The 45102-nt window shown below is 42.8% G+C and carries 38 protein-coding genes and 3 pseudogenes; 22 read left to right on the top strand and 19 right to left on the bottom strand.

The annotated features are described in order from the left end of the window. Positions 1 to 463: 463 nt before the first annotated feature. Both ACTRWI_RS13665 and ACTRWI_RS13660 read left to right on the top strand, forming a co-directional pair. Complete coding sequence (locus tag ACTRWI_RS13665) at positions 464 to 808, top strand: hypothetical protein (RefSeq protein WP_446638944.1); 345 nt, start codon at positions 464 to 466, stop codon at positions 806 to 808. A 448-nt stretch (positions 809 to 1256) separates the two neighbouring features. Next, positions 1257 to 1661: an EAL domain-containing protein gene (locus tag ACTRWI_RS13660; protein ID WP_499132127.1), complete on the top strand. Its 405-nt coding sequence runs from the start codon at positions 1257 to 1259 to the stop codon at positions 1659 to 1661. 137 nt (positions 1662 to 1798) lie between these two features. Here the strand turns inward: ACTRWI_RS13660 and ACTRWI_RS13655 are convergent, their stop codons facing one another. From ACTRWI_RS13655 to ACTRWI_RS13590, 14 genes are all read right to left on the bottom strand, one after another. Further along, positions 1799 to 2035 carry a hypothetical protein gene (locus ACTRWI_RS13655; RefSeq protein ID WP_446638946.1) on the bottom strand — a complete coding sequence of 79 codons (237 nt, stop codon included), beginning with the start codon at positions 2033 to 2035 and terminating at the stop codon, positions 1799 to 1801. Positions 2036 to 2528: 493 nt separating this feature from the next. Further along, entirely contained in the window at positions 2529 to 3446 is a 918-nt protein-coding gene (locus ACTRWI_RS13650; protein WP_499132125.1) for a hypothetical protein, read from the bottom strand. 297 nt (positions 3447 to 3743) lie between these two features. Then, the gene (locus tag ACTRWI_RS13645) at positions 3744 to 3956 is read right to left on the bottom strand and encodes a hypothetical protein (RefSeq protein WP_102423508.1); all 213 of its coding nucleotides are present in this window, start codon (positions 3954 to 3956) and stop codon (positions 3744 to 3746) included. A gap of 89 nt (positions 3957 to 4045) precedes the next feature. Then, positions 4046 to 5389 carry a hypothetical protein gene (locus tag ACTRWI_RS13640; RefSeq protein WP_499132124.1) on the bottom strand — a complete coding sequence of 448 codons (1344 nt, stop codon included), beginning with the start codon at positions 5387 to 5389 and terminating at the stop codon, positions 4046 to 4048. A gap of 3 nt (positions 5390 to 5392) precedes the next feature. Then, positions 5393 to 6814 (bottom strand): hypothetical protein, encoded by a 1422-nt coding sequence (locus ACTRWI_RS13635; RefSeq protein WP_499132122.1) that lies wholly within the window; start codon positions 6812 to 6814, stop codon positions 5393 to 5395. A 91-nt stretch (positions 6815 to 6905) separates the two neighbouring features. Continuing rightward, on the bottom strand, positions 6906 to 7244 hold the full coding sequence (locus ACTRWI_RS13630) for a hypothetical protein (protein ID WP_499132121.1): 339 nt from the start codon (positions 7242 to 7244) through the stop codon (positions 6906 to 6908). Positions 7245 to 7277: 33 nt separating this feature from the next. Continuing rightward, the gene (locus ACTRWI_RS13625; protein ID WP_499132119.1) at positions 7278 to 12779 is read right to left on the bottom strand and encodes a conjugal transfer protein TraG N-terminal domain-containing protein; all 5502 of its coding nucleotides are present in this window, start codon (positions 12777 to 12779) and stop codon (positions 7278 to 7280) included. A gap of 3 nt (positions 12780 to 12782) precedes the next feature. Further along, positions 12783 to 14189 (bottom strand): conjugal transfer protein TraH, encoded by a 1407-nt coding sequence (locus ACTRWI_RS13620; RefSeq protein WP_446638951.1) that lies wholly within the window; start codon positions 14187 to 14189, stop codon positions 12783 to 12785. Then, entirely contained in the window at positions 14176 to 14703 is a 528-nt protein-coding gene (locus ACTRWI_RS13615) for a hypothetical protein (protein ID WP_499132118.1), read from the bottom strand. The genes ACTRWI_RS13620 and ACTRWI_RS13615 overlap by 14 nt, the downstream gene beginning before the upstream one ends. A 152-nt stretch (positions 14704 to 14855) precedes the next feature. Next, positions 14856 to 15803, bottom strand: a complete 948-nt coding sequence (gene traF, locus ACTRWI_RS13610) for a conjugal transfer protein TraF (protein WP_499132117.1) — start codon at positions 15801 to 15803, stop codon at positions 14856 to 14858. Between the two features lie 3 nt (positions 15804 to 15806). After that, positions 15807 to 16352 carry a hypothetical protein gene (locus tag ACTRWI_RS13605; RefSeq protein WP_239917268.1) on the bottom strand — a complete coding sequence of 182 codons (546 nt, stop codon included), beginning with the start codon at positions 16350 to 16352 and terminating at the stop codon, positions 15807 to 15809. A 34-nt stretch (positions 16353 to 16386) separates the two neighbouring features. Then, positions 16387 to 17016 carry a hypothetical protein gene (locus ACTRWI_RS13600; RefSeq protein WP_499132116.1) on the bottom strand — a complete coding sequence of 210 codons (630 nt, stop codon included), beginning with the start codon at positions 17014 to 17016 and terminating at the stop codon, positions 16387 to 16389. A 273-nt stretch (positions 17017 to 17289) separates the two neighbouring features. Then, positions 17290 to 17784 (bottom strand): hypothetical protein, encoded by a 495-nt coding sequence (locus ACTRWI_RS13595; protein ID WP_239917270.1) that lies wholly within the window; start codon positions 17782 to 17784, stop codon positions 17290 to 17292. A 3-nt stretch (positions 17785 to 17787) separates the two neighbouring features. Beyond that, a complete protein-coding gene (locus ACTRWI_RS13590; protein ID WP_499132114.1) occupies positions 17788 to 18834 on the bottom strand; it encodes a ParM/StbA family protein in 1047 nt (348 codons plus the stop codon). A 2410-nt stretch (positions 18835 to 21244) separates the two neighbouring features. Here ACTRWI_RS13590 and ACTRWI_RS13585 point away from each other — a divergent pair. From ACTRWI_RS13585 to ACTRWI_RS13550, 8 genes are all read left to right on the top strand, one after another. Then, positions 21245 to 22054 (top strand): hypothetical protein, encoded by an 810-nt coding sequence (locus ACTRWI_RS13585; protein ID WP_270000093.1) that lies wholly within the window; start codon positions 21245 to 21247, stop codon positions 22052 to 22054. A gap of 11 nt (positions 22055 to 22065) precedes the next feature. Continuing rightward, positions 22066 to 22860, top strand: coding sequence for a hypothetical protein (locus tag ACTRWI_RS13580; RefSeq protein WP_081230202.1), 795 nt, complete (start codon positions 22066 to 22068; stop codon positions 22858 to 22860). Beyond that, on the top strand, positions 22860 to 25262 hold the full coding sequence (mobH, locus tag ACTRWI_RS13575) for a MobH family relaxase (protein WP_499132113.1): 2403 nt from the start codon (positions 22860 to 22862) through the stop codon (positions 25260 to 25262). Before ACTRWI_RS13580 ends, mobH begins: the two co-directional genes overlap by 1 nt. Beyond that, on the top strand, positions 25255 to 27168 hold the full coding sequence (gene traD / locus ACTRWI_RS13570) for a conjugative transfer system coupling protein TraD (protein WP_499132111.1): 1914 nt from the start codon (positions 25255 to 25257) through the stop codon (positions 27166 to 27168). The genes mobH and traD overlap by 8 nt, the downstream gene beginning before the upstream one ends. A gap of 9 nt (positions 27169 to 27177) precedes the next feature. Further along, positions 27178 to 27804, top strand: coding sequence for a hypothetical protein (locus tag ACTRWI_RS13565; protein WP_239917275.1), 627 nt, complete (start codon positions 27178 to 27180; stop codon positions 27802 to 27804). Further along, the gene (locus tag ACTRWI_RS13560; protein WP_239917276.1) at positions 27794 to 28477 is read left to right on the top strand and encodes an IncC plasmid conjugative DNA transfer DtrJ family protein; all 684 of its coding nucleotides are present in this window, start codon (positions 27794 to 27796) and stop codon (positions 28475 to 28477) included. Before ACTRWI_RS13565 ends, ACTRWI_RS13560 begins: the two co-directional genes overlap by 11 nt. A 22-nt stretch (positions 28478 to 28499) precedes the next feature. After that, complete coding sequence (locus tag ACTRWI_RS13555) at positions 28500 to 29465, top strand: S49 family peptidase (protein WP_270000098.1); 966 nt, start codon at positions 28500 to 28502, stop codon at positions 29463 to 29465. A gap of 575 nt (positions 29466 to 30040) precedes the next feature. After that, positions 30041 to 30715: a hypothetical protein gene (locus tag ACTRWI_RS13550; protein ID WP_446638958.1), complete on the top strand. Its 675-nt coding sequence runs from the start codon at positions 30041 to 30043 to the stop codon at positions 30713 to 30715. Positions 30716 to 30952: 237 nt separating this feature from the next. Here the strand turns inward: ACTRWI_RS13550 and ACTRWI_RS13545 are convergent, their stop codons facing one another. The 3 genes and pseudogenes from ACTRWI_RS13545 to ACTRWI_RS13535 form a co-directional block, all read right to left on the bottom strand. Then, a complete protein-coding gene (locus ACTRWI_RS13545) occupies positions 30953 to 31942 on the bottom strand; it encodes a hypothetical protein (RefSeq protein WP_270000100.1) in 990 nt (329 codons plus the stop codon). 1076 nt (positions 31943 to 33018) lie between these two features. Then, positions 33019 to 33507 carry a DUF4262 domain-containing protein gene (locus tag ACTRWI_RS13540; RefSeq protein WP_499132108.1) on the bottom strand — a complete coding sequence of 163 codons (489 nt, stop codon included), beginning with the start codon at positions 33505 to 33507 and terminating at the stop codon, positions 33019 to 33021. Positions 33508 to 34645: 1138 nt separating this feature from the next. Further along, positions 34646 to 35384: pseudogene (locus ACTRWI_RS13535) on the bottom strand (IS6 family transposase). A 67-nt stretch (positions 35385 to 35451) separates the two neighbouring features. On the opposite strand from ACTRWI_RS13535, the pseudogene ACTRWI_RS13530 reads away from it, so the two are divergent. From ACTRWI_RS13530 to ACTRWI_RS13520, 3 genes and pseudogenes are all read left to right on the top strand, one after another. Further along, a pseudogene (locus tag ACTRWI_RS13530) lies at positions 35452 to 35789 on the top strand (IS4 family transposase); the annotation flags it as partial. Between the two features lie 185 nt (positions 35790 to 35974). Continuing rightward, positions 35975 to 36490, top strand: a complete 516-nt coding sequence (locus tag ACTRWI_RS13525; RefSeq protein ID WP_239917281.1) for a hypothetical protein — start codon at positions 35975 to 35977, stop codon at positions 36488 to 36490. Next, positions 36457 to 36807 (top strand): annotated as a pseudogene (locus tag ACTRWI_RS13520) (transposase); the annotation flags it as partial. The gene ACTRWI_RS13525 and the pseudogene ACTRWI_RS13520, both read left to right, overlap by 34 nt. Positions 36808 to 37495: 688 nt before the next feature. On the opposite strand, the gene ACTRWI_RS13515 reads toward ACTRWI_RS13520, so the two are convergent. Beyond that, entirely contained in the window at positions 37496 to 38248 is a 753-nt protein-coding gene (locus ACTRWI_RS13515; RefSeq protein WP_499132106.1) for a hypothetical protein, read from the bottom strand. 120 nt (positions 38249 to 38368) lie between these two features. Here ACTRWI_RS13515 and ACTRWI_RS13510 point away from each other — a divergent pair, with 120 nt between their 5' ends. The 3 genes from ACTRWI_RS13510 (at position 38369) to ACTRWI_RS13500 (ending at position 39881) form a co-directional block, all read left to right on the top strand. Further along, complete coding sequence (locus ACTRWI_RS13510; RefSeq protein WP_499132104.1) at positions 38369 to 38851, top strand: hypothetical protein; 483 nt, start codon at positions 38369 to 38371, stop codon at positions 38849 to 38851. Beyond that, complete coding sequence (locus ACTRWI_RS13505; RefSeq protein ID WP_499132102.1) at positions 38790 to 39524, top strand: hypothetical protein; 735 nt, start codon at positions 38790 to 38792, stop codon at positions 39522 to 39524. The genes ACTRWI_RS13510 and ACTRWI_RS13505 overlap by 62 nt, the downstream gene beginning before the upstream one ends. 201 nt (positions 39525 to 39725) lie before the next feature. Continuing rightward, a complete protein-coding gene (locus ACTRWI_RS13500; protein WP_499132101.1) occupies positions 39726 to 39881 on the top strand; it encodes a hypothetical protein in 156 nt (51 codons plus the stop codon). Positions 39882 to 40262: 381 nt separating this feature from the next. On the opposite strand, the gene ACTRWI_RS13495 is transcribed toward ACTRWI_RS13500, so the two are convergent. Beyond that, entirely contained in the window at positions 40263 to 41306 is a 1044-nt protein-coding gene (locus tag ACTRWI_RS13495; RefSeq protein WP_499132098.1) for an IS110 family RNA-guided transposase, read from the bottom strand. Between the two features lie 302 nt (positions 41307 to 41608). Between ACTRWI_RS13495 and ACTRWI_RS13490 the strand changes: the two genes are divergently transcribed. From ACTRWI_RS13490 to ACTRWI_RS13465, 6 genes are all read left to right on the top strand, one after another. Beyond that, a complete protein-coding gene (locus ACTRWI_RS13490) occupies positions 41609 to 42244 on the top strand; it encodes a class I SAM-dependent methyltransferase (protein WP_499132097.1) in 636 nt (211 codons plus the stop codon). Between the two features lie 180 nt (positions 42245 to 42424). Further along, positions 42425 to 42745: a hypothetical protein gene (locus ACTRWI_RS13485; RefSeq protein ID WP_499132095.1), complete on the top strand. Its 321-nt coding sequence runs from the start codon at positions 42425 to 42427 to the stop codon at positions 42743 to 42745. A 38-nt stretch (positions 42746 to 42783) separates the two neighbouring features. Continuing rightward, positions 42784 to 43200 (top strand): VOC family protein, encoded by a 417-nt coding sequence (locus tag ACTRWI_RS13480; protein WP_499132094.1) that lies wholly within the window; start codon positions 42784 to 42786, stop codon positions 43198 to 43200. A gap of 397 nt (positions 43201 to 43597) precedes the next feature. After that, complete coding sequence (locus ACTRWI_RS13475; protein ID WP_499132091.1) at positions 43598 to 44107, top strand: hypothetical protein; 510 nt, start codon at positions 43598 to 43600, stop codon at positions 44105 to 44107. 148 nt (positions 44108 to 44255) lie between these two features. Continuing rightward, positions 44256 to 44651, top strand: a complete 396-nt coding sequence (locus ACTRWI_RS13470) for a hypothetical protein (protein ID WP_499132088.1) — start codon at positions 44256 to 44258, stop codon at positions 44649 to 44651. A 255-nt stretch (positions 44652 to 44906) separates the two neighbouring features. Beyond that, positions 44907 to 45102: hypothetical protein (locus ACTRWI_RS13465; protein WP_499132086.1), on the top strand; the 196-nt coding region annotated here is incomplete at its 3' end.

Genomic DNA, 45102 nt, shown 5'->3' with positions numbered 1-45102 from the left:
ACCTTAAAAAAGCGTGAAAAACTAGATTAGTGTTGCAAGCATTGATGAGATTGGTGTGTTATAGGACAATGTGATTAATCTAAAGGTCGAATTGGACAAGCATCAAAATTTACTAGCCAAAGCCGAGGTGAAATCATCAGATTTGAAACACTGGCTCAAGGTGACGCTCAACTCCTTCAGGAATTACGCGACAGTCGAAACAAATTCAGAACCGACCTATCGGAACTTGAAACCGAATATATAACATCGAAATCTGAGAATGCTCGCCTAGAACAAAATATTAAGCGTCTTACTGAGCAAAGCGAAACACAGGCAAAGGAACGATCGACTAAACAGGCGATCATCAAAGAACTTGATGCCAAAAACACTCAGTTAGACAATAAGTAAGCCCAAGTTATTCAATACACAGTTTTCCATTAAATGGTGTACAACCTTATGTGTACTCATCTAACTGGAGAAAATTATGAGAGAGACAACAAGCTTATGTGATGTGTTCCATGACACGAAATTTTCAGCGGTCAAAGATAAACTCAAGGAACTTGCGGAATTCAATAAACTCTTTCATGAAGAGTTTCCACACTACGGTAATCAGCTGCGCGTGGCGAACATCAGTGGAGGTTTCATTGCTATTGAGACGCCAAATAGCATGCTACTTACGAGATTGAAATTTGACAGAATACAAATTCTAAAATGGGCTGAGTCCGTCGATTTGTCTGCCAATGATCTGAAACTAACCGTCAATCCGGCTTTGTATAAGCAGCTGGGATCAGACGTTTATGGTCAAGGATCATCTAAGCGTCGAAAATAGAGTGTTTAATTGACAACACAATAGGTCGCCCAACCTAAGATGGGTTTGTGGCAATATAATGCGCCATGACAACGTATTGACGAATCCATATGCAAATATGGCAGAGTGAAAGTCGCCTAACCGCGACTTTTTCATTTCTCAACCTCTTCATCACATTCACTTTTGCTTATTTATCCACCAGCAACTAACAAAATTTGTGGATATCTTAGATCTCATTCTGGTGGCTCCCAATTCTATTCCCCTCAACAACTTTCAAGTATAGGGGGTTTGCGCCCATTTCAGCGATAAGTCCAATGTGACTGCTTCACCACTTATCAGTAAAGGCGTTAAAGTAAATCAGCTTCAACAGAATAATCAGTGAATACCTATGAAATTGCGAATCAAAATAAACATCGCTACTGACATTTAAGTTAAGACACTTGGAAGTGTGACAAATAAGTGATGACATATGATGTTTTTAGGCTCAATAACGGCTGTGATCTACAAGTACACTCCAAAGTCACAATGTTTTTTGTACAAAAACCGCTTAGCAGTATCTTTGATATTCGTATTCCTAATTTTGCTAGACCTTACAGGACATAGCCTGAGAGCCAAGTCTGGACTTTCTGCTGAAATGGGCACAAAACCCCAATCAGGAGCAGCTTTAGCGCTTGACAATTTCACAGCAGGTCACAATAGCATGACTATGTTGACGACCATAAAGTTTGACATCATCAAATTCGATAGAAGCCCCGTCTCTTTTAAGTCTCATGATGTCCGTTCACAAGAAGTAAGCATCAAAGTGTTGGAAAGTTTTGTCGGCTTATCTAAACAGTTGGGATTGAACACCACACTAGAAGGGATAGAAACGTAGGAAGCACGTCACTTGTACTCCTCGTCAGGGATAGAAAGCTTTGAAGGCTTTTTGTTTTCAAAGCCATTGAGTTCGAACGACTTTGAAATGCATTATATTAAAATCAAAAAATAGCAGATACCTGAGCTGATGGGTGCTTAGTTAACCGGCTCATTATCATGAAGATCAGCCTTCACCGCCCCATCGACCAAGAGTACAGACACCGAATAAATAGACTGTTCAATGTTTCCATCTTCATTCATACGTTCATAACCACCGATAGTCTTGTCCCCGTGCTGTTCTACCAATTGGCTCAGGGATTGTTGGTTCAAACTGCCCTCGCCTTCTTGCACTGATTCAGACGCGACAACTGACACAGAGACAGTGAAAGACATTGAGGCTACCAAAAAAAAAGCAAATTTCGAATTCATACATTTAATCTCTAATGGTCAAACATACTTGTTATATACAACAATTTACGAACAGTTTAGTTCTTGCTATAGCAATTAGACACAAGGCCAGTATGAAATATCTGAATTAAAGCGTTATCGCTCTTGGCTGTCCATATTGTGTACCCAAATGAACTGGGCCTAGCTTCTAAAGACCAATCGCTTTGGATCTCATATACGAACTTTGGTGTTTTTATGAAGGTGATTAGCGAATGGCGATAGTAAGTTTCAACCGTGTCCTCTTTGATTTCTATAAACTCAGTCCAAGACAGGCAAACGGCAAGTAGGCAAAGAAATATCACTTCTTGCACCGGTGGGTGGTAACTATGGGATGAGCTGACCAGTGAGGTGTAAAACATAAACCCAATAAGGGCAATGACCCAGCCTCTTACGAAATTTAAAACAGGCACCGTCGCTTGATATTTTGCCTTAAAAATAGTCATTGAATTAACTCCGCAATACGTTGATAAGAACCTGGAACCTTACGACTAAACCAATCGTAACGATGTACTTTTTGATCTCGGCTAAATACGTAATCTTGGCATTTGGTTTTGGTCCACACGGCAACCACCGATTTCGATTTGAATTCATCACTCAGAAATTCAATCGCTCTCGGGGTCATAAAATTTGGATTGATAAAATATGCAGATAGGCCCTTAGACCAACACATATCTATAAACAGTGGATCATCTGAGACAAACACTCGCTTGGTTTTGTTAGTGCCTTTTGTGTAAGATCGGATGAATGGTGATCTCGCGGAGCTGTATCCATTGAGTTTAATGAACACTAAGCGACCTTTGTTAACGAACAATAAGATGGGTTCGCCTTGAAACTCAGTGATGGCATCAATAACGGCATTGGGAACCCAACCGTTAACAGCGTTCACATATTCGATAAATTGTTCAGCGTCTGGAATACAGGATAGATGGTCAGGCACATTGCGTTCATCCACTGAAAGCCCCCACTCTTCCACTTCTTTTGGCAAGACTCTCATTCTCGCGATGTCCATAACGATATCCGTGAATTTGATATCTTCAGGTGTGAGTTCACGGTAAATGTCAGCAGGTATACTCAAACCGGCTAGGCGACATAATTCTATAATGGCGCGATGTGGTGTTACTGAGTGGTCGTTTGAATAGGCGTCGATAATCGAAGTAGGTCCACAAGACTCACAGTTGAAACTACCAGTGCCTAAAAAGTGTGTCCCCTTGTTTCCACAGGAAGGGCATAACAACTCAACCATTTCACCAGCACCTAATCTGGGGACCAGGTGACCAAAGGCTTGATCGATTGTTTCTTTGGTCATCTTTGGAAATAGATGCTCTTTCAAATATCCATTGACTAGATCGGAATCCATACGCATCTCCGTTTCATTCATTTACACCGAAGGTATAAAGGAAGAATGGAGCAATACCGCGTTAAAATGGTTAATTAATGAAAGATATTTGAGTGTTTAGGGGCTGTGTAAGATTAGTATAGCTGTAGAGAATGGATGATATGTCTAATGGACGGTAAAGAATCGATTCCTTACCTTTCAAAAGTTAACTTTGACATTCGATTTCAATGTCTCTAAATGTTCAGGTCTAACACCACTTGTCAAATGAGTGTGAACGATACCTTTGGGCTGATCGAGTTCTGGACATGCAGCAAGATATTAGTCATCACCTTCAAATGCTTTATCGCGCTCCAGTTCATTTGAAAGCCAATGAACATATGGAAGACCCCCAAACAGTTTGTCTTCTTCTCTTTCAGGGGATGAATGACGATGAGATACGCCACGTCTCCTTACTCCAGAATTTTTGCGTCGGTTGTTCTGCATTCTATTGCAAAAATCATCGTGACTTTGTTGCTCAGTTCTACGTGACATAATGTAATCTCCTTTTGTTACATATTTTAGTTATACAACAAAAAAGCTAGGAATGAATATGTTGCGTACCAAAAGTGGGGGGAATGTATTTAGAAGTGTTGTATTGCTCGGTCTGGACAGTCGCCGGTATCCGCATTACAACCGATGATCACATTCTCACGGTATCGAGTTGAATCGTTGCCAAATGCTGGCAACATTGCGCCCTGTGACACCCTACGAGGCTTTTTCTGGTGGGTAACATCAAGTAAGCCTTTGCTACCCATATACGCTTGCCATTGCTTAGGCGACATCTGAGCGTATTGTTCCGGTTCTATGCCAATAGTAAGACGACTGGCCGCTGACCTACTACCCGACATCGCAAAGTGTTCTATTTCTTTATCCGCCAATTCAACTAAATATTGGTATTCGAATTTATCCCAAATACAGTAAGAGTAACTATCCACTTTTGTTTCTTTTGGTACAGGTTCACCCATGAAGCTACCAACTCGTACAAATCTCCTTTGTGAATAAAGCGGAAGCGTAAGTTTCGTGTCACTTTCATATAATGCCTGTAGAACCGGTGAATGAGATTCAAAGGAGTTCGGTTCAATACAAAGCTGTCGCACTTTTAGCTGGTGGCCATCATCAAAGTGATTTCCTAGACTGATGCGAGAAGAAACATTTCCTTGATGCACCACTCGATGGTACATGTCCATTGCATAACCGTTACTATCTATAATTGCCGCTAAACGAGAATCAAAGTCATGATTGCCATATGAGCTACCTCGTGAACGTAATGTAACCTTCACTCTGTTACTAGAAATGCGCTCGATACCTTCAACTTGAGTAAAGATAATGAAATCCGAATAATGCCGTGCAATTTCAGTCACAATACGCATTGACTTAATATCACGTTCCACCAACTGGCTCTCATGAAGCTGCACCTTTAGCGAATTAACCAAATCAGACTGTTCACCGTGTTTACTCAAACTCTCGATCTGAGAAGACAACATCGTAATTCGCTTTCGAAGAGGATGACCAGGCTCCCTATGATATTGATCCAGACTTCTTCTTAAAACTTCATCATTCTTTATCATTTCAAGCTGAGACTGGAACTCGCCTCTGTCTATTTGCACATTGACTGTCAGTGATACACATTTAAAATCAGCGCCAGTGCAGTTATTCACTGATTGACTAACAACATCCACATCGGCAACTAGAGGTAGTAGAACCTTCAATGTCTCTAGATAAGCGCCGTTATAACTTTGACTCGTCTTTACATAACCACGTAAATCCGCTTTAGAGACAGCTAAAAACGCGGCTTCATCTTTCAATTGCTGAAAGAGAGCCTGCGTTACTTGCTCGCTCGGAACTACGCGCTCTACAGTTGCGTCGAATGGCTTTGCAGTCACTAGGCTAGACATTAGAAACAACAAAATAAACATACGTCCCATACATCACTCCTCCACTGTTAACGAACTCAAAGCAGTACCATACCCTGCAGTCTGTAAGCCCACGTATGGAACAACAAGAGGATACGTTGGTTGATAGCGCTCAATTCTAAATGGGTATCTCATTCCGGCTGCGACTTTAGAGAAGGCAACATGGGGTTCGCCATTAAGCATCAACATGAATTGTTTAGGGGTTATAACCTGTGAAGAACACACCGCATCAATGCATCCTTGTCGGATCGTATTAATCTCATCTGTATAACGTGACTCTATCCATGCTTTATCAAAGTTAGAATCAACGAGAAGCCAATCATCAATATTCGTTTCATCCGCATGGAAATCCGTGGCTACCTCCCGGATACGAACAGTACTAAACACCGTCACATGGGACCCCAAAAAAGCTGCCTGCTTTGTATCTTTAGGAAACACCAATTCTCCATTAAGCAGTTCACAATAGGTTGGTATCCCTGAACGCTTGAATACTGAATCAGATTCGGAACCTTTTTCGTAATAGTACCCACGACCTATATGGACTATCTTTCCTGACACGTTGATTGCTACTTCTTGCTCTCGGTGAAACAATTGAGCTGTTGTCAGCGATTGATGTGATAAGTAATCATCTGCCGATGCGAATATCATGCAATGATACTTAGCCCTAAATTCGACCTGCTCTATGGACCGCTCTGGGACACTCATCTTCATAGTCACATACCGAGTATCAGAGATTAAAGATGGAATGGCTTTTACCAGATCATTCATCTCCTCGGAACCAGGTAGGGCAAACGAATAGGCTATGTACTGAGACGTTGATGGCTCTCCTATGGAATCAAACACAGGCACCTGATTCAACTTAACTTTTTGTGGAACGAACTCCGTATCCTTAAATATCGTAGATACCTTGATACGTTTAACAAGCTCCTTTTGCTCCTTTGCTCTTAGCCTTAACCACTGAGAATAGATTCCGTCTTCTGCGCGGAACTCAATTGATAACCGAGAGTGGCGTGACTCTATCAATGTAAATTGGTTTAGCTGCGCACTGAGTACATCTTTGGGCTTTGACTCAAGTTGCGACATGCCACTAGCACTGTTATGAAGGCTTTGACTGATAGCCTTAGCAATTTGTTTATCGACTATCAATTTAATAGTTGTTTCTAAGCAAATGCCAACATCGCATTCAACTTTATCCTGAGCTAAGACAATAAGTTTCTGAATGGATGGCTGGTAAGAATACACAAGTCCATATTTGTCTCCCTTGGAAATGGTTTGCTCAACTCGTTCCAACGCATCAACTTTAGCGGCTTCCACACCTAAAGCTTCTAAGCCAACCGTAGTTTGCGCATCCATGATTAATAAACTTCTCCCTGAAACTTCATATGCTTCAGAAACGAACGACATGATCATCAATGCGATTGTGGAATATATCTTCATTCGGAAACCTAAAAAAAACCCTATTAGAGTTTGTATACACCAATAGGGTTTAGTTATTAGAAATATCGATTAAACGTCATCAATATGGGCACTATGTATATTTTGTTTCTTGGTCATAGTTCACGTCACCATCGATTTCTCCTACTGAACCTCCCAAGCCAACTATAGTATCAAGCTTGTCGCCATTGATAATTTCATCGGCATCCATTTCAAGATTTGTCTTGTCGCCAGTAGTTAAAGCTGTCGCAATATCCAACATATTAGAATTGTCTCCTAAGTTTGCGTCAGACGTACTTGGGTCCATATCTCCATCGCTTGGAGCATCAAATCCTGTTGATGCTAGTTGAGCACCATTTTCTCGCATCATAGAGTCATGCTCTGCACCATCGCTCGGTGCTACCGATGTGTCAAACTGGTTAGGAGTATCCATCGCTACTTGCGTACCCCATAGCTCAGTGCTTTGCTACTCTTCGGCTCCGGATACTGGCGATTCAAAGCTCGTTGACGCTAAGTGTTGTTCACCCTCGCGCATGGTAGAGTTCATTTCTCCGCCATCACTTGGCGCTACCGATGTATCAAACTGGTTAGGAGTATCCATCGCCACTTGCGCTTCAAACTGTTCAGCGCTTGGCTGCTCGACCGCTCCTGATACTGGCGCCTCAATGTTCGTTGACGCTAATTGTGCGTCGCTTTCTTTAGCGATGAACTCATTGTCTGCACCTGTACGCGCCGATTCCATGTCACTATCTGAGCTCGCAGTAAGGTCACTATTAGATTGACTAGAACCAGTAGAAGCCAACATTTCATTACGAGCGCTCGGCAATTCCTTTGTCCCGTTAGCTATCTGAATAGCTTCATCAGAGTTAATCTCTCCACTTTGAACTGCATTGAACACTTCAATGCCTTCATCAGCAGTAAGTTGGCCACTAGCAATAGCTTCCATCACAATCTCTTTTTCTCCATCAGCCATACCACTGAACTGTGAAGACTCCAATAATGCTAGGTCCATTGAACCGCTTCTGGTAACAGAAGGCGAACTTGGATCACTGTCGTTGAGTGATGCTAGTTTGGTTTGATTCCCCATTTTGTAATCATTTTGAGAGTCCTCAATAGTTCCCGCGCCTTGATCGACGTTATTGGAGTCAGTGGGTGCATTCGCCAGTTGTGTTACTGACTCTACATTGCCCGACTGTGCTACTGAACTTTCAGTACGTGAGTTCGTAGGTACTGTCTCATCCACTTTCTGTGGTGATGCATTTGCGACTTGCGTTGCTGTACCCGTTTGAGCCATCGACTGTGGCGCTGAACTTTCAGGGCGCGAGTTCGTAGGTGCTGTCTCATCCACTTTTTGGGGTGATGCGCTTGTCACTTGCGTTGCTGGCGCTACTGTACCCGTTTGAGCCACCGACTGTGGTGCTGAACTTTCAGAGCATGAGTTCGTAGGTACTGTCTCATCCACTTTTTGCGGTGATACGCTTGCCACTTGTGTTGCTGGCGCTACTGTACCCGTTTGAGCCACCGACTGTGGTGCTGAACTATCAGGGCGTGAGTTCGTAGCTACAGTGTCAGAGGTCTTCGACGTATCTACCGTTTCGGCTGACTTATTATCAGGAGCTACCTCTTGATTACTTTGAACTTGAGTAGACTGATTATTACTGTCCTCTTGCGGCAATGGGTTACTAGATAATGCGCTAACAACCATTGAAGCTAGTTTGGAGAAACCTGTTTGATCATTGCCTTGGGTTGGTTGTGTCGTTGTTTCCTTTGAATTATATACCTCTGTTGGTTGAGCATAAGGTTGGGTATTTTCTGTTGAAGCAAGCATCTCCTCTTTCTCTTGCAACGACGTAATTGCCTGATTAGCGGTCATTTCACCTGAACTAACAGCATTGAACAGTTGAGCTCCTTCTTTTACAGAAATCGTATTACTGTCAATGGAGTCAAAGATTTGTAATTTCTGTTCGTCACTCATACCACTGTTCTCTGATACCTCCATAAGTGCCAAGCTTTGCGCTGCAGTTTCAGCGAACTTTGTCATTGAACTTGGTACTGGTGATGGCTCATTTGACGGTACAGAACCCGGCATTGCTGTGTTCGCTACGGTGTCATTAACACCCGTTAATGGAGTTGTTCCGTTAGATTGGCCCTCTTTAATTGCAGCTTCGTTTTGCTCTTTACCTGTCGCTTCAAGTTGTGACAACTTCACTTCATTCGGTGTATCTTTAACTGCGTGGTAAGCTTTCTGGTGTTCAGCCCCATCCTCTGTTCCAATCTGCAGATAATGTTTAGATAACAATTTGCCATTTACGACATCGTAATTCTTATTGACCTCAGATTGGTTTGATAGATTCGAAACTTGCTCATCAGTAAGGGATGTACCAAGTGTTGAAGCAACATGAGCAACGTTGTTGTAATCAATGTCTCTGAACCCGTCCTCAGAGCCACCCATAAACAGTTTATAATCCTCTAACGCTTCCATGGTGTATTTGCCCGATGCAAGTCCACCTACTTCTTTGGCAAATGACTCATCCTCAGACATTTCCGATCTTAGTTTTTCTATATTCCCAACCGCATTATTGTGATGCTTGATTTCCGTGTCACTGAGTAGCCCATCTTTATTGAGTGTGTTTTCATCACTGGTTAACGCGATCACAGCGGCACCATACACACCTTCGGAATTAGTGGTGAGTCCAAAATCACGAGCACTTGGGTTAGTTGCAATTTGTGGTCTTGTTAATAAATCAGCTCCTTTATTCAATGGTGATTCTAAATGCTTCATATTTTCTGCGGCTGGCTCTGATAGCTGTTGCGCTGTCGCAGAGTGAAACTGAGCAACTAGCCCTGCTGCAACGTCATTTACTAATCCACCTGCATCTTTCGCAGCACTCTTAACTTCTTGAGAAATTGGAGTTGGATTAACTGTATCAGTGGCAGTTTCAATGGCCTTAATTTCATCTGTTTTCTCAGGCGCAACTTTTGATGCATTGGCGCGAGCCTTAACAACATTTTCCTCGTGCTCATCTTTGATATTTTTGGTGGTCAATAATGTACCAACCTCACCCAGTCGTTCATCTCGTGTTTTCTCAAAGCCTTGCTGGTGTCTTTGAATTTCTTCCGGAATGCCTGCTACAGCTAAGTTGCTGGTGGTATCTTTCACAGAGCCTAAGTTGTTACTCATCGTGGCAAAGTTTTTCGACATATCATTAAGGGCTTTGTCACCAATCAAGAAGTCGGCTTCATTGAATTTCTGCGAGATATCCATCAAGCCCGATTTCATTGAATTCATGTCTTTAGCGTTCGCCACTTCTTGATATTGATTAACCATTTCACTTGAGAAAAGTACTGCTGCAGCACGACCCACATCTCCGTGATAGTATTTAGATGCATCACGTTGTATTTGGAGGTTTCGGGCCTGAGCATTGGCCTCAACGACTCTACGCTCCTCTGGGCTCATGTTGGCCATCTCACTTTCGGTGTTATAACCATTAGCCACCCACTCTTTAAATTCCTTATTGTTTGCCGCATTTGTAAAATTGGTTGAATAATTTTGATTCAAACCTTTTGCAACACCCAATGCGTGTTGCGTCGTTTCTTGGAATTGTTTCGCAGCTGTATAACTTTTCAGGTCTTGAATAGCATTTTGTCCCGTTTCGCCCCAACCTGTCGTTCTTGAAAGACCGTGAACCTTTTGAATCGCTTCTTGACTGGTGTATTGAGCACCGGTGCCACCTTGTTCACTGGTCACGTAACCTAGGCTTGCCTGCAATGCCTCTGCCTCACGTTCCGTAAGGTTAAACCCGCCCTCTGCGTTAACCTGAACTCGGCCATCAAGACCAACTGCGAAGTCACTTTTGTTTCTTGAACTCACTCGGTCTGTTTTTCCGGAACTCTTTTCATTACTCTTAGTGTCAGTAACCTGGACTCTTTCTGCTTTTGAATTGCCCTTATCTTCTATTTGACTCGTTTTCGTCACGCGGCCACGTCCGTATCGTCCGTCAGTCTGCGAGCCCCCCTGCGTATTCGACATTGTTTTATTACTTTCTCCATTAGTGTATTGGGTAGAGTCAGAAGCTTGAGTTGACGTCTTTGCACTCTCAGAGGTTTGCTGTGTTGAATCCTCCCCATTTCCCCAACCTAAATTTCCACTAGCAGAACCACCACCACCCATGACTAACTTACCCATCAATTGAGTAATTTCTTGTGTATCTAGATTGGTGTTTTTCTGTAAACCTTCACGAACCTGCGATGCAAATTGAGCATTTTCAGAATATTGATGACTATCACTGCCATTCGCACTTTTTCCTTTTTGAATCTGCGTCATAAGCTGAGAAAGCTGGCCCCATGACTGTTGATGCGTAGCTTGAGCTGATTGAACTCGCGACTCTGCCATACTTGATGTAAGGGACAAGTTACTGGTCATATTCGACATACCACCGAGTGTTGGCATATTTTGGTCTTGAATTTGATTTGTTGAATGAACCACACCGTTATCACCCATAGTCCAACTGTGATTACCCATTCTGAGTGAGCCATTTTTGGCACCAACTGCAATATCTGGTGCGACAGCACTAGGATTAACATGTGCGGTTCCCCCGATCTTGCCAGCCATACTCACGGTTGCGTACTCGCCACCTTTTAAAAGCATATAAGCTAACATTGGAACCATTGTCGTCATGTAAGAAGCGGTCGCTATATAACTTCGCGCTTCGGAATAGAAGTTGGACAATCCCCCAATGGTGTATGCTGTTTGCTCACTGATCGACGTTTCCAACGCATTTTGAATAGACCAATCGAGATAGAAGTTAATCAGAATCATCACGAATGGATACAATCCAACTAAAACTAAGAATCGCATGTATGACGCGGCGATCTTAAAGCCCCCTTCACCAAAGATGATAAAGAAGGACATAAGTGGTGCTGCAAACCACACGAATGCTTCAAAAAATGAGATGGTGGCAGGGGCCATTTCAAGCCACAAGTTTCTGTCACCAGCCATAGTGAAAAGACGCTGTTGTTTCGCTTGATATTCCATAGCGTCAACAAGTTGGCCTCGTGCAGAATGACTAGCATCTAACCCCATAGCATTCTTTTTGACGTGATAATCAAGGAAGTTATTCATCTGAAATGTGTAGCTGTCCATTGATGCAGAGCCCAACTGCTGAAGTGCCGAGCTTACTTGTGTCGCTGAAATGCCTTTCGCTTCATTTAACTCATCGAGTCCGTCTGCTAATTTCGATTGGTCATTATCAATGTACGCGCTCAGTGCAGTGTAAGCGTCTTTACACGACATGAACGACGGTTGACCTTCAAGGTACATGTCGATGTACCAAATCGTTGAGCTCACCTCCATCGCGGCCCAAGCATCGACATTCGTCAATACATTGCCAACCTTCGCCTCTTGATAGGCTCCACCAACTTCCATGTCTTTGAACAAACAGCCATTCATGTAACTGTCTATGCTTCGTATGAAATCACTATTTGCATGTCCAATAGTACGAATATTCGGACTATTTACAGACCCTTCAATGGCCACCAGCGTTCTAAGTGCGTCTAAGTGTGTGCCTGAGTTCTGAGGCATCACAAAGATGTCACTCAAAATATCGATAAACGCGATAGGTACTTGAGTCGTTACAGCCCCACCTATCGCTAAACCAACAGGAATGTCAGTAAAATACGCTGAATCACCCGTACCAGCATGTTCGACAACAATGTCGACCCTCGGGTAGAAACACAGCATCCAGATAAGATAGCCCTTGCACACTGTTCCTAAAAATTCACCACCAATCTGACCCTTTTCAAAGAATTGTTTGAAGGCTGCAACGAAGAAGGAAAGAACTAATCCAAGACCGAACAAGTAGTTAGGCTGTCCAAAATCGCCTGTTGATGGATCGAACGCCATCGACAAGCCAAGGAAAACTTGTCTAGCCCAATCAAAATTACCAATGGTATATATCAGAAATTCCATGACTTAGTTCTCCATACTCTTCTCGACTAACATATGCAAACGGTTCTTAGAGTCTTGTTGTTCATAGTGGCGGTCCACAATGTCCATCTGTATGTTCAACATTTCTCTTGCTTCTTTTATGTAGGCTTGGGCATTAGCATCGCTGTCGGCTTTAGCCGCGATTGCAACCGCATCCAAATACGCACGAGCAGATGTGAAAAATTGCATCGCAAAGTTGTACGCGTATTCATTAGCAATTGCCTCGTAGTAACCTTGGACCTCTGAACTTTTTCTGTATTTGGTCGCGAGTAAAGCTATGTAGCCATATACATCCATACCGCCACCCTGTATCACTGCTTTTTGAGTAGGACCAAAATCATTCGCACCGCGAGCACCTGTTCGATAGACCTCTAATACGCCTGCGGTCCCGTCTGTCGTTCCGTCCAACGCTTCTAAGAACTGTTTGTTCAACGGCCTCCAATCAATCGTTTCCTGAGTAACATCAAGACATTTAGAGCTGGCCACAGTATCTGGGTTACCGTCATTACACTTGAGCCTTGTCACTTGTTCTTGAGTATCAAAGCCACCAAAGGCGATATCTAGCAGAGTCAATGTCGCAGGAACCGGAGTTGTCGCAATTGAAGAGGTTTCGACACCTTGGCGGTCAGGGTCAGTGTTATCAGCAACATCTCGGATCTCGGTCCCAACTAGTGACATGACGGTTTCCGAAAATCTAGGGAAGAAGTCAGAGGCGCCAACATTCATTTTTGATGTTCTCATGCCGTTAATTAGTAGGTTACCTGTCAGTAATTCCTGACCATTCTGAACTTTTTGCGAGAGCTCAAGCAATGAAGTGCCTGGGGCTATGTTTTGAAACCAATCAGCTGAATCTGTCGCAACACCAGTTGAGTTTGCGGCTTGACCGATTGCTAAAGCATCTCGGATTGATTGTTCATATGGGCCGACCGCGTTGGCCATTAATGCCTGACCCGCTTCACATGAGTTCTTGAAAAATTTGTTCCATTCATCCATCGCTTTTTTCAAGGCTTTGATGTTTGCAGCACACGTCGGACACAGAGCATCTAAAGCTAGGTTGAAGGCATATGACGCACTACCCGCTGCAATTTGTCTCATTGAGTTTTGGAGCATCCCTGTTAAATCTTTGATCATTGAAAATGAACCCAGATTAAGGTCGATTCCGTTACATCCGGCTTTCATCGACGGAACTTGAAAGTTCACGATATTTGGATCATGACTCTTAACACGGTATGAAAAAGAACCGAGTGCGATGGCGTTTTTATTACTGGTTTCGTAGTCGACAATGCCATGACCTGTCGAGTACCCATTGAAGACGTCTTGCATTGGGTTTGCCAACACATTCATAGAGCATGTCAGCGAGGCGGCAACGATAAAAGACCTAATACGTTTCATAATTGATTGCCTCCTGCGCTTGTGCATTGACATTATTTGTCAAACTTTTCTGTTGAGCTGATTCAGAGGAAGGGATAAACGGCAACACATTGAGAACCAACTCCTTCGCAATTTCGTAGCTATCTTCAACCACTACTCGCTCATAAAACTGATATTCACTTGGTTCTATAGTTTCAGGGTCAATAAGGTGAAGCTTGGCGAGTTCGTAGCTTGCTGACTCTGCAGAGCTATAAGCGGTCAAAGCTTCAGGCACCTCAAGTACGAGAGCTTCATAACGCAAAACTGGGAGCAAGCTTGAATAGAAATTTAGTAGGCTGACTTTCAACGCGTTGACGTCGCCTTTATTCGACGTAATAGCGCCAAATAGCCGCTCGTAATCGGGCATTTCTACTATTTGTAGAGTCGTCGATTGATGGGAGTTTGTAGTGTTTGATGACGTAATCACGGGCTTTTGTGACTTGTTAGCCATCACTAATGTACTGAATGTCAGTAGAACCACTGGTATAAGCTTCATGACCATATCCTGATAGAGAACTAGGATTAGTGTTACTTAACGCCAGTACAAAAAATTCAAATAAGGAGCCTTTTTTCGGTAATTAACGTGAAACTGATATAAAAAAGCCTGCTCATTAACTAATGAACAGGCTCCAATTAACCGTGATAAAGCTAGTAACTTTGCTGTGCTTTGAGGTTCGATTCTAAGATTTCAACTAGATAGTTTGCGTCTGTTAAGGCTCTTTCTTCATCAATATCTTCAAATCGTGTAATTTGCTGTAGGGACTCAACTGCTGACGCGTCGTTAAATTGTTCTTCTGAAATCACATTGGCCGTCTTTGCCTGAATAAGAACCAATCTTACGATTTCACTTTCAGTCACAATACCTTGTGAAATGGGCGCTACAAACTCACCGGAATTACCAACTAAAAACAAAGCAGGCACTCTTTGAACGCCTAGCTCTTTATACTTCTGCTTGGTATCCGGTTGATACTCAGGAAACATACCATTTTCCATTGGCGCTAAATCGATGCTGATCGCATTTACATTAAAGCCATATTTGCTCATGAGGCGTTGGACAATGGGTGCTTGGCGTTTACAGTAATCACAAGTGCTCTCAAAAAAGAACCATAACCCTGCTTGTTTTGCTACTTCTTGAACCACTTCCTGTTCTGCACGATTCTTAGCTTCATTCTTAGCATTAAGAGCAAAACTCGATGTTGGCCTTGCTTGTGTTTCATCAAGAAGAGGGTTGTTGATGACATCTTGCATCCACGCTTCCCTAAACGAAGTCGCCTTGTCCATAATCACACGTTGCATGTATCGGGCTCGTTGGATGTTCTCCGGACTAGGGTCATCAATTGCTTCACCAACAAACTCCATAAAGTGCGCTCGTATCCATTTCGTCGACATAGGTTCAGGCCCAGATTTTGCTGCACTTGGAGGGGCTATAGGGATTGGTGGAAGCTCGGGCTTTTTGGGTTCCTCTGGTTCAGGCTCCCCATAAAAGTGCCAACCTTGAGCGGCACTTTTATCATTGACGAAATTTGCATCTGCCGTCGCGGTAGCTGCAAATGCAAGGGAGCATAACATCGAAAAGCCTAGATAGTTCGATTTCATAATCTATACCTCAGCGGCTTTGGCTTTACGACGATTTCTCGCTCTTTCTGCACGACAATGAGCACAACCAGTACCAGGTCTTTCAGTGTGGCCAATATATTTTGTCCCACACTGACATTTGAAAATGTGAATTGTACCGTCACCGATACGATGAAGGAGTTGAACAAATCGATTAAAATTCACGTAAGCACGTATGTCTTCACTCGATTCATCAAATACTCTTGCATAAGCATCAAGCATCTTGTCGATATTGTCTTGAAGCGGCAATTTAACTGATGGGTCATTGGACAGGATTGAATAATAAGCCCAAAGCTTATTCGAGATGGAAAACGCTTCCGGTACTTGATGAAGAAAGCTCGCATCTTTACCCATTCTTGATTTTTTAAAGTCTGTCTGCATTCGGCCAAGCTCATGTTGAGCAGACTTAGGCACTGAACCTAAAAGGTCTTTAATTGTGGCTGCGTTTGCACCAAAGCGTACAAGATCGAGTGCTCGCGTCTCCAATTTCAGCGCCATTTGAGACGCTGTGGATAATTGTATCTCGGACATATGACTATCCTTTCAAATTGTGAACAGACTGAATTTAGATCATATCGGTCAAGGTACGCATACGAATGCGCTCTACGCCGACATTGTGACTTTGAAATTCATGAGTCTCTAAGGCATTCAACATCTCAGTTTCAGTACCTTCGTGAAATACGAAAGGATTGATACCGGCAGATGTGAACCTGACAATCTGAAACAACTCAAAACTAGCAAACTTAATGATTTCTTGTTGAGTTGCCATTAGCTCAATCATGGCAGAATGTGGATCTGTTTGAGCGAGGTTGTGCATCGCGAGAATTAGAGATTGGCACTGAAAACTCACCTCATCAGTAGAAGGTGTAGATTCAGAAGTGACATTGAGATAAGCGTTCAATCGTGTTCGATAGTTTTCAAACTGGCCTGTTTCAATTGCGGTGTTGAGAACCGATAAACCTGTTTGGTTAGTGCAGCCAGAACGTAATGGGGCAAGGGTAAAGATATGATGCTGCGTTTCTACAAACTTCTCTAGAGTATCGGGCTCGATGCTTATAAATCGATCTACGTCGATGTTAGTCAGAAAGTTAATTTGAGCGGAGCATTCTCTGTTAGTTAAAACAGATTGGTGTGCAGCTAACAATATGCGAGCGGAAATTGCACGCACGGCTGCCATGTAGCCTAGACGTTTCATAAGTAAATCTTCCATGCTTATACGCGGTTTGAGCGATCCCAACATTGACCTTTCAAACACCTTACTAAGCTCACCACGAGCGTTGTTAGGTTGCGTTTACAGTATTGACGTTGTGTTCATTTATACAAAATTACGAATTCCATAATACGCAATTTGTTTTACTGACCTTTTGGATTATTGCATAGATGTATAAAATCTCAACAATGATTGAAAAAAACATACACATTCTCAATATTAAGTCTTGACTTATTGAAAAATGCGCTTTGCAAAAAATCAACTAATTAATCCGCTTGAAGTCAAGTTATCAACCAGTTCCGTAGATACCAAATCTGCAGGGTCTGTCTGTGGTGATTTAGCTTCAGGTATCTGTGGAGAGTTCTGTGAAGAACCGTGTTCGTTGTTGGTGTTCACGTTACCCAAAAATCGATTAATAATTGCTTCACCGGATTGGTGATATAACAGCCCCAATTGAAAAAGAATCGGTAGTAACCAACTTCGGTTTTCACAATGATTCAATTCGCTCAACAAAACTGGGAAATCACGTTTAGATATTCTAAATCGCTCATTAACCTTCTCGCCGTTGAACGGCATTGTCAGCTCAACTTGTGATGATATCTTTTCCCAGTTCGACTCGTGCAATCGCTTAATCACTGCGCCTTTGTTTAGTATTCGCCGCAACATGATGCGCTTAAACTTAGGACTATCGGGGACCTCGATAGCTCCCCTTTCCACCCAAGTCGACAGGTTAACATCGATACTATTACTCATAAGCTACGCAACCTTGTTTGAATTAACACCCGCGATTTGTCTAGCTAACTCAGCAAAACCAAGGCATACAGCAACTTCATGTTTCTCGACTAACTTCACAGTATGTCTCGGAAATGCACGTTCTAGTGCTCTCGCGAAATCTGGAGCTGGACCACCAGACACAATAAACTCTTGTATGTCTGATGCTTCACCAAGCATGTTAGTAAGTAAATCGACTGCTTCATTGCACAAACTGTCAATCAGCGGCAAGCAGTCAAAGACACCATTAGCGACAGGGAAGTCATACGTTTCAGCAAATATTTCGAGCTTTTTCGTGTTGAATGCTTTGTCTACCAACTCTGTGCTGATGGACGTACCCAAAACCTCAGACAGGTAGGTGCTCAGGCTTCTGAGAATTTTCCCCTGACCTAGTTCGAATGCCTTTGTACGTTCTTCGTCGATTGTAAGCCCCGTAGAAGTCAAGAAGTCGGTTGTTCCATAACCTGGATCAACAGTTACTCTTGCACGGTTCCCAAGCGCCTCCATAATCCCGCAGTTCATTTTCATTGCTTCAGACTTTGCATGATAAGTAAGTGCGCCAAGTGGCTGCGGCAAGACATGTGCCTGTTTTACTCGGATCACTCGCCCATCCACATGATGTTCACCAATCATAAAATTGAGTAGTTCATCTTTACGATCCAGCTGGTTTAATGGAAGACCAGCCACCAGCAAGTCAATGCAATCCGTTTTTAATAGACTTAAGCCACCGATAAACAGCGCCTTGTAAGCCGGACTTGAGATATAACGTTTATTAAGAAGTCTTTCGTTGGCGTCAGCTGCTTTTGACAAAACTCCCGGCCCCACTTCATAACTACTTCCGTCAATGTTGACTAAAACCGTATTTCGCTGAGTTGTGCCAAACGATTCCAGTCGCTTCAGCTCTGTAGGATTCACCTTTACAGCTCTTGATGGGAAGCAATGGTAATAACAGTGATCGCCTGTTATTTCAGATGCAACGCAGGTGGTTCCAAATCCTACATCTATCGCTGCAACTTCCAGTTGTTTGTTCATAATCAATCACTCCGATCATTTGTCTTGATGTCAAACCTAGTGATACACAAAAATTGATGATGGTTTAGCAATTAGTGAGGGCATTTTTAATGTTTATTGTTAGTTGTTGAAAAATATCGTGCATGAATCGAATAAAATTGTATTGCGTATGAGGTAAATCGAGATACTTGGGAAATATTGATAAACACCGTAATAAATCGGTTAAGGAATGACATTTGTAGAAACAATTGACAAAAATTGCATAACATCGTTTCTATTTTGGTGGGATTGGGAATTGTATGGGAAAATTTGCGCGTTCTTGAAAGCAATTAGCCAGAAATCGAAAATCGTTACTCAAAAGAACGTCCATCAACCGACATACACATTTTGAGCGGTACTGATAATCCTTATTTTCAATGACGCGCCTTAACGAAAGTAATCTAGTTCTGATCTTCACTGCTAATCAACCACCATGAAACGATAGTTCGTTTCAGAATTTGGCATCACTGTCCCTACATATATCAATGGTGGTATCAAAATTCGATTAAAATTGAACCACCGAAAACATTTGCACCTGCTAATAAACTGGATGTCTGACACCCCCCTCAATATATGTAGGGAATTTGAAAATAAGGATTTTATGAGTGTGGTGGTCATATCTCCTACATATACATGGGGTGGTATCAAAAAGACGAAAAAGTGACTGGTGACAAGGAAAATTCACGCAAAAATGCGGCCTTTAGTCATATATCAGTGGTGGTGTACCACCCTCCGTATAGTAGTATTATAAAGGGGGAGCTAAAAAAAAGGCTCCCGCCAAGGGAGAGGTCGCTGGCGCATGGCAATTTTGAAAAGATCCTGCCCGAGAGTTAATCATTGACCGTGACACCCTAAGAATCAGAATCCGACCCTGCCCGAGCATCAATCATTGACCGTGACACCCTAAGAAACGAAATCGACCTTGCCCGAGCATCTTTCATCGACCGTGACATCCCATGAATATGATTCGACCCAGCCCGAGAGTGAATCAATGACCACTTGGCTAACCGTAAAGAGTCTAACCAAGACATTGAAATCGAATCCTGAGCGGTACAGCCCTTCTTAAAAACAAAAAAATAAATATAAATATCCCAAAATCATCTCAAGCCGATCGGTACTACCCAAGACTGAGTCGTTGCCCGAGACGGTTCAATTTCACGGGATGACAATGAATATGAATTAATTACTAAACAATCAAGAAAATGGTGTTCAAGCCAATTTTCATTGACGGATTTTCAGCTCACGATGACCAGCGGATTCTCGGGTGAAAGACCGGCGCTGGTGCCGCGTCATGCCATCCCGTGTCAGTGCGAGACATGCGGAATTAATTCCTACGCCAGAGCGAGCGGCTGGGTGCTGGTCATCGGCAGGTTCCAAGGCAGGGAGCTGGTGCCGGGTCATAAACATTCAGTGTCGCTCAGAGATATTGAACTTGGATATTAGTTACCAACGAGCCCCGGTCCGTGCATTCATCTCCAGCAGGTTCTCGGGTGATAAACCGACGCTGGTGCCGTGTCATAACATCCCGTGTCAGTGCGAGACATGGGGAAATGATACTTACGCCGGAGCGAGTGCCTGGGTACTGGTCAACCGCCGAGTCCCAGGCGAGGAGTTGGTGCCGGGTTTACCACATTCAGCGTCAGGCAATGACATTGAGGTTCAGTTTTTGATACCAGCGTCGCCTGGTGACCAGCAGGTTCTCGGGTGATAAACCGACGCTGGTGCCGCGTCACATCATCCCAGTGCCAGTGCGAGACATGGGAATCGTTACCCACGCCGAGCAAGAGCCTGGGGACTGGCCAACCGCCGGGGTCCCAGCCGAGGAGCTGATGCCAGGTTTTATTGCATTCAGTGTCAGGCAATGACATTGAGTTTGATGATTTTCATACCAGCGAGGCCCAGGTGATACTCGTGACCAGCAGGTTCTCGGGTGATAAACCGGCGCTGGTGCCGGGACACATCATCCCGTGTCAGTGCAAGACATGGGAATCGACATCTGCGCCGGAAAAAATTCTGGGAGCTGGTCATCCGCCGGTCCCCAGCTGAGGAGCTGGTGGAAAGTCATTAGTTCCAATGTCATTCAGAGAAATTGAGTTGAGCGACTGCACGAGCTCGAATCGTTAGTCACCAGCTGAATTCCACGAACGCTGGTTTGACTAATCCCCCTTCCCTGTCGTAGCGAGACAAAGCGTTAGGCTAAACAAATTCAAATTCGTGGCTACGACATTCATGATTGAACCATTGTTCATACCAAAGTAAACACCCGCAGACCTGCCCTATTCGGAAAGCAATTCTGAAATCTATTAGCGAAAATTCGTCCCTTATTTGAAAAAACGTCGATTTAATTCATGCAGTATCAACCAATACCCCATTTGGGAAGGAGACAGGGTTTATGCATGAACAGACGGATGTCCTTGACGTTCAAACAGACGAACTTGATGTTCTTACTGAGGACATTGAGGCTGATGTTCAGGTTAAAAAAGACGATATCCATGCAGATTTAAAATTGGGTTTGATCACCAAGAACCTAAAACGTAATGCAATGGAACTGAAGGCGGTCTATGCCGAAGCCGGTGAACTTATAGCCGAAATGGAAGACTTAGCTGACAAGTATTACCGAAAACCTCAGCTCGAACAGAACCATAAAATTATCAAAGACAATTCTTACCATCGTAGAAGCACGTTCGCCAATACAGGCCATGTACTGATTGGGACTAAGTATTACACCAAAGACAGAGACGGTTGGGAGATGGTGATGTGTTTTGAACTTCGAATGCGTGACATGAGCCGCTTAAACAAAACAACAAAAAAGAAGGCGTATCACTTTGATCCCGATAAGAAGATTCCGAATTCAGAGAAATACTATGAAATTCCTAAGTTCGCGACGAAGTACGAGAACAAGTCAGAGAACAAGATTCCCTACAAAGTGCTGACCCACCCTTTTTCCAAATCACAATGTAAAAAATACATGAGGGATTGGGAATTAAAGCTGTTCCTAACATTTAAGCAAATTATCAGTCCACCCACACGACGTTACCTCGGATTAAGGGAGCGCTATAAAACGCTTCGAGAGGAACGACGCGTATTACTCAGCATTTTCATTGCAGATAGAGGGCTCCCACTAAGCAGGGAATACAACCGAAAAATAGGCGAGCTAGAAAAGGTCATCGCTGACCATTACCCAGAACTCATCAATCTCTAAGGAGAATCACCATGGCTGAATTTAAGCAAATGCGACGCCACATCCCCGTTTCAATCGTGTGTCGAAGCGAGACAATGTACCGCTACTTAGGTCAAAAAGGCGGTCAATTGGTTGGCGCAACACAACGAATTGCGACGCTGTACGAGTCCACCGAAGACAACGATGAAAACCGTGATGCGGTAGTGTCTATCTTTGAAACCAACTTTGAACATTTGGAAGAAGGTCAAGGTGAGTTTGCAAGACAGGCTGATGCAGTGAAGCGTAAATACCGCAAACAAAATCGCAATGTACCTTTTCCTGAAATCGAAGTACCAGATAACCACAAAGTTGTCATCGATGTGACCCACCCTGTCTTCCAACGCGTGTTGCAGGTCATTCGAAAGTTCGACAACTCGATGGCGGTCATGGAAGTACTTTGGATGGTAGGCGATGTCGACGAAGAACGTTACAAGTACGCGAAAATCAAACTCGCTTCTACGATGTCGCGCTTCTCTAACGACGTGTTCCGTATTACCAACCAACTTCGCTCGCTAGACACTGGACGTGGCACAACACACCAACGCGTTAATCAGCAAATCAATCAAAAGTTGAAACCAGTAGAGGTGGTTGAAGAGGTCACCGATGAGCAGCCAGATAACGTGTCGGCTCCATTGAATGAAGCTGAAACTGAGCAAGAAGCAGAACCGGTGGATATTCATGCTGGTGGCGCTGAGATATTAGGCGAAGACGAAGACCCACTGAGTGCGGAAGAAATTCAAGCCGTAATAACTCAAAAATCCGATGAGTCACTACAGGAATCAGCTTAATGCGAATGTTTGATGGCGTCAGATCAAAATTAACTCAAAGTGCAATTATCGTAAAAGAGAAATTGCGCTTGAAAACTGGTGAGCTACATGAGGAGTTCGCCAGTGAAACTATTTTGAAGCAGCAGCAGGAGATCACTCGCTTGCAGAAAGAAGTCGCAAACATGATCAAATACCCGCCGACGCCAGATGGTGTCCCTGTCTTAACGGAGGGGGACATTTTATTCGCTTATAGAGGCATTATTAAGGAAACTTTCCTTGCCGTAGGCATGCTCGAAGGTACAGATAAAAGCCTGACTCCATGCTTTATGAACACGTACATGCATGCGATCCGTTCTGTGATTTCATTTTTCCACCTACTGCCTGCTAGTGAGTACCATCATCACAATGAAGTTGGCGGCCTACTTCGTCATTCATTAGATGTTGCCTTAATGACCTTAAGAATGTCGAAGGGCTCTCGACCTTTGGCTATCGGATTCCAAGATGAGGAGATGCTACGAGAACCGCGATGGCGCTTTGCCGCATGGTTGACAGGTTTGTTGCATGATGCAGGGAAAGTCATTTCTGACATGAGGATTTCGGGGAAAGAGCTGGATACCACTTGGAACCCACAAATTGAAACCATTTACGAATTCAGTAAAAGATACGGTATTGACCGCTACACCGTTAGCTGGAATCCACGTCGTGCTAACCATTACCATGAGAAGCTGTCAGTGCTGTTATTAGACAGAGTACTTAGTGACACAGCAAAGCGCTGGTTATATCAATCTAACGATAACCTTTCAGGCCCAATCATTGACGCGCTGCAGAACTATGCCCGTAAGGAAGGGTATATCGAGAAACCATTGCGCCGTGCCGATGCGCTCAGTGCCGAACGAGATCGTAGAACCCAATTCCACAAACTCATCGGACAGCGTAAAGCCGGTAAGAGTCACGGCATTATCTCGGCCATCCGAGATTTACGAAAAAACCGTTGGAACAAAGTCAATGAAATCGGTGCTCGCATGTATGTCATTGATGGGGAGGTATACCTCGATTACCGAAATGGCGTGCAAGACATCATCAACCACATGAACGCTAATTCTAGCATCTCGGGTCACCTAGCCAGAATTGAATCCAACATTGGTATCGTGGTTCAAGAGATGGAAGAGCTAGGTATTGTGGAGCCGATGCATGAAGAGTCAGACTTTGTGAGGCTCACATTTACAGCGAAGCAAGGGAAGATGCGACAAGTGGATATCGTTCGTATCAGTTATCCAGATTTGGTCTTCGAAGGTGAATTACGCCCACCTAACCTTAAAGACTGTTACATCGAATTTTCTAGCATGGGTGAACGCTTAACAATCGACGCCAAAGGCAGCTTGGATTATACCGAGCCAAAAGATAACCCATTTCAGACCCTTTATAACTTGGACCCAGAACAAGGCTCCCAAGTAAATCGTAATAAAGCTCGTTCGTTGAATTTGCCGGGGCTACCAAAACCACCTGAAGAACTCATGCAAGCTGCCGAAAATCAATCACCGACAACGACCCCGCAGCAGATCAATGCACCAGCACCGGCCAATACGAGCAACTATGGGAAGCCAGCAACAGCGACACCTTCTCAGAAAAACGTTCCTGCACAGAAACCAGCACCCAAACCTCAAGCAACGAAAAAGCCAGCGACGAAAAAAGCAGCGACTAAGGCGAACACCACAAATGCAAACTCACCGTCAAAGACAAGTGGGCCAACAATCGTGTTCGAAAATGAAACAAATCAGTCAGTGGAAGAAAACAATTCTGCACCTAGTGTATGGGATGGCATGAACATCAACGCAGCTGACGACAAACCGGTTCAGGCACCGTCGTCCAAACCTCTAGCCTCCGCAGCTAAAGGGCGTAAGTCCCAAACACAAAAAGCACCGCAAAGAGCTTCCGCTTTAAAAAATGTGTCTGATAAAGACCTAAGAACCCTATGTTATGTGATGGCATGGGCGCTATCCAATGGTAAGACCGATGGTGACTCCATTGTCAGCTACAGCTCAAGAAATGCAATCTACGCGCACAAAACGTGGGTTCTTTGTCTTGTAGAGATGACCAACATGGAAATGAATAAGACGGCCTTTTTTGACCGCTTCGGAGATGACATAGAGCCAGGGAAAATATTGGGTATTGACGCGACAGAGCACATCAAGTTGGACAGCAGTTGCGTCAAAGCCTTCGCAGAACTGTTCGGTGTGGGCGAAAAACTGTTCTTAGATCAAATTAAAAATTTCAATGACTATGGTAGGCCAGAGCGTATGGATAACCTCGATTTCTTTGCAGGAAAGCTCACCATTAACAGCGAGCAAGAGAAGTTAATTTTAGATTCAAACCTCGCCAAAGAATTGAACTTAATTGCTAATGGAGTCGCTTCTGATGTTTAAGTCAAAGACAAAACCGCTGTATGACGATATTCAAGACTACTTCCGTGAAGTGTTTGAGATACAACAAGCTCGCGCATGGCTGGCTTCGGGTGCTTTTTTCAGTGTCGCTGGTGGATATCAAGCATTGTACAACCTATTCACTGAGACACCGGCTCCCGATACGGTGATGCTGACAGGGTTAGGTATGGCCACCAGCTTTGTCATGGCCGCCAAACGATCTTCTGAAGCATGGCCAATTCTAAAGATGCAGGCTCGATTGTGTTCAAACAAACTGGATATAGAGTCTTTGGAAGACACTCGAAAGAAGGCAGAGAAATACAAAGACCGTATGTACTTAGGGACCGGCTTTAATTGGGGGCCTGAGCACGCCATCAATATGTATAAAATCAATGCCCTCCCTTCTGCACGCCGCGACCAAAAAGTGCCTTTATATTTAAGGAAGTTTATCCCCTATAACCCTGATCTGAACGAAGCATTAGGTGGGGAGCCATTCCTCATGGCCTTGGGCAACGAGAAAGATGTGACTGTGCATTATGATGTAGGCCGCGCACACACAATCATCTACGGCGTTCCAGGCTCAGGCAAAACAACATTGTTGAAGTTAATCGCATTAAACAAACTATGGTCAAAGCGAAAATGCTTGCTCATCGTCATCGACCCCAAAAATACGCCGGAAATGCGAAATGGGTTGAAAGCAGAGATGGAGCGTCAAGGTAAAGGGGACCAGTTCTACTATTTTGCCCCCGCACGGCCATCTGAGTCTGTCGTTGTTGATTGCCTAGCCAACTATAACCGAACATCGGAACTGGCAACCCGTGTCGTTGAATGTATTCCAACGGGCGGCTCTTCTGGGGAAGTCTTTAAACAATTCTGTTGGGAACGTGTAAACCAAATTACTCAGGCAGCGGAATACATCGGTGAACGACTCACACTTCGTACCCTTCATTACTACCTGCGTGAAGGTCTAGTTCGTGTCGTAGAGAAAACGTGTGAAACGTACTTCAGTCAAGAAATAGGTGTGGACTGGAAAGCCCAAATGAACGGTCGCATCAAGGCCATGGGATCGCAAGACTGGCTTGAAAACATGATCATGTATTATTCCGATGTCATGGCCAAAGACAAACCTTGCTCTCAACTTTCAGGGATCATTGACGCCTTCCATAAAAAATCATCTGAAGTGAGCACCAAAACTGGCTCATTGAATGCAATTCTGGAACAACTTTGCTCGGCGCCTCTAGATACATTGTTGTCCCCTGATTTAAATAATTTATCGGACAACCAACCGAACGTCGTCAATTTACGCGAGTTATCAAACACAGGTGGAGTGCTGTACTGCGCCACAGACGGTTTAACAGACCCAGTGATTTCAGGCACCTTATCGAAGCTTGTGTCGGCAGCTGCAGCGGCATCGTCAGCTGAACGTTATAACTTTGGTACAGGAGAAGAGCCAGAGGTTTGCTTTATGGTTGATGAAGCCCATAACGCGCTTAATGATCCAATACTAAATTTACTCGCCGTCGGTCGACAATCCAAATACGAACTGTACTTAAGTACCCAGTCCATGCCCGACATCGTAGAAAAAACCTCGCAAGCGACCGCCGATAGGATAACCGAGCTGTGTGCCAATACCATCGCCATGCGATGTGAAGGCAAAGTAACTCGTGAATATGTATCAGAAAAGATGGGGGCTGCCGATCTAAGAAAGCATCAAAAGATGATTTCAAACAGCGCCTCAACACAAGACTCCGTCTCTTCATTCAATTCAGGTTCTGGTGTACGTGAGTCATCAGAAGAGCGCAGTTTATTTCCACCGTTCATGGTATCGGCCTTACCCAATTTGCAAGCTATATGCAGCTTCTCAAATGGAAATAAAACCCTACTCCGCCTGCCTGTAGAGCCACGTTAAGGAAAGATTATGAAAGTATCGACCAAATTCAAAAAAATTACTGCCAGCGTTTATCTGAATCGAACGATCGATAAAGAGTTGAGCGAGCGATTGAATTATCAAGCGTTTATTTGGCCGTCTCTTGGTGAGGTTCAAATGCGAGTAGTGAGGTTATTCGGTGACGTTGTGCCAGCTTCTTTCAATGAAGGAGAAGAACAACTCTTACTTGATGTGGTATTGCGAGAGATGGCCGACACATGGGATGAGCATTATGAGAAGCACGGTAAAGAAGTCGCCTTCAAGCACATCTTTGTGAAAGTGTTTGACCGAACCTCCGAACTGTTCAAAGTCATGGTCACGTCAGAAGACACAAAGTCAGGCTGCGACCTAATCTGGGACCCGATTCGCTGTTCATTTTCAGACTTTGCTACGTCCAGCCGCGTATGTTGCATGGAAGTCATTGACAGAAAACTAACCTCAGAGAGCGAGAAACATTGTCGCCAACTGAGCCTGTTACTGCTCCCTCAACTCTTCGGTCGTCCTGAACTCAATACAATGGGTATCGCTCCCTACGCCTTCGAAGATCCTCGCTCGGTGAATTTGTTAGACCTGTTACTCAAACCTGAAAAGATATTGGAGGCTGCTCATGGCGCATGATACCCAATCTTTTATCGACGAAGGTAACAAAGCCTTACTCGGTGATGGTGTCACAATACTAAACCCGTGGGTAAGGTTAGGGTTTATGATCTGGTTCTTCTCTTTGTTGTATTGCTGGTTTGGTATGTCAGCAGAGCAATTTAGAGCCGACGTCATCGATGAGGTGTCCATTGTCCAGTCGACAATGACCGAAGAGCAATCAGAAATAGTGTTCGACCGTGTAAACGGTCAATACCAGACGACGATGGTCGATACGGGCATCTCCAACGTCATTGATAGATTTTATATTAAACCTAAAAAAACCAATGGGTCCGGGGTGTTTATCGCAGGTATCTCAGAGCGGCTGGTTGATAACACAAAGATGTGGTGGTATCGCAGCATACTTCGCCTGAACGTACTCATGGAATGGCTTCTTTTAGGTGGGGTGCTTATCTTCGCGTTCATGAGTGATTCTTACTACGAATATCGTAAGCGAATCTACGCCTTTAAACAGCACAACGTGAAAATAGCGGCCATGGCCTTTCGCATGATATTCATCATTCTCTTTTCACTGTGGGTATTCCTTGTTGTCCCCATCATTGATGGCGAATTCTGGCGATATTTACCCCTATTTTTCATTGGTTTATGCATCCTGTTAACCACCACTATCATGCGTGAATTCCAACGCTTTTAAACAGACATAGGTAATCAATAACATGCGGATATTTAAAAAAAAGAATCAAGAACCAAAGTCATTGAGAGAAAGCCTCAAAGAGTTTACGCTGCGATACCGGTCTATTCACAACCTAAATCGTATTAAGGTCGGTTTCATTGTTTTTGGTGTGTTGTTCGCGGTCGGTCAAACCATATACCGAAGCCACTATTTCAACATGCCGGTTCCTCACATAGCGCTCATACAACTGGAGGGAGCTGTAGAGAGAGGCAGTCCGACAGCTGATGGAACTATCCTGTCAGAAAGCATAAGAAAAGCCATGAAAGATCCATTGGCTCATGCCATTTTGATTGAAGCGAACTCACCGGGTGGTAGCCCAGTGCAAGCCGAGATATTACATAGGACGTTAATTTCCATGAGAGAAACCACCAATAAGCCGGTCTATTTTTCGATAGGTGAAATGTGTGCGTCGGCTTGTTTATACATCAGCTCCTCGGCAGACAAAGTGTATGCCCATAAAAACTCGTTGATCGGCAGTGTCGGCGTCAGAATGGATACCTGGGGATTCGACAAACTGATTCAACAACTTCAAGTTCAAAGACGGACATACACAGCGGGTAAAAACAAAGCCTTGCTAGACCCGTTTTTACCCGAGAACCCTGAAGCAACAGAGCACATAGAGTCACATGTCCTCCAGCCATTATTTGAGGAGTTCAAAGGGGCGTTAATTGAAGGTCGTGGCGAGAAATTGGAAACGGACAACCCGGACATCTTCACTGGCTACATTTGGACAGGTTCAGAGGCCGTTGAAATCGGATTTGCCGACGACATTCAAACGCATTTCGAGATCCGTGAAAATCTGCGTGATGAGTACCAAGTGACGGACATACAGAACTATACCAAGCCTAAATTCAGCATGATGAAACTCCTGAGTTCCGATTTCTGGGCCGAGGTGTTAGCGAAAACCGCCATGAAGTTAAACTCAGGCAGCGAGATGGAGCTTAGATAGACAACTGGAGTGTTCGTTGTTCAATGAAAGACAGCCAACACTCCGCCTCTACTGCCAAGGTGGTGCAAGAACGTCGGTTCGCCGCTGGTGGAGGGATGGCAAAAATAAACGTCGCCCGTATGCGATAACATAATATGGTAATGGGGGTCAGACAAAGACAGGCAAGTAAATGGGAAATTTCTTATCTCGGATGCGTCTTCACCCGAGTGAAAATCATTAACTGGGAATTCAAACTGTGAAGTGCATTACACATTTGTTGAGAAGGCGTAAACAGACTTCATCGAAAAAACCGTGCCAATAATTGTGACGCAATTCAAACCCAATCAAGAATTTAGCCATAAAAATCATATGCTTATGTACATTTAAAGTTCGAGCTATTGATATGTGAGAACAAAAAAACATACAAAATAACCATTTATAAAACACCTTACATTAACCATGGCTATACACAAAGTTCGGTAAACAGCAATATCTTATTTGGTGATTTGCCAATACGAAAACCCTTAATTACTATTAATTAGTATGTTGAAAAATCTCAAATTTTTATTTAATTCTTAATGCGGTTGGGTGTCATTATGAGTAATAAGAAAACAGGAAATGAACCTGATACACACGCCGAGAAGCTCAGTTTGAAGCATCTTCGTCCTGTATCTTTCGACAGCGACACAACAGCTGACGCACATACCATTTTGCACAAAGTGTCTCTCACGGACCATGAAACGAACAAGTTCGATGCGGAATGCTGCAAGAAAGTGGCTGATAAGTTAAAACGCCTATACGAATCACGTGGTCTGATCGATGGGGATCTTACTGAGCACCACAAAGAAATGGTCAACTTTTCACCTGAAGTTGAGTTACAACGATACTTATCAAGCCAACCCAACCAAAACCAACGGCCCAGAGAAAATCGTCATTCAGACCACCAGCATTTAGTTCAAATCCCACATTACTCACTTGATACATCGGATGAACGCATTCTGGCAATAGTGGCCGAAGGGAAATATCTAGAAAACAAAATGAAAGAGCTTGGCGCTAAAGGTGGTGGGATCAATACCATGAAACGCTCAATCAAATGTTTAATGCCCGAATGGGTACTGAAGCATTTTGACGTTATCACTCCAACCCATTACAAAGCGCTCCATGTCCATAATTACACGGTCAGTCGGGAGGAAGCAGAAGCTTTTTTGGAAGCCTGCTCTAAGGTGAGGATGGGGTTCTTTTGTATAGAGGAGAAACCAAGCTTTCAATAGGCAGCGGTACGAACAGATATTTTCTATTTCTGTCATTCCTCTTTCAATGGAATAACTTCCCACCCGCTCGATTCTTAACTCACGGAGTGGGCAGACTCACTCAGAACATGCTCAAAAGTAAATGACGATTCATGAAGCTCACTGGCCGTTGTCTCAACAAGAATTTTGGCCAGGTGTGAAGATTGTACGAGCGCCCCAAAAAGGTTTAGGGACGCTTACTTGATTAGAAAATGAATTTTAATCCTGCATCTGAGGCTTAATAAACTCATATTTCTTGCCTTGTGTGTATATAGCAGGAACATGAATGTTTAGCATTCGATATGAAAACTTCTTTCCACATGTTGAACAAGCCCAGTCTTCTATATTTTCGACAACGCGATAACCTGATTGTGGAAAAGATGGGAGATAGAAGTAAAACCCTTTTGGTAATTTAGCTGTAACGTCTTTTACGTACTGCTCGTAGCCCTCTACCCCCTCATACCCTTGAACTTTATTGTCATGAAAAAGATAAATTGAACCAAGACCGAGAGATGGTGTGTTCCAAATAGTTACATACTGAGAGTCGGCATCAATTAAGTTCGTCTTACCAAGCTTCATACCATTTTTGTTTTGGTAATCATCACTAACAAGCCCAAAACTGGTTTTCTTATCTTCACCAATAACGTAGCCTGTTCTTCCGTAAATCTTACCTCCAAACGTTGCTGTGCCTTCTTCCTGAAGAACTACATTGGTAAGGATATTTCCTTTATCTTTCAACGTTTTTAATACAGCATCTTCGATAAGTTTATTTGCAGCTGTATTTGCAGCAACTCCATCTTTATACAATGATGAATCAACAGCTATGATCCAGCCAGCTCTTGAGGCTATATGGTCAGATGTTACTAACTTCTCCAAAGAGCCACCAGCAAAGTGAATTGTTGCTCCCATCAAATTACCCGTAGCAAGAGAGATTGCCGAAGCTACATACGAAGCATCACCACGGTTATTTTCTAGAGAAGTTTCAATAGCCTTTATTTCTTCCTCAGTGAAGTCTTTCAGTGGGCTTTGGTAAGTTTCGAGTCCCCAAGTGTAGGGCTGCCTCAAGTATGTTTGATTAGCAATATTTAATGCAAGGCTATTATCATCACTGAAAGGTACGGGCTGAACTTCAGTTTTTGGCTCAATACTTGACGAAGAACAACCTGCCAGTACAACAGCCCAAAAAGCTAGAAAACTAAGACGCTTCATTTATGGAATCCTTTTATTTCACCTACAAATACCTCTTACAAGAACCAATGCTTGTAGATTAATAAAGGAGTTTACTACCCCCCTAATTGAAAAAATAACATTTGATTTTAAATTATGGACTTAACTCAAACTAAATAGATGTTCCATAGCATATTTTACCGTAATTTTATGGCAACAATATAGCTGGCCGAGATCACAGCCCTTTCACCTGCTTATACATTTTGGACACCGAAACGAGTAAGCGCCGCCTTGTCAACATTCTTAATCGTTTCCCAGCGAGGTCCATAGTCTCTCGCAATCGCACTGGCGAGGATGTGACGGCACAAGCCATTAATTTGTTCACATAATCTTTTGGAATAACGTACACCTTTTTCTACAAAGTCACACTCTTTAATACGTCACGATCTTTAGGTTATACGGATTTGCCCAAGCTCAAAATTGATTCGACAACAACGGCCACTTGTCGGTAAGTCATAAATGGTTCGAGAAACGTAAGTATTGATGGTGCAAGCTTGATTAGATTTTGGGTCAGTCACTTTAAATCGTCCGTCTCGACGACAATAAACGTCAACAGTTTGAGTAGACTCATCGACCTTAATCGACTGGATTGCCAGCCCCTGGATATGTAAAAGCCGAGAAAGTAACTGGGTTAAAATAGGAACCATCCATACTGACTAAAAAAGAGTTATTAGTCAGTATGGTAGAAGTCAGAATTATCGCGTTATGACTCAACAGAGCAGCGAAGAGTCAAGAAGATCTATGATTTAGATAAACACTAGTATGATACTTTTACTCGTGTACAACTGAGTGTTCGAACAAATCAATAAAGCACGTCTGAAGCCATAGATTCGAGCCAATAGTGCTTTCACCTGTTGCTGTGCAGCCCTTTCGGATTTTTATACAGGAAACTGGAAAAGTACTCTTTTAAAAGTGGCTTATCAGACCAAACAGTCGGGTCTGAATATACTTAGATCCCGCCCGTTTACTACATGAAATTACATACCTGTTCATTGATTTATAGTGTCCATCCTTAGCCAAATACAAGTCGAATCATGGTGACACGACTTTGCCAGTATTTAGAAATACAATTTTTCAAATTGAGCCACATCGAAGAAGATACTTTGATATGACTTCCACTTTGCATCAACGCCCTCTTGCCATGGAAAGCGGCCATTTGGATCGGGTAAAACCAGTTGAAACATCGGAATTTGCTTGTCATTCATACCCAGTGTGGTTTCAGCGATAGTGAACGTCCCATCAAGCATACAGTCCTGAGACACTTTAACCAACGCAACCGGTACATTGAATACCTCTTCAACATAAGTGATAGGCTCATCTAACTCAATTACACGTTCTTTGAGTTGATTAGCAAAATGATTACCAAAGAAGTGCATTTGATCCGGACTTAAACCCGTGAGGGCGATCTCGAACTGATTATCCGTGCTGACGGATAGACCAACCGAATACACATAATCATTACCCTTTGGGCTAGCAGTCATAATGAACGTGGTCTCACCTCGATCTAACGACTTAGAAATTGAATCAACAACTTTAAAACGTTCCATAATTACCTCTCTCATTGTGTGGATGGGAGTATTATGTAAGTCCTTTTGCCCGTATCCCCCCGATGTATGAATCGTCCAAGCATTCAAAAGGGTTCATGGATTAAACGGGGAGTAACCGGTAGTTGGTTCGAGGTTTAATTTCATGAAACGAAATCGGTTTGCTTCATCTTCACACTGAAAAACGGAGGTAAGGTTGGGATTACTAAAATCCGCCCTGTCTCTTTTATGAGAATGAGTGCAAATTATACCTTATTTTCTAGATGGAAGCTGTCTTGCTTGGTTAACAGATATTAATGCGTGTGGGTGCTATGATACGAAACACTTAAAATGGCGTTAGGAAATGAAGTACACGACTTAGAAAAATTCCCGGGTGAACCATATCTGTCGCTACATTGTTACCTTTATTCAAAAATTTATACTAAGTCTTCAAATTCTTTCCGTTAATTGACATTTTGAACCAAACTCATCTGCATACTTTTTTACATGGACGGAAGTTCAATATCATTAGTAAAGTAAACGACTTTATAATGAATGCTATAATCACATAACAAAAACAAATAAAACACTCTTAAGCATTCAAATTTTGAATGAAAGATGGGTGGAGCCTTTTGTATAAGGCACTGAACAAAGAAAAAAGCTAACCACGTCAAACGTTGCAAACAAGTTGATATATCCGATTAAAAGTATAGGGATGTAAGTCTAAACATTTCCTAAACGTTTATAGCCATACGTTAGTCTGGTTTAACAAAAAGATAAGAAGACTAAGTTAATATTATGCAACTACATCATACGCACGAGCTAAACACCTCATCGAATCCATTTGAAACGTTTGATGAAAATATCATTATGTTTTTGGAACATTACCAGATCCGAGACTTTAGTTTCGAATCCCTCACTGCCTTTTTAAAAGCGGAATACTGCGCAGCTAAAAAAACCACTTCATTAAACCTCTCCTATCAGGAGTGGGCCGTGAAGAACGATGAGTATGTATCCACTGTCTCATCCTACTTCATATACAAAAACTGGTTAGTCCAATATGCACCACAAGATTCGAGTTCAATCGTTACACTTCATTGACTGAACGGGCTTGTTGCAAAAATGGAAGATGTGTCTGAGGCTCCCATATGAGCACTTCATTTCATTCGTATATTCCAAAGATATTGAAGAGTTCATTGAGGAAGACGGATCTCTCCTGCACCCTCAGTTTTGGTTCATCGCGACGTAACCAAAAATCAAACTGGCCTTTATTCAACATCCGGAACCATTCAAAACCTTGAATCATTGCCCAGGCCCGCTTTCGCACCTTGAATCCACCTGTGCCTTCGATAAGCTTTTTAATCAGAGCGTGGTCAGATTCAATGCCATTGTTAAGATATTTCACTTGCCGATGTTCTACATCTTGCCGTAAACGGCCTTCACGCTTGAGGCGGGCAATGGCGTTACCATAAGACGAATGTTTATCAGTATTCAATGTTTGGGGGATGAAAGGATGTTTTATAGCGGCGTAAGCAGCGTTTTAGGAATTGATAAGCCGCCTCTTTATTGCGTTTACGAGAGAAAAAGAAATCCAGGGTTTCCCCACGTTTATTGATGGCTCGGTAGAGATAATGCCATTTGCCTTTCACCTTGACGTAAGTTTCATCAAGCTGCCAGGAGGCGTCAATACGAGTGAATTGATAACGGCGTAACTTCTTATGTAGGATAGGCCCATAGTGAATGAACCAACGATAAATCGTGGAGCGATTAACGAAGACACCTCGTTCGGACAACATATCACCTAGGTTTGCATAGCTCATTGCGGTAGTGCCATACCAACGGACACACCACAAGATAAGTTCGGGGGTGAAATGTCGCCATTTGAATTCAGACTTGACCAAAACGTGTTGCTCAGTGATGAATCATAGTTAAAGTCTGGCGGCTCGTGAGGTTTTTGCAACAAGCCCTTTTGAAGAGTTAAAGTCTCACACCAACTGGCAACGATTTGTCACCGCACAAAAGGCCATCGTTGATGGGCTCATCTGGGCCAGTTTACTTGCGCTGATCATTAGGCGTAGTATTGCGCTTCAGATAATGCCATCGGTCTCATTGTTTAAAGCGGCAAAAAATGTGGATGTCTGGCTGTTACCAATATTTGAATGTATCAGTCACGGCGCATGGTCAGAAATCAGCGATAAAATCGAATCTGCTACCAGTTATATATCAAGGAACGCTCAAAAGTCCGCGCAGAGGAAGTCAAAAAAAACATTACGTTAGACGGAATTTACGCTGAGCTTAATGCTTAAGGTTCTGTCTATGAGGCGCTCTTAAACTTGGGCGGGCTTTGCCAGTGTGATTGGATGGTTATAGGTTTACTCGATGATACGCAGCGCCAAAGTTTTAACGAAGTGTGCCTTTCACTTCTGGATCGAGGTAGATTAAGGGTGTGTCACTCCATATAATATTGAAAATTTTTCACTGGTATCAACTTATGCAATCTTTCCATCAAGTCTACGACAAAGTTATTGAACAAAAGCTCTATGCACAAAACCCCGTACCAACTCAATCAGCATTAGACTGTTTCAAAAAATTGTTGTTTCAAGAGAAGCTTACCTCTAATGAGTCGTTGAAAAACCTTATTGCGTTGGGACTTGAGCTTGACTTAATTCCATATCTAAAGCGTCATGGTTTAAATGTTGAAAACACTAGCTTTAATACTGGTGATTTGATCGGTATTTACTTTGCTAAGACTGTCAGATTAGACATAAATGACTCTTTGTATATTCGTGGCAAGTTTTGTGGACTCGACCTCGCTGAATCGACAGTAAATTTACAATACTTTGCTCCTAACAAGAAAGTGAATGATCAAGTTCTAAAACTAGCCAAAAGTTATGGTATTGAAGATCAAATTGTACGTGGTTCTCTCCGAGTCTCCCTAGAGGATGATCAGCTAAGTAATGTTATCGAAGACTTCATAGGAATGGTCGAACGGAATCCCTCATTTTGAGTCCAGAAGCTCTGATAGAGTGCATGATTGAGCATATTCCAGATAAGCACTTCAAAATGATTCGATACTTCGGTTTTCTATCAAACCGACTTCGTGGTGAGATGCTCTCTAAGGTCTACGATGCCTTAGGGATCGCGTCTAAAGACGCACCTGAAATGCCCGGCTACGCCGCCATGTTGAAAGGGTATGTGAAGGTTGATCTGTTTGAGTGCATTCTTTGTGGGCACCGTTTAACGTTTCTTCGCTTTAGGGCTGGGGAGCAGCTGTCAGAGCTGGTCCACCATGTTCTAGTTCAAGCCCAAATCAGGTCAATTTAGGCATTTCGCAGCATGAGAGTATCTAAAATCCCGAAAACAAAATGAAAGTGTTCAACAAACACTCGTGTTTAGATTGTAGAGCAAAAGTTAGATCAGTCAGCGACTCATTCTGACGTAGTTATGCCGCGATCATTTAGGTAAGGAATCATTCAGATTACAAAACCCTTGGAGAGAAAAAAAGAACCTTTCCCCTCGACAATTTCTCGTCCTTTCGAGCCCCAAATTATCACCACGTACCTCCTTTAACTGCTAACGTTTTCTATACGGCGACAGGCCATTTATGTGCGTTGATTTATCCCCGTTTATCTTTAATAGTCAACATAAATTCAGTGGGATTAAAGGAATTGATTGGGTGTGCGTAGGCGTTCGATTTACCGTAATGACACTTAGTGCGCACCTAAACCAATACTTTTGCTAGTGCGATGCTACTCATCGCATTAGCTCTTCACAAGTAAATTTGCCATAGCTGTAGTTGTTGATGGTTTACTAATTTAGCAAAAGCGCTGACAAATAAATGTCCAGAGACGTGCTAAGTCTCTATTGTGGCAGCACACATTGGGACAAAAGCCATTTAGTGTTAGAAATCTAATTGCCTTACCTATTGCAAAGGAGGCACTGCAGCTGCCATTTCGATTTGGAGTGAATTCTAATATCTAGGACTAGTAAGGCGGCTGCATTGAATATCAGACTACTTATCGTTGTAAAACTTCCAGCCGTCTTTTTTCAGAACTTCGACCCATTTGTCACAGCCAACCAGCTTAGCGACTGAGTCAGAAGTTTCATTAATCACTTCAAATAGGTAGCCCTTATTACCGTTGTGAACGAGGTATCTTTTACTTCTCCCCGCCTTATCTGTGACGTTACCAATAAAGTGACTTCTGTCGTCAGAAGAAATAGAAAAGGTTTTAAATTCCTCTGAGGCTACCAATAATGCGCGGTATGCAAATGCTGGAATCTTTGTACTGTATTTTTCGTTGCTGAAATCGAAAACAAGCATCGCATCTCGGTATTCGGCAAACTCTTTAAAACCATCTATGTCAGCCATAGATCTAGGGTATGTTCGTATTGGATGCTTCACACTATCCCAAACAGCCGTGACTTTTGTGATTGTGTTTATATTGAACAGAAGTTTATATACATCCAGTAGACAGCGTGAAACTCGGATGCTGATGATTTCTGGCGCATAAACAGGTATATAGTTTTGATACTGGGTGTAAGAAACTGTATAAGATTTAACTCTACAGTAGTTCCCCAAAGCTTTTCCATTTTGTTCGAGTACACTGGCAACTACATTGTCTTTTTCAAATTCTGTAGGCCATGAATATAAGCTTTTCGCTTTTTCTCCAGATAAAAACGAATAGCTTTCCACACAACGTACCTTACTTAGCAATGAAAGTGCTTGTGCACCACTTTGTATGGTTTTTAGGATGTTGTCCGTCATTATACCTTCCTCATGTTCCTGTTTTTGTTAAGAGAAAATGCTAAGCAAGGTTTTGTTTCTCTTGCTCAGGAGGTATTCTCACTCAGTTCAGGCATGTAAAAAGGGACATTTCACTGAAATATGTTTACCGCACTTTCTGACCGAGGAATTCTATTTAACTGTCTTACCGGATTCTTTCGGGTATCAACTCAAGATATAAAGTCAGGTTCCGACGCATTCGTCAAACTAATGAGAGTGCTGAAAAAAGATCCCAACATTACTCATGATCAGCAGATGTTCAGAGATTATCGCAACGGAGATCCAGAGAAACTCATTCGGGAACTGAAGGTAGAATTTCGTCTAAAGGGATTTGACCTCGACAGTTATTTAAGTGAAGTCGAAGGTTATGAACTTAGGCACTTGGGTGCGTGGTTTGGCATGAAGGTAGCTGTTGCATCATTCAGAAAGGCTCATCATGAATACGGCAGGTTTGAGCTGGATGAGTTTTTTCGTTTTCTTCTGGCTCATTGCGAAATCGAGTATTTGTGTCTCAAAGGTATCGATGAAAAAAAACAACCACGAGGTAATTCAAAAATTTGTAAGAGACTGGCTGCTTATAGATAGACTGCAACTCCCAGAACTCCCAGAACTCCCAAGTGAACAGGTTACTGAATATGTAATCAAGCTTGTGATGTACTGGGCTGCTTTGTTTGACTTAATGATGGAGCTATCGCATCAACCTTCTCCTACATTGAGCAATTATCTGCCAGAGCTAGCTGAAAAACAGGGTAAAACTTTCGTTGTTCCTTCTATAGAGGTGTTCCTTGAACGCTTAAAAAATAACTGGGCAAAGGATAAGTACCAAAAGGATCGTATAACATGGACACAGTTATACAGAGATATTCTGGCTGCTCAGGGTACAGATGAAAGTTACTGTCGTTATCGACAGGAGGCTTCCTTAAATGAGAAGGAACTGAAGCTTTGGATGGTTGATCCTGATACCAATGCTATAAAAGCAAGATTTAAGCGCCTTAAGGAAGGGGGGCTATTATCAGCAGATGAGTTTAAAAGTGATATCGCCATATTGTATGTTCCATTTTCTGAAGCTGATTCTCTTGTAGATGAAATCAGTCTTGTAAGGTTCATCAACATATTTACCTATTTACAGCGTGAACTGTGCCACTCAGGGAGAGACGCAGAGGAAATTGTGCGCTACTTCAGTGAGTATCCGGTATACCGTAACTTGGTAAAGGATCGTTTCGAACGATTCAGGCAGTCTGGAGAGCTAACCTGCTGACACTCTACTCCTAATCGTAGATCTGGTGTGTGTTGTTTTGAACACTCTGATTTTCAGCTCAATCAGGGACAAGAGTGATTTGACTTTTGGTGTCGTCGCCATTATCAAGGTAGAACTGATGAGCTATGGGGATCGTGGACAGTTTAATAGTGGTTTTGACATTGCGTATCATTGCCAACTCGGTGCTAAAACTGTGGGGCTATGACAATCGTGATTGGTTTAAAAGTGTTTTTGACCTTTGGTGTCATCGCCATTATCGCGGCAGAACTGATGCGCTATGGGGATCGTGAACAGTTCAATAGTGGTTTTGACATTGCGTATCATTTCCAACCCGGTGCTAAAACTGTGGGGCTATGACAATCGTGATCAGTTTAAAAGTAGTTTTGACTCCGATCTCATCCTACTGTTTGTGATGTACATATTCATTGAAGGGACTGGCGCGATGGCTCGCTTTGGGAGAAGAGCGCCTTAGTGCGACAGCCTTTTTGCTGCTTCTATAGCACATTTTTGCCCCAAACCTTATATGGAATCCACGTATTTACAAAGTGATTATTGGCAATAAAAGTTAAGATGCGGTCGTATATTCGGCTTCTATTGAAGGCGCTACCTTCTAGCCTTTGATGTTTTGCGCACCTACTGTCCTCATCGTGTCATCAGCTTTTATAGCATGAAGGAATGGTCAGGTTTTCAGTAGGTTGGTCTTACCTTTTATGCATCATCATTTTGTAAAATTTAAATTTATATCGATGGTTGGTGAGTAAGTAAAACAGGTCTGTATTGAGTTTCATGTCGTAGCATTGCCCAAGCAGTCCGTACCACCTTGTTAGCTAGTGCAATACAGGCTTTTTTGAAACCTATACGGTCGATGATATTCCTTAACCACACGTCTTTTTGAGTTTTTGGTTTTTCGGGCAGCCGCCCTATATAAGACATGGCACCAAGATAAAGTAGAGAACGTAGTTCCTTCACTCCACCGCATTTATCGATACCAACCATAAACACTTTACCACCAGAACTGTGTTGCTTTGGAGTTAAGCCCACAAACGCAGAAGCTTGCCTGCCATTCTTAAACTGCTTCCCATCGCCCAAAGTTGTGTAGAGCATTGCGGCTGTTGTTTCACCAACTCCTTCGATTTCCATCAACCGTTGGCAAGGTTCAATTTGACGGGTTAAAGCGTTTTTTTCCTTTTCAAATTCAATGAGCTTCACCTTCAGTTGTTTGTATTGCTCCCACAGCATAGATATTACTGCTACAACATTATTGGGTATCGAGGTTTCTCCATCCAATACAGCTTGAACTGAAGCTTTTAAGCCTTTTTCACCTCTGGGGTTAGCTATTCCGTAGCCTAAAATAGTGCCTCGAATATGCTGCCCTAGTGAAACTACACTGCGAGATAAGAAGCGGCGACTGCTTTCTAACGACTGCATGGATTGTTGTTCGAGCGACTTTGGTTGGCTGTATTTGATACCAATCTGAATAGCAGCATTAGCGATTGCAAGGGCATCATTGTGGTCAGTTTTATGACCTTCTAAGTATCCTTTCACTTTCTTAGGGTTGATGATCCTGACTTCGTGTCCAAAGCTTTCAGCCAACTGCCCCCAATAATGGCAGCCACAACATCCTTCCATAGTAACAATAGAGGGCTTAGCTTTGGCAAGAAACTCTTTCATTTTCTGGCGACTCAGGGGTTTATTGGACAGTAGCTCACCCTGAATGCTGATATGACAGGCTTGAAGAACATTTTTGGCTAAGTCGATAGCGATAACATTATTAGTCAACATATTGGAACCCTCGGGTTTGTCTCACTCCGTTAAGTTTAGATTGGCGGAGAGGGAGTGGATTCCATACATCATGTCAGACCCAACGAGCTGATCACCTAACCAGTTCAGTAGTAGACCAAATTAATCTAATCTGTACTTTAGGGGCTTACACGGAAACTTACCGTATTTCTATCTTGAAATCCTCTTTCAATTCACACAACAGGTTGATACCAGTTGAGTATCATAATGAATGACAGCAACATAGACGGAATGCAAACAAGGAAAATCTCCGTCTGTGTACTTTTATGGAAAGTCAGAACCTTATGGATAGAAATACTAAAATTTGGCGCCAGTACTACGAAAAAGCACTAACTCGCCCGCATTCAAAACGTACTGAGTTTGCAGCTCGACTTAATAAATCAAACTTAAAAGTGGCCACTGACTGCGGTTGTGGAACAGGCAGTGAAATTGAATACTTAGAACAACAGGGATTTCAAGTTCATGGTTTCGATATTAATCCTGATTCGGTCGCTATTTGTAGAGATAGATTTGGGGCGAAGTCATTAGTGGAAATTGCAGAGTCCTCGTTTGAGTTATTCGAATATCCAAAATCTGGTTTGGTTATCGCAAATTCCAGCTTGTTTTTCGCTGACCCAAACCAATTTGAGTCGACTTGGAGCAACATCAGTTCTTCAATTGAAACCGGTGGGGTGTTTGCCGGTGACTTCATGGGACTCAAAGACAGTTGGGCTCACAAACATCGTAGTCCAACCACACCGTTATCGGAATCAGAAGTAAAGGCTTTGTTCTCAGGTTTTGAAATAGTGAGGTTCTTTGAACGTGATGAAACAGCGAAGACTACATTGGGTAGAATGAAGCACTGGCATACATATTCCGTGGTCGCGGTGAAACGTACATACAAACCGTTCAAGAGGGATTCCCAACGTATGGCATTTTAAATGCACTATTTTAGTGTTTAAGGTAGTTTGCTCTGGCTTCGATATTGCGTTGCTCAAACCTTAATTGGGTGTCAGTAACGCAATTTATGGCCTGTGTCATAGATTGCATAATCTAGCTAAGTATATGTTTATCATTATGTTAAAGTAACTCGTATATATCAAATTACGGGCAACCTTATTATGAAAAAAGTTCTATTAGCACTTACCTTTGCTTTGTCAGCAATTTCATTTAACGCATCGGCTGCATTTGGGCTGAGTGATTTAAAGCAAGACAAGATCTGTCATTTTGCTAACGGTGATGAAGCGAATGCCAAATGTAAAGATGGTAATGTAGCCATGTGGACACCAAATTCATTCGGTAACGAACAGCTACCAATTTTGTATATCTCACTTTTTTGCGATTTTGAAGCCCCAATTACTCATACCGTGGGCGGTGTTTCTTGTATTTTTACCACCAAGCGTAAAGCTCAATGGAGTGATTTTGGTATCACAGTTAAGTAACAAGCGTTTAAGGCGGAGTTATATGCTCGGAGCAAAATATGAAAAAACTATCGATCATCACGCTGGGCGTATCAAATATCGAGTCCTCAGCAAAGTTTTATGAAGCGGTGCTTGGGTTAGAGCGTACAGATTATAAATCTGATGAAATTGTATTCATGGATGTTGATGGTCCGGAGTTAGCTTTATTTCCTAAACCCGAATTAGCTAAAGATGTTGGTGTTGAACCAGATAGCTCAGGTTTTGCCGGTATTACACTGGCTAGAAATGTCGACTCTTCTCGTGAAGTGCTTAGTCTTCTGAACAAAGCAGAGGCAAATGGTGGGAAAATCGTAAAGCAAGGGCAGCCTGTGTTTTGGGGTGGTTTTTCAGGTTACTTCTCTGATCCTGATGGGTACTTGTGGGAGATAGCTGTAGGTTCAGAGCTCTATAAAGCAGAAATAGAGCAACGCACATAACAAGAGACTATGGTTTCAAGATACTTTTTCATACCTGATCTTGATGCAACTAAGTCATTTCAGCAACTAAGTCATTTCGGCTAACAAGGTTTTGCCCCGAAATGCGTTAGACCAAATACTCTACGAAATTAAGGGGCGTGCGTTTTCCCTATCAAATCTAATCAGACGAAAGAAGTTAAGGCCATGCTCATTTGGAGTGCAATCAGGTTGAAAATCGTATTGCTAGGAATCCGCCGGAGTTATACGGAAACTTTCGGCAATTTCTGATGCTCATGCCCTAGACACTAGGCTGTGCGGGCTTTCGATTGAGCGTGAGTATGATTAGCGTTATGATTGGTCATGTATAATTACGGATTAAATCCGTCCAATAAGCGTTAGCACTTTCAAAGGACATACAATGTATGAAGTAGTTTATGATATTAGATACGAAGGATTTTGGTCATTATTCTTCGCTGCTCCTGGTTTGTTTATTTGCTTTGTTTCTTCCTACGCGCTGACAAACCGAGACAAAGTAGAAAGGTTGAGTTTCCATGCCACAGGTAAGGAAAGTGACCCCAAAAAAACACGTGTGCTTCTTTGGTCAGTGCTTACTTTTTCTGTTGTTTGGACTGGTTTGGTATCGTATTCGCTTGGCTCTCAATTGTTTGAATTATTAACTAGGTATCACAAAGGGGATTATCTCGTTACAGAAGGTATAGTGGAAAATTTCGATCCGATGCCTTATGCCGGACACAAGCGTGAAAGTTTTAGTGTTGAAGGGAACTATTTCCAATACTCTGATTTTTCTGTCACCCCAGGCTTTAACAATACAACCTCTCACGGAGGGCCAATTCGTGAAGGACTTCACGTTAGAATTTCCTATATCGGTAATACAATCTTAAAATTAGAGGCTTTGAAAGCTAAATGAGCCATATGTTAAAGCTAACGGTGCTAACAATTTGTTCAAGCAGACAGCTAACAGTCGGCTATTTTTGTTTGAAATGGGTTTAGTGATTACGGTGGTTTTGTTTGAGTGCAGTGGTGGTTAGCTGCTACTTAACTAGGCGAGAAATGACGTGAATGAATACATTATTTTAGAAAAAGATGATATCTCAATTGCGGTAGATATCGTTGACGATTACGCTGGTGATCAAATCAGAGGATTACAGCAGGATGGTTTCACTGTTGTCTGTGAAAGCACTAAAGCTCACACAAAAGACAAAGCATTAAAACTCTGGTCCGAAACAAAAAAATATAATGCAGAACAATTGCGTTTCAAAAGAGTTCGCGGAGAAGCAACTCTAGATTGGGAAACACTGAAAAATGTTGGTGGTGTTCAGAAGTCATATAGAACAAAAGTTCCCGGTGGTTGGTTGGTATCTGTTCAAAATTACAATCCTAAGGGTATAGGTTGTGGTGTTACTTTTTTACCAGATCCTGAGCATTTGTGGGATGGGAACTCGTTAAAGTAGTGCGCTTAAAAGTTTTATAACAGAAAAGGGTTAAGCGTTGCGTAGCCAACGTTAAATCCCGATGCTTCACATTGGTAAAAGGTGAGTTTCCAACAAGGACGTATCTGATGATCGAGCTTATCCGAGCAAGTCGATGCCCCATTCCAAGCTAGCCCTCATTTCTTCATTGGCACGCAAGCTTAACTTTGGCTCAAAGTTTTTTATGATCGTACTTTTTGCTTAGCATGATGATGACGCTAACGGTTAGATCGGTTGTTGAAAATGGTTTGCGGAATCTGCGGGCATAAAAAACGCCTCAATGATATTGAAGCGCTTCTTATAAAAAACTGGCCTGCTCTTTTAGTTAGATCATTCTGCACCCTGGCTAGGGGAATCTCTTCCGACATCAGTACCCTCGTTTACGAGTTCCAGTTCCAATCTCGTGATCCAATTGATTCATCAACTCGCATCG

It is taken from the genome of Pseudoalteromonas sp. G5_S1_14_S5 (genome assembly GCF_054968605.1).
This window is presented reverse-complemented; position numbering and strand designations above follow the sequence as displayed.

Excerpts from the sequence above, each read along its gene's own strand:
- ACTRWI_RS13665 (WP_446638944.1), top strand. The coding sequence starts at position 464 with ATGAGAGAGACAACAAGCTTATGTGATGTGTTCCATGACACGAAATTT.
- ACTRWI_RS13660 (WP_499132127.1), top strand. The coding sequence starts at position 1,257 with ATGATGTTTTTAGGCTCAATAACGGCTGTGATCTACAAGTACACTCCA.
- ACTRWI_RS13655 (WP_446638946.1), bottom strand. The coding sequence starts at position 2,035 with ATGTCTTTCACTGTCTCTGTGTCAGTTGTCGCGTCTGAATCAGTGCAA.
- ACTRWI_RS13650 (WP_499132125.1), bottom strand. The coding sequence starts at position 3,446 with ATGGATTCCGATCTAGTCAATGGATATTTGAAAGAGCATCTATTTCCA.
- ACTRWI_RS13645 (WP_102423508.1), bottom strand. The coding sequence starts at position 3,956 with ATGTCACGTAGAACTGAGCAACAAAGTCACGATGATTTTTGCAATAGA.
- ACTRWI_RS13640 (WP_499132124.1), bottom strand. The coding sequence starts at position 5,389 with ATGGGACGTATGTTTATTTTGTTGTTTCTAATGTCTAGCCTAGTGACT.
- ACTRWI_RS13635 (WP_499132122.1), bottom strand. The coding sequence starts at position 6,814 with ATGAAGATATATTCCACAATCGCATTGATGATCATGTCGTTCGTTTCT.
- ACTRWI_RS13630 (WP_499132121.1), bottom strand. The coding sequence starts at position 7,244 with ATGGATACTCCTAACCAGTTTGACACATCGGTAGCACCGAGCGATGGT.
- ACTRWI_RS13625 (WP_499132119.1), bottom strand. The coding sequence starts at position 12,779 with ATGGAATTTCTGATATATACCATTGGTAATTTTGATTGGGCTAGACAA.
- ACTRWI_RS13620 (WP_446638951.1), bottom strand. The coding sequence starts at position 14,189 with ATGAAACGTATTAGGTCTTTTATCGTTGCCGCCTCGCTGACATGCTCT.
- ACTRWI_RS13615 (WP_499132118.1), bottom strand. The coding sequence starts at position 14,703 with ATGAAGCTTATACCAGTGGTTCTACTGACATTCAGTACATTAGTGATG.
- traF (WP_499132117.1), bottom strand. The coding sequence starts at position 15,803 with ATGAAATCGAACTATCTAGGCTTTTCGATGTTATGCTCCCTTGCATTT.
- ACTRWI_RS13605 (WP_239917268.1), bottom strand. The coding sequence starts at position 16,352 with ATGTCCGAGATACAATTATCCACAGCGTCTCAAATGGCGCTGAAATTG.
- ACTRWI_RS13600 (WP_499132116.1), bottom strand. The coding sequence starts at position 17,016 with ATGAAACGTCTAGGCTACATGGCAGCCGTGCGTGCAATTTCCGCTCGC.
- ACTRWI_RS13595 (WP_239917270.1), bottom strand. The coding sequence starts at position 17,784 with ATGAGTAATAGTATCGATGTTAACCTGTCGACTTGGGTGGAAAGGGGA.
- ACTRWI_RS13590 (WP_499132114.1), bottom strand. The coding sequence starts at position 18,834 with ATGAACAAACAACTGGAAGTTGCAGCGATAGATGTAGGATTTGGAACC.
- ACTRWI_RS13585 (WP_270000093.1), top strand. The coding sequence starts at position 21,245 with ATGCATGAACAGACGGATGTCCTTGACGTTCAAACAGACGAACTTGAT.
- ACTRWI_RS13580 (WP_081230202.1), top strand. The coding sequence starts at position 22,066 with ATGGCTGAATTTAAGCAAATGCGACGCCACATCCCCGTTTCAATCGTG.
- mobH (WP_499132113.1), top strand. The coding sequence starts at position 22,860 with ATGCGAATGTTTGATGGCGTCAGATCAAAATTAACTCAAAGTGCAATT.
- traD (WP_499132111.1), top strand. The coding sequence starts at position 25,255 with ATGTTTAAGTCAAAGACAAAACCGCTGTATGACGATATTCAAGACTAC.
- ACTRWI_RS13565 (WP_239917275.1), top strand. The coding sequence starts at position 27,178 with ATGAAAGTATCGACCAAATTCAAAAAAATTACTGCCAGCGTTTATCTG.
- ACTRWI_RS13560 (WP_239917276.1), top strand. The coding sequence starts at position 27,794 with ATGGCGCATGATACCCAATCTTTTATCGACGAAGGTAACAAAGCCTTA.
- ACTRWI_RS13555 (WP_270000098.1), top strand. The coding sequence starts at position 28,500 with ATGCGGATATTTAAAAAAAAGAATCAAGAACCAAAGTCATTGAGAGAA.
- ACTRWI_RS13550 (WP_446638958.1), top strand. The coding sequence starts at position 30,041 with ATGAGTAATAAGAAAACAGGAAATGAACCTGATACACACGCCGAGAAG.
- ACTRWI_RS13545 (WP_270000100.1), bottom strand. The coding sequence starts at position 31,942 with ATGAAGCGTCTTAGTTTTCTAGCTTTTTGGGCTGTTGTACTGGCAGGT.
- ACTRWI_RS13540 (WP_499132108.1), bottom strand. The coding sequence starts at position 33,507 with ATGGAACGTTTTAAAGTTGTTGATTCAATTTCTAAGTCGTTAGATCGA.
- ACTRWI_RS13525 (WP_239917281.1), top strand. The coding sequence starts at position 35,975 with ATGCAATCTTTCCATCAAGTCTACGACAAAGTTATTGAACAAAAGCTC.
- ACTRWI_RS13515 (WP_499132106.1), bottom strand. The coding sequence starts at position 38,248 with ATGACGGACAACATCCTAAAAACCATACAAAGTGGTGCACAAGCACTT.
- ACTRWI_RS13510 (WP_499132104.1), top strand. The coding sequence starts at position 38,369 with ATGTTTACCGCACTTTCTGACCGAGGAATTCTATTTAACTGTCTTACC.
- ACTRWI_RS13505 (WP_499132102.1), top strand. The coding sequence starts at position 38,790 with ATGAAAAAAAACAACCACGAGGTAATTCAAAAATTTGTAAGAGACTGG.
- ACTRWI_RS13500 (WP_499132101.1), top strand. The coding sequence starts at position 39,726 with ATGACAATCGTGATTGGTTTAAAAGTGTTTTTGACCTTTGGTGTCATC.
- ACTRWI_RS13495 (WP_499132098.1), bottom strand. The coding sequence starts at position 41,306 with ATGTTGACTAATAATGTTATCGCTATCGACTTAGCCAAAAATGTTCTT.
- ACTRWI_RS13490 (WP_499132097.1), top strand. The coding sequence starts at position 41,609 with ATGGATAGAAATACTAAAATTTGGCGCCAGTACTACGAAAAAGCACTA.
- ACTRWI_RS13485 (WP_499132095.1), top strand. The coding sequence starts at position 42,425 with ATGAAAAAAGTTCTATTAGCACTTACCTTTGCTTTGTCAGCAATTTCA.
- ACTRWI_RS13480 (WP_499132094.1), top strand. The coding sequence starts at position 42,784 with ATGAAAAAACTATCGATCATCACGCTGGGCGTATCAAATATCGAGTCC.
- ACTRWI_RS13475 (WP_499132091.1), top strand. The coding sequence starts at position 43,598 with ATGTATGAAGTAGTTTATGATATTAGATACGAAGGATTTTGGTCATTA.